59 protein-coding genes, 1 tRNA gene and 1 pseudogene (1 of these 61 running past the window's edge) are annotated in these 56,024 nt (G+C 69.3%); 19 read left to right on the top strand and 42 right to left on the bottom strand.

What is annotated here, in order from left to right:
* A protein-coding gene (locus CCN39_RS10285) for a cob(I)yrinic acid a,c-diamide adenosyltransferase (RefSeq protein ID WP_086840698.1) crosses the window boundary here: on the top strand, positions 1–137 show its 3' portion. Its footprint begins 436 nt before the window's first position; 137 of the gene's 573 nt are visible here — the last part of the coding sequence; its start codon lies off the left edge, out of view; the stop codon is at positions 135–137.
* A 1-nt stretch (position 138) separates the two neighbouring features.
* On the opposite strand, the gene CCN39_RS50110 is transcribed toward CCN39_RS10285, so the two are convergent.
* From CCN39_RS50110 to CCN39_RS10215, 15 genes are all read right to left on the bottom strand, one after another.
* A complete protein-coding gene (locus tag CCN39_RS50110) occupies positions 139–285 on the bottom strand; it encodes a hypothetical protein (RefSeq protein ID WP_158104497.1) in 147 nt (48 codons plus the stop codon).
* On the bottom strand, positions 285–1,523 hold the full coding sequence (aroA, locus tag CCN39_RS10280; RefSeq protein ID WP_086840696.1) for a 3-phosphoshikimate 1-carboxyvinyltransferase: 1,239 nt from the start codon (positions 1,521–1,523) through the stop codon (positions 285–287). Before aroA ends, CCN39_RS50110 begins: the two co-directional genes overlap by 1 nt.
* Positions 1,524–1,532: 9 nt before the next feature.
* Positions 1,533–1,853: a putative quinol monooxygenase gene (locus tag CCN39_RS10275; RefSeq protein WP_086840694.1), complete on the bottom strand. Its 321-nt coding sequence runs from the start codon at positions 1,851–1,853 to the stop codon at positions 1,533–1,535.
* A 65-nt stretch (positions 1,854–1,918) separates the two neighbouring features.
* Entirely contained in the window at positions 1,919–2,353 is a 435-nt protein-coding gene (locus CCN39_RS10270) for a DUF2550 domain-containing protein (RefSeq protein WP_086840692.1), read from the bottom strand.
* A gap of 25 nt (positions 2,354–2,378) precedes the next feature.
* A complete protein-coding gene (locus tag CCN39_RS10265) occupies positions 2,379–2,744 on the bottom strand; it encodes a F0F1 ATP synthase subunit epsilon (protein ID WP_013229521.1) in 366 nt (121 codons plus the stop codon).
* 114 nt (positions 2,745–2,858) lie between these two features.
* Positions 2,859–4,286, bottom strand: a complete 1,428-nt coding sequence (gene atpD / locus CCN39_RS10260; protein WP_086840690.1) for a F0F1 ATP synthase subunit beta — start codon at positions 4,284–4,286, stop codon at positions 2,859–2,861.
* Entirely contained in the window at positions 4,286–5,227 is a 942-nt protein-coding gene (locus tag CCN39_RS10255; protein WP_086840688.1) for a F0F1 ATP synthase subunit gamma, read from the bottom strand. Before CCN39_RS10255 ends, atpD begins: the two co-directional genes overlap by 1 nt.
* A gap of 11 nt (positions 5,228–5,238) precedes the next feature.
* Positions 5,239–6,879 (bottom strand): F0F1 ATP synthase subunit alpha, encoded by a 1,641-nt coding sequence (gene atpA / locus CCN39_RS10250; protein WP_086840686.1) that lies wholly within the window; start codon positions 6,877–6,879, stop codon positions 5,239–5,241.
* A gap of 57 nt (positions 6,880–6,936) precedes the next feature.
* Positions 6,937–7,761 (bottom strand): F0F1 ATP synthase subunit delta, encoded by an 825-nt coding sequence (locus CCN39_RS10245; RefSeq protein ID WP_086840684.1) that lies wholly within the window; start codon positions 7,759–7,761, stop codon positions 6,937–6,939.
* Between the two features lie 6 nt (positions 7,762–7,767).
* Positions 7,768–8,328, bottom strand: a complete 561-nt coding sequence (locus tag CCN39_RS10240) for a F0F1 ATP synthase subunit B (RefSeq protein WP_086840682.1) — start codon at positions 8,326–8,328, stop codon at positions 7,768–7,770.
* Positions 8,329–8,357: 29 nt separating this feature from the next.
* Positions 8,358–8,615, bottom strand: a complete 258-nt coding sequence (locus CCN39_RS10235) for an ATP synthase subunit c family protein (RefSeq protein WP_043777226.1) — start codon at positions 8,613–8,615, stop codon at positions 8,358–8,360.
* Between the two features lie 55 nt (positions 8,616–8,670).
* Positions 8,671–9,456: a F0F1 ATP synthase subunit A gene (gene atpB, locus CCN39_RS10230; RefSeq protein WP_086840680.1), complete on the bottom strand. Its 786-nt coding sequence runs from the start codon at positions 9,454–9,456 to the stop codon at positions 8,671–8,673.
* 543 nt (positions 9,457–9,999) lie between these two features.
* Positions 10,000–10,443: a Cg1360 family ATP-synthase-associated protein gene (locus CCN39_RS10225; protein ID WP_086840678.1), complete on the bottom strand. Its 444-nt coding sequence runs from the start codon at positions 10,441–10,443 to the stop codon at positions 10,000–10,002.
* Between the two features lie 47 nt (positions 10,444–10,490).
* The gene (locus CCN39_RS10220; protein ID WP_086840676.1) at positions 10,491–11,648 is read right to left on the bottom strand and encodes a glycosyltransferase family 4 protein; all 1,158 of its coding nucleotides are present in this window, start codon (positions 11,646–11,648) and stop codon (positions 10,491–10,493) included.
* A gap of 74 nt (positions 11,649–11,722) precedes the next feature.
* Positions 11,723–12,373 (bottom strand): L-threonylcarbamoyladenylate synthase, encoded by a 651-nt coding sequence (locus tag CCN39_RS10215; protein WP_013229531.1) that lies wholly within the window; start codon positions 12,371–12,373, stop codon positions 11,723–11,725.
* A gap of 422 nt (positions 12,374–12,795) precedes the next feature.
* On the opposite strand from CCN39_RS10215, the gene CCN39_RS10210 reads away from it, so the two are divergent.
* Positions 12,796–14,769: a M6 family metalloprotease domain-containing protein gene (locus CCN39_RS10210; RefSeq protein WP_086840674.1), complete on the top strand. Its 1,974-nt coding sequence runs from the start codon at positions 12,796–12,798 to the stop codon at positions 14,767–14,769.
* A gap of 132 nt (positions 14,770–14,901) precedes the next feature.
* Here CCN39_RS10210 and CCN39_RS50105 read toward each other — a convergent pair whose 3' ends face one another.
* Both CCN39_RS50105 and prmC read right to left on the bottom strand, forming a co-directional pair.
* Positions 14,902–15,063, bottom strand: a complete 162-nt coding sequence (locus tag CCN39_RS50105; RefSeq protein ID WP_158104496.1) for a hypothetical protein — start codon at positions 15,061–15,063, stop codon at positions 14,902–14,904.
* 3 nt (positions 15,064–15,066) lie between these two features.
* Complete coding sequence (gene prmC, locus CCN39_RS10205; RefSeq protein WP_086840672.1) at positions 15,067–15,933, bottom strand: peptide chain release factor N(5)-glutamine methyltransferase; 867 nt, start codon at positions 15,931–15,933, stop codon at positions 15,067–15,069.
* 183 nt (positions 15,934–16,116) lie between these two features.
* Here prmC and CCN39_RS10200 point away from each other — a divergent pair, with 183 nt between their 5' ends.
* From CCN39_RS10200 to CCN39_RS10175, 6 genes are all read left to right on the top strand, one after another.
* Positions 16,117–16,905 (top strand): TIGR03619 family F420-dependent LLM class oxidoreductase, encoded by a 789-nt coding sequence (locus CCN39_RS10200; RefSeq protein WP_208630196.1) that lies wholly within the window; start codon positions 16,117–16,119, stop codon positions 16,903–16,905.
* Positions 16,906–17,026: 121 nt separating this feature from the next.
* Positions 17,027–18,031, top strand: a complete 1,005-nt coding sequence (locus CCN39_RS10195; RefSeq protein ID WP_086840668.1) for a glycosyltransferase family 2 protein — start codon at positions 17,027–17,029, stop codon at positions 18,029–18,031.
* Positions 18,028–18,459, top strand: a complete 432-nt coding sequence (locus tag CCN39_RS10190; protein ID WP_086840666.1) for a GtrA family protein — start codon at positions 18,028–18,030, stop codon at positions 18,457–18,459. The genes CCN39_RS10195 and CCN39_RS10190 overlap by 4 nt, the downstream gene beginning before the upstream one ends.
* Positions 18,452–19,717 (top strand): mannosyltransferase family protein, encoded by a 1,266-nt coding sequence (locus tag CCN39_RS10185; RefSeq protein WP_086840664.1) that lies wholly within the window; start codon positions 18,452–18,454, stop codon positions 19,715–19,717. The genes CCN39_RS10190 and CCN39_RS10185 overlap by 8 nt, the downstream gene beginning before the upstream one ends.
* An 11-nt stretch (positions 19,718–19,728) precedes the next feature.
* Positions 19,729–20,118 (top strand): VOC family protein, encoded by a 390-nt coding sequence (locus CCN39_RS10180; protein WP_086840662.1) that lies wholly within the window; start codon positions 19,729–19,731, stop codon positions 20,116–20,118.
* A gap of 77 nt (positions 20,119–20,195) precedes the next feature.
* Positions 20,196–20,642 (top strand): hypothetical protein, encoded by a 447-nt coding sequence (locus tag CCN39_RS10175; RefSeq protein WP_086840660.1) that lies wholly within the window; start codon positions 20,196–20,198, stop codon positions 20,640–20,642.
* Positions 20,643–20,682: 40 nt separating this feature from the next.
* Here the strand turns inward: CCN39_RS10175 and prfA are convergent, their stop codons facing one another.
* The 8 genes from prfA to argS all read right to left on the bottom strand — a co-directional run bounded on the left by prfA (position 20,683) and on the right by argS (position 31,023).
* A complete protein-coding gene (gene prfA / locus CCN39_RS10170) occupies positions 20,683–21,753 on the bottom strand; it encodes a peptide chain release factor 1 (protein WP_086840658.1) in 1,071 nt (356 codons plus the stop codon).
* Positions 21,754–21,841: 88 nt separating this feature from the next.
* Positions 21,842–22,072: a 50S ribosomal protein L31 gene (gene rpmE, locus CCN39_RS10165; protein WP_086840656.1), complete on the bottom strand. Its 231-nt coding sequence runs from the start codon at positions 22,070–22,072 to the stop codon at positions 21,842–21,844.
* 182 nt (positions 22,073–22,254) lie between these two features.
* A complete protein-coding gene (rho, locus tag CCN39_RS10160) occupies positions 22,255–24,267 on the bottom strand; it encodes a transcription termination factor Rho (protein WP_086840654.1) in 2,013 nt (670 codons plus the stop codon).
* A gap of 410 nt (positions 24,268–24,677) precedes the next feature.
* Positions 24,678–25,562: a homoserine kinase gene (thrB, locus tag CCN39_RS10155; protein ID WP_086840652.1), complete on the bottom strand. Its 885-nt coding sequence runs from the start codon at positions 25,560–25,562 to the stop codon at positions 24,678–24,680.
* Positions 25,559–26,620 (bottom strand): threonine synthase, encoded by a 1,062-nt coding sequence (thrC, locus tag CCN39_RS10150; RefSeq protein WP_086840650.1) that lies wholly within the window; start codon positions 26,618–26,620, stop codon positions 25,559–25,561. The genes thrB and thrC overlap by 4 nt, the downstream gene beginning before the upstream one ends.
* Complete coding sequence (locus CCN39_RS10145; RefSeq protein ID WP_086840649.1) at positions 26,617–27,927, bottom strand: homoserine dehydrogenase; 1,311 nt, start codon at positions 27,925–27,927, stop codon at positions 26,617–26,619. Before CCN39_RS10145 ends, thrC begins: the two co-directional genes overlap by 4 nt.
* A gap of 6 nt (positions 27,928–27,933) precedes the next feature.
* A complete protein-coding gene (gene lysA / locus CCN39_RS10140; protein WP_086840647.1) occupies positions 27,934–29,364 on the bottom strand; it encodes a diaminopimelate decarboxylase in 1,431 nt (476 codons plus the stop codon).
* Between the two features lie 3 nt (positions 29,365–29,367).
* Complete coding sequence (argS, locus tag CCN39_RS10135) at positions 29,368–31,023, bottom strand: arginine--tRNA ligase (RefSeq protein WP_086840646.1); 1,656 nt, start codon at positions 31,021–31,023, stop codon at positions 29,368–29,370.
* A 196-nt stretch (positions 31,024–31,219) separates the two neighbouring features.
* Here argS and CCN39_RS10130 point away from each other — a divergent pair, with 196 nt between their 5' ends.
* Positions 31,220–32,035: a thioredoxin-like domain-containing protein gene (locus CCN39_RS10130; protein WP_086840644.1), complete on the top strand. Its 816-nt coding sequence runs from the start codon at positions 31,220–31,222 to the stop codon at positions 32,033–32,035.
* On the top strand, positions 32,032–32,742 hold the full coding sequence (locus tag CCN39_RS10125) for a DUF305 domain-containing protein (RefSeq protein ID WP_086840642.1): 711 nt from the start codon (positions 32,032–32,034) through the stop codon (positions 32,740–32,742). Before CCN39_RS10130 ends, CCN39_RS10125 begins: the two co-directional genes overlap by 4 nt.
* A gap of 4 nt (positions 32,743–32,746) precedes the next feature.
* Here the strand turns inward: CCN39_RS10125 and CCN39_RS10120 are convergent, their stop codons facing one another.
* From CCN39_RS10120 to CCN39_RS10110, 3 genes are all read right to left on the bottom strand, one after another.
* A complete protein-coding gene (locus tag CCN39_RS10120; RefSeq protein ID WP_086840640.1) occupies positions 32,747–33,667 on the bottom strand; it encodes a cation diffusion facilitator family transporter in 921 nt (306 codons plus the stop codon).
* Positions 33,668–33,820: 153 nt separating this feature from the next.
* On the bottom strand, positions 33,821–33,991 hold the full coding sequence (locus tag CCN39_RS50665; RefSeq protein WP_244210711.1) for a hypothetical protein: 171 nt from the start codon (positions 33,989–33,991) through the stop codon (positions 33,821–33,823).
* 157 nt (positions 33,992–34,148) lie between these two features.
* Positions 34,149–35,249, bottom strand: coding sequence for an epoxide hydrolase family protein (locus CCN39_RS10110; protein WP_086840639.1), 1,101 nt, complete (start codon positions 35,247–35,249; stop codon positions 34,149–34,151).
* Positions 35,250–35,399: 150 nt separating this feature from the next.
* Between CCN39_RS10110 and CCN39_RS10105 the strand changes: the two genes are divergently transcribed.
* Positions 35,400–35,472, top strand: a tRNA-Arg gene (locus CCN39_RS10105).
* A 458-nt stretch (positions 35,473–35,930) separates the two neighbouring features.
* A complete protein-coding gene (locus CCN39_RS49330) occupies positions 35,931–36,836 on the top strand; it encodes a hypothetical protein (RefSeq protein WP_143264000.1) in 906 nt (301 codons plus the stop codon).
* 35 nt (positions 36,837–36,871) lie between these two features.
* On the opposite strand, the gene CCN39_RS51625 is transcribed toward CCN39_RS49330, so the two are convergent.
* The 3 genes from CCN39_RS51625 to CCN39_RS10090 all read right to left on the bottom strand — a co-directional run bounded on the left by CCN39_RS51625 (position 36,872) and on the right by CCN39_RS10090 (position 40,473).
* A complete protein-coding gene (locus CCN39_RS51625) occupies positions 36,872–38,293 on the bottom strand; it encodes a tyrosine-type recombinase/integrase (RefSeq protein ID WP_244210710.1) in 1,422 nt (473 codons plus the stop codon).
* Positions 38,290–38,493 carry a helix-turn-helix transcriptional regulator gene (locus CCN39_RS10095; protein ID WP_086840637.1) on the bottom strand — a complete coding sequence of 68 codons (204 nt, stop codon included), beginning with the start codon at positions 38,491–38,493 and terminating at the stop codon, positions 38,290–38,292. The genes CCN39_RS51625 and CCN39_RS10095 overlap by 4 nt, the downstream gene beginning before the upstream one ends.
* Positions 38,494–38,883: 390 nt before the next feature.
* On the bottom strand, positions 38,884–40,473 hold the full coding sequence (locus CCN39_RS10090; protein WP_086840635.1) for a hypothetical protein: 1,590 nt from the start codon (positions 40,471–40,473) through the stop codon (positions 38,884–38,886).
* A gap of 727 nt (positions 40,474–41,200) precedes the next feature.
* On the opposite strand from CCN39_RS10090, the gene CCN39_RS49325 reads away from it, so the two are divergent.
* Positions 41,201–41,791 carry a hypothetical protein gene (locus CCN39_RS49325; RefSeq protein WP_143263999.1) on the top strand — a complete coding sequence of 197 codons (591 nt, stop codon included), beginning with the start codon at positions 41,201–41,203 and terminating at the stop codon, positions 41,789–41,791.
* Positions 41,792–41,949: 158 nt separating this feature from the next.
* Here the strand turns inward: CCN39_RS49325 and CCN39_RS10085 are convergent, their stop codons facing one another.
* The 5 genes from CCN39_RS10085 to CCN39_RS49320 are packed head-to-tail and all read right to left on the bottom strand — an operon-like array spanning position 41,950 to position 44,736.
* Positions 41,950–42,555 carry a hypothetical protein gene (locus CCN39_RS10085; RefSeq protein ID WP_086840633.1) on the bottom strand — a complete coding sequence of 202 codons (606 nt, stop codon included), beginning with the start codon at positions 42,553–42,555 and terminating at the stop codon, positions 41,950–41,952.
* Positions 42,556–42,575: 20 nt separating this feature from the next.
* Entirely contained in the window at positions 42,576–43,292 is a 717-nt protein-coding gene (locus tag CCN39_RS10080) for a DUF4417 domain-containing protein (RefSeq protein ID WP_086840631.1), read from the bottom strand.
* A 36-nt stretch (positions 43,293–43,328) separates the two neighbouring features.
* The gene (locus CCN39_RS10075) at positions 43,329–44,024 is read right to left on the bottom strand and encodes a class I SAM-dependent methyltransferase (protein ID WP_086840629.1); all 696 of its coding nucleotides are present in this window, start codon (positions 44,022–44,024) and stop codon (positions 43,329–43,331) included.
* Positions 44,014–44,529 (bottom strand): RRQRL motif-containing zinc-binding protein, encoded by a 516-nt coding sequence (locus CCN39_RS10070; protein ID WP_086840627.1) that lies wholly within the window; start codon positions 44,527–44,529, stop codon positions 44,014–44,016. Before CCN39_RS10070 ends, CCN39_RS10075 begins: the two co-directional genes overlap by 11 nt.
* Before the next feature lie 6 nt (positions 44,530–44,535).
* Positions 44,536–44,736 carry a hypothetical protein gene (locus CCN39_RS49320; protein WP_143263998.1) on the bottom strand — a complete coding sequence of 67 codons (201 nt, stop codon included), beginning with the start codon at positions 44,734–44,736 and terminating at the stop codon, positions 44,536–44,538.
* Between the two features lie 5 nt (positions 44,737–44,741).
* Between CCN39_RS49320 and CCN39_RS10065 the strand changes: the two are divergent.
* A pseudogene (locus tag CCN39_RS10065) lies at positions 44,742–45,240 on the top strand (TetR/AcrR family transcriptional regulator); the annotation flags it as partial.
* A 564-nt stretch (positions 45,241–45,804) separates the two neighbouring features.
* On the opposite strand, the gene CCN39_RS10060 reads toward CCN39_RS10065, so the two are convergent.
* A complete protein-coding gene (locus CCN39_RS10060) occupies positions 45,805–46,791 on the bottom strand; it encodes a bifunctional DNA primase/polymerase (RefSeq protein WP_244210716.1) in 987 nt (328 codons plus the stop codon).
* A gap of 555 nt (positions 46,792–47,346) precedes the next feature.
* Here CCN39_RS10060 and CCN39_RS10050 point away from each other — a divergent pair.
* Entirely contained in the window at positions 47,347–47,733 is a 387-nt protein-coding gene (locus CCN39_RS10050) for a Het-E N-terminal domain-containing protein (protein WP_086840624.1), read from the top strand.
* Between the two features lie 13 nt (positions 47,734–47,746).
* On the top strand, positions 47,747–50,377 hold the full coding sequence (gene fxsT / locus CCN39_RS50100) for an FxSxx-COOH system tetratricopeptide repeat protein (protein ID WP_086840622.1): 2,631 nt from the start codon (positions 47,747–47,749) through the stop codon (positions 50,375–50,377).
* 163 nt (positions 50,378–50,540) lie between these two features.
* Here the strand turns inward: fxsT and CCN39_RS10040 are convergent, their stop codons facing one another.
* The 3 genes from CCN39_RS10040 to CCN39_RS10030 form a co-directional block, all read right to left on the bottom strand.
* Entirely contained in the window at positions 50,541–50,750 is a 210-nt protein-coding gene (locus tag CCN39_RS10040; RefSeq protein ID WP_086840620.1) for a hypothetical protein, read from the bottom strand.
* A gap of 7 nt (positions 50,751–50,757) precedes the next feature.
* Positions 50,758–51,120, bottom strand: a complete 363-nt coding sequence (locus CCN39_RS10035) for a hypothetical protein (RefSeq protein ID WP_086840618.1) — start codon at positions 51,118–51,120, stop codon at positions 50,758–50,760.
* A gap of 477 nt (positions 51,121–51,597) precedes the next feature.
* Positions 51,598–51,912 carry a hypothetical protein gene (locus tag CCN39_RS10030; RefSeq protein ID WP_086840616.1) on the bottom strand — a complete coding sequence of 105 codons (315 nt, stop codon included), beginning with the start codon at positions 51,910–51,912 and terminating at the stop codon, positions 51,598–51,600.
* 173 nt (positions 51,913–52,085) lie between these two features.
* Here CCN39_RS10030 and CCN39_RS10025 point away from each other — a divergent pair, with 173 nt between their 5' ends.
* Positions 52,086–53,249, top strand: a complete 1,164-nt coding sequence (locus CCN39_RS10025) for a right-handed parallel beta-helix repeat-containing protein (RefSeq protein WP_086840614.1) — start codon at positions 52,086–52,088, stop codon at positions 53,247–53,249.
* Positions 53,250–53,295: 46 nt separating this feature from the next.
* Here the strand turns inward: CCN39_RS10025 and CCN39_RS10020 are convergent, their stop codons facing one another.
* Positions 53,296–53,880 carry a TetR/AcrR family transcriptional regulator gene (locus CCN39_RS10020; protein WP_086840612.1) on the bottom strand — a complete coding sequence of 195 codons (585 nt, stop codon included), beginning with the start codon at positions 53,878–53,880 and terminating at the stop codon, positions 53,296–53,298.
* Positions 53,881–53,956: 76 nt separating this feature from the next.
* On the opposite strand from CCN39_RS10020, the gene CCN39_RS10015 reads away from it, so the two are divergent.
* Both CCN39_RS10015 and CCN39_RS10010 read left to right on the top strand, forming a co-directional pair.
* Positions 53,957–54,868, top strand: coding sequence for an SDR family NAD(P)-dependent oxidoreductase (locus tag CCN39_RS10015; protein WP_341867702.1), 912 nt, complete (start codon positions 53,957–53,959; stop codon positions 54,866–54,868).
* 65 nt (positions 54,869–54,933) lie between these two features.
* A complete protein-coding gene (locus CCN39_RS10010) occupies positions 54,934–55,209 on the top strand; it encodes a YggT family protein (protein WP_086840611.1) in 276 nt (91 codons plus the stop codon).
* On the opposite strand, the gene CCN39_RS10005 is transcribed toward CCN39_RS10010, so the two are convergent.
* Positions 55,206–55,865 carry a TetR/AcrR family transcriptional regulator gene (locus CCN39_RS10005; RefSeq protein WP_086840609.1) on the bottom strand — a complete coding sequence of 220 codons (660 nt, stop codon included), beginning with the start codon at positions 55,863–55,865 and terminating at the stop codon, positions 55,206–55,208. The genes CCN39_RS10010 and CCN39_RS10005 overlap by 4 nt on opposite strands.
* Between the last annotated feature and the right edge of the window lie 159 nt (positions 55,866–56,024).

Below are 56,024 nucleotides of genomic sequence, written 5' to 3'. Positions count from 1 at the left end.
TGCACGAGGCGGAGCCCGAGGCGACCAACCCGATCGCGGTGAAGTACCTGAACCGGCTGTCGGACCTGCTGTTCATCCTCGCCCGGCTGGCGAACCCGGACGGCGACGTGCTGTGGCAGCCGGGCGGGCAGCCCTGACTCAGCCGCCGAGCTGAGCCGACCAGTAGCGGTCCAGGTCGGCGTCTTCCGGGGTCCCGTCGAAGCCCGGCTCCACCGGCTGCGTCGTGACCATGTCCTCCGGCTTCACGCGCTCCGGCAGCCGGGCGAAACGGCTTTCCTCGGTCATCAGATCCCCCAGCTCTCCCGCAGGGTCCCCAGCGCCTGGTGGAAGCCGGGGAAGGTCTTCTTCACGCACTCCGGATCATCCAGGGTGACGCCGTCGACCAGCAAGCCCGTGATGCTGAACGCCATCGCGATCCGGTGGTCGCGGCGGCACGCCACCAGGGTGCCCGTCGGCTCGCCCGGCTGGATCTCGATCCAGTCGCGGCCCGTCTCGACGGCGATCCCCATCGCGCGCAGGTTCTCTTCGCACGCGTCGAGGCGGTCGCACTCCTTGATGCGCGTGTTGTAGACGTCCTCGATGCGCACCGGGCCGGAAGCGAACGGCGCGATCGCCGCCAGGGTCGGGACCGTGTCCGAGATGTCGCGCATGTTCACCGTGATGCCGCGCAGGCCGTCCGACGGGCCCGCGACCGTCACCGAGTCCGGCGTCAGGTCGACGTGGGCGCCCATCTCGCGCAGGACGTCGGCGAACTTCACGTCCCCCTGCAGGGCGTCGGAACCCAGCCCCGGGATGGTCACCGTGCGACCGGTGACCGCCGCCGCGGCCAGGAAGTAGCTGGCCGTCGACGCGTCCGGCTCCACCGGGTACTCGCACGCGCGGTACGGCTGCGCCGGGACCACGAACGTCTGCCCCTCGCGGCGGACGTCGACGCCGAAGCGGCGCATCATCTCCAGGGTGATCTCGACGTACGGCACCGACACGAGGTCGGTCACCGTGATCCGCAGGCCCTCCGCGGTCAGCGGCCCGACCAGCAGCAACGCCGTCAGGAACTGCGACGACAGGCCCGCGTCGAGGGTCAGCTCACCGCCCTTGATGCCGTTCGCGCGGACCGTCAGCGGGTGGTGGCCCGGCTCGCCGCCGAACTCGAGGTCGACGCCCAGCTCCTGCAAGGCGTCGGTCAGCGGCCCGAGCGGGCGGCGGCGCATCTGGCCGGACGCGTCGAAGCGGAACGTCCCGGTGCCGGCCGCGGCCAGCGCGGGCAGGAACCGGGCCGTCGTGGCGCCGTCCCGGCAGAAGACGTCGGCTTCGGCGACCCCCGGGCCCTCCGGGCGGCCCTCGATGGTCCACTCGCCCGGCTGCCGGTCGACGCGGTACCCGAGCTTGACCAGGCCCTCGGCGAAGCCCTCCGTGTCGTCCGAGTGCAGCGGACGGCCGAGCACGGTGGTGCCGTGCGCGGCGGCGGCCAGGAACAGGCCACGGGCGGTGACGGACTTGGAGCCGGGGATCTCGACGAGGGTCACACCGCGAGTTTAGTGCGGTGAAATTTCGGCCATCGGGCCCCAGTCGGAGGCGTCCTGGACGTTGATGATCTGCGGGTTGTCGCTGAGGTAGGCACCCAGGTTCTCGACCGCCCACTTGAAGTGGTCGGAGCCGACGTGCGCGACGGCCGCGTCCTGGCCGTCGAAGCCTTCGACCAGCACGTACGTGTTCTTGTCCTCGATGCTGCGGGACCACTCGAAGAACCGGTTGCCGGCCTCCGCGCGGGTGTTCGCGGTGTAGTCCCCGACGATGTCCGGCCAGGAGTCCGCGTACTCGGGCTTCACCGGCCACTTGACCACGATGAAAATCATGCGCTCAACGGTAGGCCAAGACCCCGGCCGCAACTGTCTCAAGTTGAGGCAGTTCGCCGTAGGGTTCAGGAAGCGCGCGGAAGACGTCGCCCGGGCGGGGCGGATTCGAGCCACGAGAGGAAGCCCGTCAGCGCACCAGGCCCCATCGCGATCTCGATCGCTTCCTGGGTCTCGGACTCGCAGCGCAGCACGATCGAGCCCTCGGGCACGGCGTAGGCCTCGGTGCCGGACGGGTCGCGGCGGTCGGCGATCTGCATGCTCTCGCGCTGGAAGACGCGGTCGGCGCCGGTCCGCAGGCTCCACACGCGGTACCAGACGAACTCGTCACCCTCGTAGCGGCCCAGCCCCAGGTGCCAGCTGGACCGCGGGCTGTCCGGACGCCACCGCAGCGCGACGCTGACGCCGCCACCGCGGCGCATCCGGATCCACCGCTGGCCGTACCAGGCGGCCAGCACCGCGAGCACGATCAGGAGCCCTGCTACGACCACGGTGATCTTCACGGCCCGGCTCCTGCCCGTCTCGCGCTCAGGCCGTCTGGCCCGCTGCGCGGAGCTGGGCCGAGGCCCTCGCCCGCTCGGTCTCGTCGTCCCCGGTCAGGGCCGCCTTTGCCGCTTCCACGTCGATCTCGTCGGAGAGCTCGGCGCTCTCGGCGAGGATGCTCACCCCGGTACCGGTCACAGAGAGGAACCCGCCGTGCACGGCCGCGCACACCGTCTCACCGTCGGTGGTCGTCACCTTGACCACGCCACCCTCGACCAGCTGCCCGAGCACGGGTTCGTGACCGGCCATGATGCCGATCTCACCCTCGGTGGTCTGGGCCACCACGAAAGTGGCAGTACCCGACCAGAGACGGCGCTCGACGGCCACCAGCTCCACGGACATCTCAGCCACGTAGCACTCCTTAACTCGGGGTGTTGCCACCGAGTGTAATAGGTCTGTCTCCCGCTATGAGAACGGCGGGGGCCCAGGTCCACAATGGACACAGCCCCCGCCGTCGTCAGGACGTCACTTCTTGGTGATTTCCTTGTACTTCTTCTCGAGGTCCTCGAGGCCACCGATGCCCAGGAACGCCTGCTCCGGGTAGTGGTCGAAGTCACCCTTGGTGATGCGGTCGAACGACTCGATGGTCTCCGACAGCGGCACCGTCGAGCCCGGGATCTGCGTGAACGCCTCGGCGACCAGCATGTTCTGCGACAGGAACCGCTCGATGCGGCGCGCGCGCTGAACGGTCAGCTTGTCCTCTTCCGAGAGCTCGTCCATACCGAGGATCGCGATGATGTCCTGCAGCTCCTTGTACTTCTGCAGGATCCGGATGACCTCGGAGGCGACGCGGTAGTGGTCCTCACCGACGATGGCCGGGTCGAGGATCGTCGACGTCGACGCCAGCGGGTCCACCGCCGGGAAGATGCCCTTCTGGAACACCGACCGGGAGAGCTCGGTGGTGGCGTCCAGGTGGGCGAACGTCGCGGCCGGGGCCGGGTCGGTGTAGTCGTCCGCGGGGACGTAGATCGCCTGCATCGAGGTGATCGACCGGCCTCGGGTCGAGGTGATCCGCTCCTGCAGCTGCCCCATCTCGTCGGCCAGCGTCGGCTGGTAACCCACGGCCGACGGCATGCGGCCCAGCAGGGTCGACACCTCCGAGCCGGCCTGGGTGAACCGGAAGATGTTGTCGATGAACAGCAGCACGTCCTGGTTCTGGACGTCGCGGAAGTACTCCGCCATGGTCAGCGCGGACAGCGCGACGCGCATACGCGTGCCCGGCGGCTCGTCCATCTGGCCGAAGATGAGGGCGGTGTCGTTGATGACGCCGTCCTCGGACATCTCCAGGAAGAGGTCGTTGCCCTCACGGGTGCGCTCGCCGACCCCGGCGAACACCGACGTACCACCGAAGTTCCGGGCGACGCGGGTGATCATCTCCTTGATGAGCACCGTCTTGCCGACGCCGGCACCACCGAACAGGCCGATCTTGCCACCCTGGACGTACGGGGTGAGCAGGTCGACGACCTTGAGGCCGGTCTCCAGCATCTCGGTCTTGCCCTCGAGCTGGTCGAAGGACGGCGCACTGCGGTGGATGCCCCAGCGCTCGAGGTCCTCGCCGTAGCCGGGCTCGTCGAGGCACTCGCCGAGGGCGTTGTAGACGTGGCCCTTGACCTTGTCGCCGACCGGGACCGTGATCGGGCCGCCGGTGTCGGTGACCTCCGCGCCGCGCACCAGGCCGTCCTGCGGCTGCAGGGAGATGGTGCGGACGAGGTTGTCGCCCAGGTGGCTGGCGACCTCGAGGGTCACCGTCTTGCGCAGCTGCTCGAACTCGATCTCGACCTTGAGCGCGTTGAACTGGTCGGGCACGGAACCGCGCGGGAACTCGACGTCGACGACCGGACCGGTCACCGACACGATGCGCCCCTTGGCGCGCGGGGCTTCAGTACTGGTCATCAATCATCACTTCCTGCTGCGGTGAGCGCGTTCGCGCCACCGACGATTTCGGAGATCTCCTGGGTGATCTGCGCCTGGCGGGCCTGGTTCATCTCCCGCGTCAGGTTCCCCACCAGCTCGTTCGCGTTGTCCGAGGCAGCCTTCATCGCGGTCCGGCGGGCGGCCAGCTCGGACGCCGCGGACTCGAGGAAGGCGGCGTAGAGCCGCGTGTTGATGTACTTCGGCAGCAGCGAGTCCAGCAGCTTGTCGGCACTCGGCTCGAACTCGTAGCTGGGAAGCAGCTCGCCGGGCTCCGGCTTCTGCTCCTCGTCCGTGTACTCGACCTCGAGCGGCGCGACGCGCTTGGCGGTCGGCCGCTGCGTCAGCATCGACACGAACTCGGTGTAGACGATGTGGATCTCGTCGACACCGGCGATGCCGTCGGCGTTGCCGTGCTCGTCGTCGGCACCGGCCATGAACGACTGGACCAAGGCCTCACCGGCCGCCACCGCGGCGCCGTAGTTCGGCTGGTCGGAGAAGCCCGTCCAGCTGTCCTCGACCGGGCGGTTGCGGAACCGGTAGTAGTTCAGGCCCTTGTTGCCCGTGACGTAGACCTGGGGTTCCTTGCCCTCCGAACGCAGGAGGGCGAGCAGCTCTTCGGTCGCGCGCAGCACGTTGGAGTTGTACCCACCGCACTGGCCCTTGTCACTGGTCACGACCAGGACGGCGGCCCGCTTCGGGTTCGGGCGCTCGACCAGCAGCGGGTGGTCGAGGTTGGCCGCCGCACCGGCCAGCGCCGAGAGCACCTTGGTGATCTCGTCCGCGTACGGCCGGGAAGCGGCGACCTTCGCCCGCGCCTTCGTGATGCGCGCGGTGGCGATGAGCTCCATCGCCTTGGTGATCTTGCCGATCGACTTGGTCGCCTTGATGCGCGACCGGAGTTCCCGGAGTTGTGCGGCCATGAGCTATCAGCTCACTTCTTCGGGGCGGGCTTGTTGACCTTGACGGTCTCGTGCCCGACCTTGTCGGCGTCCATCGCGTCGGCGTCCGCCTCGACCAGGGACTTGCCCTCGGAGGTGGTGAACTCCTTCTTGAACTCGTTCACCGCTTCGACCACGGCTTCGCGGGTCTCCTGCGGGAACTTGCCCGACTCGCGGATGCCCTTGATCAGGTCGGCGTGCTTGCGGCGGGCCGAGTCGATGAACTCGTGGTTGAACCGGCGGACGTCCTCGGTCGGGACCGAGTCGTAGTGCCCGTTCGTGCCCAGGTACACCGTGAGGACCTGCTCCTCGACCGGGATCGGCGAGTACTGCGGCTGCTTGAGCACCTCGTACAGCCGGGCACCGCGCTCGAGCTGCGCCTTGGAGGCGTCGTCGAGGTCCGAGGCGAAGGCCGCGAAGGCCTCCAGCTCGCGGTACTGCGACAGGTCGATGCGGAGCGAGCCCGCGACGTCCTTCATCGCCTTGACCTGCGCGGCACCACCCACGCGGGACACCGAGATGCCCACGTCGATGGCCGGGCGCTGGCCGGCGTTGAACAGGTCCGACTGGAAGAAGCACTGGCCGTCGGTGATCGAGATGACGTTGGTCGGGATGTAGGCCGACACGTCGTTCGCCTTGGTCTCGATGATCGGGAGACCGGTCAGCGAGCCGGCGCCCAGCTCGTCCGACAGCTTCGCGCAGCGCTCCAGCAGGCGGGAGTGCAAGTAGAAGACGTCGCCGGGGAACGCCTCGCGGCCCGGCGGGCGGCGCAGCAGCAGCGAGATCGCGCGGTAGGCGTCGGCCTGCTTGGTCAGGTCGTCGAACACGATGAGGACGTGCTTGCCCTCGTACATCCAGTGCTGGCCGATGGCCGAGCCTGTGTACGGCGCGATCCACTTGAAGCCGGCCGAGTCCGACGCGGGGGCCGCGACGATGGTGGTGTACTCCAGCGCGCCGGCGTCCTCGAGGGACTTCTTCACGGCGGCGATCGTGGAGCCCTTCTGGCCGATCGCGACGTAGATGCAGCGAACCTGCTTCTTCGGGTCGCCGGTCTCCCAGTTGGCCTTCTGGTTGATGATCGTGTCCACGGCGACGGCGGTCTTGCCCGTCTTGCGGTCACCGATGATCAGCTGGCGCTGGCCACGGCCGATCGGCGTCATCGCGTCGATGGCGGTGATGCCGGTCTGCAGCGGCTCCGACACCGGCTGGCGCTCGACCACCGAAGCGGCCTTCAGCTCCAGCGCGCGGCGGTCGGTGGTCTCGATGTCGCCGAGGCCGTCGATCGCCTGGCCCAGCGGGTTGACGACGCGGCCGAGGTAGCCGTCGCCGACCGGCACCGACAGGACCTGGCCGGTGCGCTTGACCTGCTGGCCCTCTTCGATGCTTTCGAAGTCACCGAGGATCGCGGCACCGATGGAGCGCGCGTCCAGGTTCAGTGCGACGCCCAGGACGCCGCCGGGGAACTCGAGCAGCTCGTTGGCCATGGCCGAGGGCAGGCCCTCGACGTGGGCGATGCCGTCACCGGCGTCCACCACGGTGCCAACTTCTTCCCGGCTCACGTCCGGGGCGTAACTCGAGACGTAGTTCTCGATCGCGCTACGGATCTCATCCGAGGAGATCGTCAGCTCGGCCATGTCTTTCCCGCTCTCGCTTCGTTCTTGCCAGTATGCAAAGTCTTGTGTGACCTGGGGCTATGCCCGGGCCAGCCGCCTGCGCAGCGCCGCGAGCTGCCCCGCCGCGCTCCCGTCGATGACCTCGTCGCCGACGCGGACGACGAGGCCGCCGCCGAGCCGGGGGTCGATCTCGACGTGCAGCGCGATCGGCCGCCCGTAGAGGGCGTCGAGCTTCGCGCCCAGCTGGGCGGTCTGCTCGTCGGACAGGGCGTTCGCGCTGGTCACGTAGGCCACCGAACGCTCACGCCGCTCCGCGGCCAGCTTCACCAGCTTGTCGAGCCCGATGCCGACGCCGCGGCCCTTGGCCCGGCGCACGACCTGCTCGACGAGGGTCTCGGTGACCACGTCCACCTTGTCGGCGAACAGCCCGCGCACCAGCGCGCGCTTCGCGTCGGCGGAGCCGGTCAGGTCCGACAGCGCCTTCTCGAGCTCGGGGTGGTTGGCCACGACCCGCGAGACCTGGAAGAGCTGGGACTCGACGGTGTCGACGTTCCCGGTCTTCTCCGCCGAGGTGAGCAGGGCCGAGCGACCGAGCGACTCGAGGCCGTCGGTCAGCTCGCGGGGGCTGGACCAGCGGCTGCCCGCCACGGCGTCGAGCACCTTCAGAGCCGGTTCGGACAGCTTGCCGTCGAACAGCCGGCGCACCAGCCCGGTGCGCGCCTCCGGCGTCGCCGAGGCGTCGCTCACTGCCCGGCGCAGGCCGATCTCCCGGTCCAGCAGGTCGACGACCGAGAGCAGCTCGTCGCCGACCGTGGCCGCGTCGGCTCCCGCGTCGGCCAGAACCTCGCCGAGGCGTTCCTCGGCGAGGCCGAGCGCTTCACGGCTCGCAGCATGCAGCGTCATCTCTGGTTACTTCCCCGCTCCGTTGGAGGCACCGGCGGTCTCCAGCTCCGCCAGGAACCGGTCGACGGTGCCGCGGCGGCGCGCCTCGTCCTCGAGCGACTCGCCGACGATGCGGCTGGCCAGCTCGACGGCGTTGCGGCCCATGTCGGCCCGCAGCTCCGCGATGATCTGCGCCTTCTGGGCCTGCAGCTGGGCCTGGCCCTGGGCGACGATGCGCTGGGACTCGGCCTCCGCCTCGGCCCGCAGCTCCGCCTTGATCTGCTCGGCTTCGAGCCGGGCGTCGTCGCGGATCTTCGCGGCCTCGGACCGGGCCTCCTGCAGCTGGGCCTTGTACTTGGCCAGCGCCTCTTCGGCCTCGGCCTGGGCCCGCTCGGCCTTCTCGATGCCTCCCTCGATCTTCTGCGCACGCTCTTCGTACGCGGCCTCGAAGCGAGGGACGACGTACTTCTTGAGGATGAACAGCAGGATCAGGAAGGCGACGATGCCGAGGATCAGTTCCGACCACTCCGGAACGATCGGGTTGTGAACTTCGCCCTCTGCTGCGAGGACCAAGGCACTGTTCAGCACGGCGTCTCCTTAAGCGAGATGAGCGTGACTCAGCCTGCGGAGGCGATGAAGTAGATGACGATGCCGATCAGGGCGAGCACCTCGGTCAGAACGAAGGTCGAGAAGCCGATGCCCTGCAGCTTGCCCTGCGCCTCCGGCTGGCGGGCGGTGCCGTTGATGACGGCGGCGAAGATCAGACCCACACCGATGCCCGGGCCGATCGCGCCCAGGCCGTAACCGATGGCGGCGAGGCCGGGGTTGATGTTGACGGCCTGCTCCGCGGCCTGGGCCAGAACGATGTTGCTCACGTGCATTTCCCTTCACTTCGGTCCACGCGCTCGCGTGGATCGGGGGCTTGTGTTCTCAGTGCTCCGACGCCAGCGCGGCGCCGATGTACCCGGCCGACAGCAGGGCGAAGATGTAGGCCTGCAGCACCTGGATGAAGGCCTCGAGGAACGTCATCGCGATGGCGAACAGCCACGCCACCAGGGAAACCGGCTTCAACGCCCAGCCCGAGGTCTCGGTCAGCAGGAAGGTGCCCCCGAGGGTGAACACCGCCAGGATCAGGTGACCCGCGAACATGGCGGCGAAAACACGGATGGCGAGCGTGAGCGGGTTGAGGAGGAACTTCTCCGCGAACTCGATCAGCGCGAAGAGCGGCAGCACCGGGCCCGGCACGCCCGGCGGCGCGAGTTCCTTCTTGAAGTACCCCTTGAAACCGTGCCGCTTGAACCCGACGTAGTGGTACACCGGGTAGACGACGAGGACCGACAGGGCGAGCGGGAAACCGAACCGCGCCATGGTCGGGAACTGCAGGACGGGGATGATCCCGTAGAGGTTGTTCACCAGGATGAAGGTGAACAATGCGAAAACGAGCGGCACGAACGGCTTGAAGTCTTTCGACCCGATCTGTTCGCGCGCGATGTTGTTGCGGCTGAAGTCGTAGATCGACTCCGCGACGAACTGCCCCTTGCCCGGCACGACCTGCAGCTTGCGGGTCGCCAGCAGGAAGTACGAGGCGATGATGACAACCGAAAGCACGACGAGCAGCATCGGCTTGGTGACTCCGCCGAACAACGCCGGCAACTCGAAGCTTTCGGCGCCGGGCGGCGCGAACGTCGCACCCTCGGCCAATACCAGCGCGCCCACTGGGCTCCTTCCGGTTCTCCCGGCCGGCGTTCACTCCGCCGGGGGAATCGTCACGATCTGGACTTAACGTACCCGATACGTATCGGGACGTCGGAGGCGGCTGCCCCACCGTGCGCTGAACACGGCTTCACGTTCTGCACACGGGGTTGTCTCGCGTGAACACTGCCCTGCGGTCTACTTCGGACCAGCGGCCGGACGGCGGAACTACACGGTCGCCACACTGCTGATCGCGGTTCGTCTGAGGGAGTGCGCGGTCGAGGCCGCCACCCTTGACGCGGACCATACCAGCAGGTCAATCAGTGCCGGACAGGCGTACTCCTAACCAACCGATCAGCCCAGGACTTAGGTCCCGGGTCGTCCCGGGACCCAGGTCCGGTGCACGCCGGGACCGGATCCGGAACGCCGCAGGCACCGGCTCCGGCGGGGTCCCGGTCACTGTCCGCACCCGCGCACGAAGGCGCACTTTTGTGGTCCCGATCACACTCAAGCGGCCGCACGCGGATGCACGAAGAGTAACGGAGGTCCGCGACGAAACGGACGGCGTCAGGACGGGATGATCGTCGGGATCTTGGTCTTGCGGAAGGCGGCGAACTCGGCCGCGGCGGCGAGCATGATGGCCACGATCATCGTGATGCCGAGCGACATCGGGTGCAGTGCGGTGACGCCCTTCAGCAGCGTCAGCGCCCCGAAGAGCAGGACGACCTTCACGACGTACCCGCCGAGCGCGATGACCATGACGAACATCGGGTCCTGGCCCGCGCTGAACTTCATCATGCCCAGCGTGGACAGCGACGCCAGCATCGCGAGCACCCCGCCGACGAGCGAGCCCAGGAAGCCGGGCAGTCCGTTGAGGATGCTGAACAGCGCGATGCACACCAGCACCGCGGGCGGGGTCACCAGCAGCGAGGCTTTCGTCATCGCGCGGGCCGCCTGCAGCACCACCTTGGCGTGCGGGTTCTCCTGCTCGTGCGTTTCGGCTTCGCTCACACTGGCTCCCTGCTCGGTTACCACCCGAGTGTAGAGAACCCGGCCGGTCAGGTGCCCGGCTGGTTGCGCGAGCGCAGCCGCGGGACGATCGAGACGACCACCGCGAAGACCAGCCCGATCCCGATGATCCACAGCGCCGCGGCGTCGTCGAACAGCGTCACCGACACCGCGCCGAAGGCGAGGATCCCGGCCCACAAGTAGATGAGCAGGACCGCGCGCCGCTGGGAGTGGCCGATCTCCAGCAGCCGGTGGTGGAGGTGCATCTTGTCGGCGGCGAACGGGCTTTCGCCGCGCCGGGTGCGCCGGACGACCGCCATGATCAGGTCGAGCATCGGCACGAACAGCACCGCCGCCACGACCACCAGCGGCGAGAGCAGCGCGATCGCGTCCTTGCCGCTGAACTGCGGGTACGGCACGCGCCCGGACGCCGACGTCGTCGCGCCGGCGAGCATCAGGCCGATCATCATCGAGCCGGAGTCGCCCATGAATATCTTGGCGGGCTGGAAGTTGTACGGCAGGAAGCCCAGACAGGCGCCGGCGAGCGTGGCCGCGATCAGCGCGGGCGGGTAGGTGCCGACGTCGCCGCCGGAGCTGTCGAGCAGGCCGAGCGAGAACGCGCAGGTGGCGGTGGCGGCGATGAAGCCGAGGCCGCCGGCCAGCCCGTCGAGGCCGTCGACGAAGTTCATCGCGTTGACCATGACGACGACCATCACGACGGTGAGCAGCGCGCCCTGGTTCTTGTCGAGCACCAGCACCGAGCCGAACGAGCCGCCGGTGCCGCCCCACGGCACCCAGAACGACACCCACTGCACGCCGAAGATGACCAGGATCCCGGCGCACATGACCTGGCCGGCCAGTTTCGTCCAGGCGTCGAGTTCGAACCGGTCGTCGAGCGCGCCGATCAGCGAGATCACGCCGGCGGCGAGCAGCACGCCGACCGAGTCGAACGAGGCGTCGAAGCCGTGCGACAGCGCGGGCAGCTGGTGGGCCAGGCCCATCGCGCCGGCGACGCCGAGGAAGATGCCGACCCCGCCCATCCGCGGGATCGGGGCGACGTGCACGTCGCGGGCGCGCGGGTTGGCGATCGCGCCGACGCGGATCGCGACCCGGCGCACGACGCCGGTGAGCAGGTAGGTCACGGCCGTCGCGGTCAGCGCGACGAGGATGTATTCCCGGATGGGGAGCAGACCGGATGTGGGCGGCACGGGGACGTCACGCTCGCGGGGTCGGGGTCACCCGCGACACGCTATCGTGTCGCGGTTTCCGTCGTGATCCGGCTTCAGGCCAAGGATTCCGCGGGCACACCGAGCACCTCCGCGATGGCCTCCTTGCCCACCGCGCCCTCGCGCAGCACGACGGGTTCGGTGCCGGTGAGGTCCACGATGCTCGACGCGACGGCCTCGCCGCTCGAGCCGCCGTCGAGGTACACCGCGACCGAGTCGCCGAGCTGTTCCTGCGCCTCCTGCGCGGTGCTGGCCGGAGGCCGCCCGGAGACGTTCGCGCTCGAGACGGCCATCGGCCCGACGTCGCGCAGCAGTTCGAGGGCCACGGGGTGCAGCGGCATCCGGAGCATCACGGTGCCGCGGGCGTCGCCGAGGTTCCACTGCAGGCTCGGCGCGTGCGGCAGCACGATGGAGAGGTCGCCGGGCCAGAAGGCTTCGATGAGCGCCCGGGCCTGCGGCGGCACGCCGAGCACCAGGCCGTCCACAGTGGACCACGAGCCGACGAGCACGCCGACGGGCATGTCCGGCCCGCGGTTCTTGGCACGCAGCAGCGCCTGGACGGCGCCGGCGTCGAAGGCATCGGCCCCGATCCCGTAGACGGTATCGGTCGGCAGGACGACGAGCCGGCTCGACCGGACCGCCCCGGCGGCGGCGGCCAGCCCATCGGCCCGGGTCTCCCGCTTGCTGCAGTCGTAGACCACGCTCATGGGCGCCAAGAGTAGTCCGGCCGTCCGCGGGCACGTTCGCCGCGTCACACCGGCTCGCAGCCTGTGCCCGGTCGTGGTGACCCTGGTCCGCTTCGGCGGGTTTGCGGGGAGCTGTTCCGGGGTGGGCGCTGCGGCGGCTGGGCGGGCCGAGCTTTGCGGGCGGCGCGCGTGCGGACGGTCCAGCGGCCCCGGCCAGGCTTCGCTGCCGTCGCGGGCTGCACGCGGCCCGGCGTCTTGGGGGCGCCCCCGTTTTCCACGTTACCGGCGACCACACGCCCGCCGCGGGGGTGACAACCGGCCAGACTTTCGTCGTGGGGCAAGCGGGTAAACCTCGCCGCGAGGCAGAACCGCGACAGCGGGGCTCAATACGGTCGATCTTCGGGAACCACCACCCCCGTGGGTTCCCAGTGAAGGAGCCGCACATGCGCCCCAGAACCCCGAAAGCGCTCGCCCTGCTCGCCGCCGTTGCCGTTCTGTCCGGGCTCGGTGCCGGGACCGCGTCGGCGGAGCCGCTCACCCGTGGCTGGCCCGCCCCGATCGATGCCGCGCGCTGGGAGAACCAGGACCACATGACCTGGTCCGACTACCGCAAGGTCCCCGGTACCAACTGGGCCGACCCCACCCTGAAACCCACCCAGCGCACCTTCAAGGGCGCCGTCGTCCTCGCCGACTACCCGGATCAGGACTTCGTCGTCACGAAGCCGGCGAACTCGACCGTGTTCGGCAACCCCGCGCCCACCGCCGCGAACATCCCGCGGGCCGATGTCGCCCGGTACTACCAGGACTTCCTCAACAAACCCGAAGCCCTCAACAACGGCCACACCATCAACGAGTACTGGATGGAGGACTCCGGCGGCCGGTTCGGCGTGCAGCTGACCGCGTTCGGGCCGTACCGGATGCCCGGGAAGTCCTACGAGTACGGCATGGAGTTCCAGCCGAGCGCCTGCCCGCCCGGCGCGAACTGCGCCCGTGACATCCGCAAGGACGCCGGGGACGCCTGGCGCGCCGAGGTCGGCGACACCGCGAACCAGTTCGACTTCGTCTTCTACCTCTCCGCCGGCCAGGACGAAAGCTCGACCTGGCAGGAGTTCGGCGAAATGAAGTTCGGCACCAAGGAGAACGTGCCCGACAGCTTCGGGCCACCCAACCACGACCTGCCCAACTACGCGGCCACCCGGTACGTGCCGTGGACGTCGTGGGCGTCGGCGGCCAGCATCTGGCCGAACGCCCAGAACGGCAGCTCGGTGCAGGCCGAGAGCTCGGGCCAGTCGACCTACGCCCACGAGTTCAGCCACATCCTGGGCATCGGCGACAACTACAACAACCCGTTCGGCGTCCCGCCGTCCCGCAGCTACAGCGGGCCGTGGGACATGCTGTCGCGCGGCACGTTCAACGGGCCCGGCGGCCCGCACACCCGCTGGCAGATCCCGGCGACGCAGGGCAGTTCGATGGGCGCCCAGCACCAGCTGCGCAACAAGCTGAAGCTCGGCATCGTCGACCCGGCGGACGTGCTCCAGCTCGACCGCGACGAACTGGCGAAGACCGGCCCGGTCACGGCCCGGCTGACGGCCCGCGAGACCGAAGCGCAGCCCGGCGCGTTCACCGGCCTGAACATCAAGCTCACCGGCGGTGACAAGGCACCGAAGTGCGACCGGGCGACCGACCCGTTCTGCGACGGCGGCGGCTACGACAATTACACCCTCGAGGTCGTCGACCGGATGGGCGCGGACTCCTTCACGCCCGACTCCGGCGTGCTGATCACGAAGACGAAGAACAAGGACAACGCCCCCTTCGACTGGGTGATCGACGCCAACCCGCAGGACATCGGCATCACCGACTACACGAAGCCGGACGGCACGCCGGTCAAGATCACCATCGGTGACTACCGCCAGCTCAACGACGCCCTGTTCAAGGCGGGCACCGAAGCGGCGAGCCCGTACGAGTACACCGACGAGGCCAACCGGCTGCGGTTCCTGATCACGGACCTGGCCCGCGACCGCCGCGGGATCCTGTCGTACTCGGTGACGGTGGCGTCCCTGGACGGCTCGGGCAGCCAGGCCCGCGGGGCGGCCCTGACCCCGGCCCTGCCGGCCATCGCCCGCGGCGGCCTGGCGACGTGCGACTTCGGCCTGCTCAACACGGGCGCGGCGCGCGGCGCGAAAGCCCCGTACGACAGCGACACCTACCGGCTGAGCGTGTCGACGGACGCGAAGGGCTGGGAGGTCAGGCTGCCGAACGAGCTGGCGACGGCGAAGTTCGGCGGCCACGTGAAGGTCCCGGCGTACGCGAAGCGCGGCCAGGGCGGCGACCTGGCGGCGCGGGTGAAGCTGACGGCGACATCGGTGAGCGACCCGTCGAAGACCGCGACGGCCAGCTGCACGGCGTTCGGCTTCTAGCGAGTGGCCCGGAGGGGTTGTGGACAACCTGGTCCGCGCCCCTCCGGGCTGCCCGGAACTGTCGGTGGCCGCCGGTAGCGTGGAAGACGGGGGGCGCCCCCGCCGGCTCGCTTCCGGCTGCGCCATCAGCCGTCAGCCGGCCACGAACTCCCGCAGGTCGGCAGCCAGTGCCGGGTCCTCGACCTCGTCGGCGACGAAGCCGACGACCCGCCTCAGCGACCCGCGGCTCGGCGGCCGGTCCAGGAACTCCAGGTCCGCTTTCCCCGGCGGGTCGACGACGAGGTCCCCCGCCACGGCTCAGCCCAGCCGGCGGGCGGTGACGAACCGCGCCCGGCCGGTCAGGTCCGCGTGGCCCTCGACGCCCGTCAGCACCCGGCGGGCCCGGACCAGGGCCGGAACCGCCGAACCGTGCGTGTCGTCGTGCTCGATCGCCAGGCCGCCGCCCGGGCGCAGCAGGCGGGCGCCCGCCGCGATCGCGTGGCGGATCACCGCCAGGCCGCTCTCCTCCGCGAACACCGCGCGCGGCGGGTCGTGCTCCGCGACCTCCGGCGGCACCGGCGTGCCCTCCGGGACGTACGGCGGGTTGCAGAGCACCAGGTCGACCAGGCCGTCGAGCTCGGCGAACATCGTCGGGTCGCCGATGTCGCCCGAATACAGGCGGATGGGGGTGTTGCCCGCGTCGGCGTGGACGTCGGCGTTGTGGCGGGCCCAGGCCAGGGCCTGTGGGTCGATGTCCACCGCGTAGACCACCGCGTCCGGGCGGGCGTGGGCCACCGCCAGGGCCAGCGCGCCGGAGCCCGTGCACAGGTCCACCACCACCGGGAACTCCCGGCCCTGCAGGAACTTGACCCCCCACTCGAGCAGCAGCTCGGTCTCCGGCCGCGGGACGAACACCCCGGCACCGACCGCGACCGTGATGTCGCCGAGCGCGGCCCAGCCGGTCAGGTACTGGAGCGGGATGCGCTTGGCGCGCTGCTGGACGAGCTGGCCGATGGCCTCGATGACCGGCGGGTCGACCAGCGGCACCATCGGCAGCCGGCCGCGTTCGACCCCGAGCACGTGCGCGGCGATCACCTCGGCGTCGAACCGCGGCGAGGCGACGCCCGCGCGCTCGAGAATCCGGGTGGCCTCGATGATGGCCAGGCGCAGCGGCTGCCGATTCACTCGTCGTCCTTCACCTCGTCGAGCCTGGCACACCAGGCGGAACTCCCCCGTGAGGACACGCGCCGGTCCTTCGGCGTCCAGCGTATCGAGGCACCGTCACGGTTTGGCCGACAACTACCCCGAGCCGGACGCGGCCGCCCGGGCTTGACCTTCACACCGATGTGAATGTCTAACGTCGGCGGCATGACCGGAGATTTCCTGGAAGCCGTGCTGCCGAACGAGCAGCCGGACCTCGACCCCGCCCGGCCCGCCGAGCTGGCCCGGGTCGCCGAAGACCTCGGCTACCGCGCCGCCTGGCTGCCCGACCACCTGCTGCCGCCCAGCCCCTACGGCGAGGTGTTCGGCGGGGTGTACGAGCCGCTGGTCACCCTCGCGCACATCGCCGCGCGGACCAGCCGGATCCGGCTCGGGACGTCGGTGCTGATCGTGCCGCTGCGGGAGCCGTTCGCGCTGGCCAAGCAGGTCGCGACGCTCGACCGGCTGACCGGCCACCGGTTCGACCTCGGCGTCGGCACCGGCTGGAACGAGCCGGAGTTCGCCGAGGTCGGCGCCGACTTCGGCACCCGGGGCCGGCGGACCGACGCCACCCTCGACCTGCTCGCCGAGCTGTTCCGCACCGGCCGCGGGCCCGGCGGCGGGTACTTCGCTCCCCGGCCGGTGGGCCCGGTGCCGATCACCGTCGGCGGCAACTCGGCGGCCGCGCTGCGGCGTGCCGCCCGGATCGGCACGACCTGGCAGAGCGCCGGCCTGTCCCCCGCCGAGTTCGGCGAGCGGGTCACGGCCCTGCGGCGGCTGGCCGGCGGGCGACCGGTCCGGGCGGCGGCGCGGGCGCAGTGGCGGGAGGACGCCCGGACGACCGCCGCCGACGTCCGCGCCTACCGGGACGCGGGGGCCGACGCCGTGGTCGTCCACTTCGGCGGCCACGAGGGCACCGAGAGCCGGATGGCCGGGCTGGCGGACGCGGCGGGCTGACCCCGGGTCCTGACGTGACGGTCGTCCCGATCTCCTAGGATGCAGGGCACCGGGTCGGGGATTCGCCTGCTCGACGGCGCCGCCCGAACCGTTCCGCACCGAAACTCCGGGGAGCCCCGCAGTGCCCACAGAGCCGATCACCCGCCGGGTGGCGTTCATCTTCCCGATCTACAACGAGGAAGAGAACATCGACCTGCTGCACAAGACGGTGGACGAGGTGACCGCGCCCCTCGCCGGCAAGTACGACTTCAGCTTCCTGTACGTCGACGACGGCAGCCGGGACGGCTCGCTGGCCAAGCTCACCGAGCTCAGCGCCCGCGACGAGCGGGTCACGGTCGTCGAGCTGTCCCGCAACTTCGGCCACCAGATGGCCGTCACCGCCGGGCTGGACCTGGTCGACGCGGACGCCGTCGTCATCATGGACAGCGACATGCAGGACCCGCCGCGGGTGGCGCTCGAGCTGATCGAGAAGTGGGAAGAGGGCTACGACGTCGTCTACGCGCAGCGCCGCTCGCGCCAGGACTCGGCGTTCAAGAAGCTCACCGCCGGCGGGTTCTACTGGTTCCTGCGGAAGATGGCCGCGGTCGACATCCCGAAGAACACCGGCGACTTCCGGCTGATCGACCGCAAGGTGGTCGACGAGCTGCGCAAGTACCGCGAGCGCGACCGCTTCCTGCGCGGGCTGGTCAGCTACATCGGCTTCAAGCAGACGGCCGTGCTGTTCGACCGCGACAAGCGGCACGCCGGCGTCACGGGCTACCCGCTGCGCAAGATGCTGCGCTTCGCCGCCGACGGCATCCTCGGCTTCTCGGTGACGCCGCTGCGGATGATCACGCGCATGGGCTACCTGATCTCGTTCCTGAGCTTCGTCGGGGTCCTCTACGTCGGCGGCGTCAAGCTGTTCGCGCCGGAGACCGCGGTGCCCGGCTGGGCGTTCCTCGGGATCGCGATGTTCTTCCTCGGCGGGATCCAGATCATCATGCTCGGCGTGCTCGGCAGCTACATCGGCCGCACGTACTCCCAGGTGCAGAACCGGCCGCTCTACGGCGTCGCGTCGGTGCGCACGGGCCCGGCGGCGCCGTCGGAGGCCCGTGAGGGCGCCGACGCGGGAAGAGGCGCCCGGTGAAGCTGATCTCGGCGACCCAGCTGCGCTTCGGGGCGGTCGGCATCGCGAACACCCTCGTCGACGCCCTCGGCTACGCGCTGCTGGTGACGCTGGGCGTCCCGCTGTTCGTCGCGAACTTCATCTCGACGACCACGGGCATGCTGCTCAGTTTCACCCTCAACCGGAACTTCACGTTCCGCGCCAAGGACGGCGACGTCCGCCGCCAGGCGCTGCTGTTCTTCGGCGTCACCGCGTTCGGGCTGTGGGTCGTGCAGGCGGCGATCATCTTCGCGGTCACCAGCGCCTTCCCCGGGGTGAACCTGCTGGTCCCCAAGGGCGCCGGGATCGTGGTCGGCCTGGTCTGGAACTACGTGCTCTACCACAAGGTCGTCTTCCGGCACCGGCCCGCGGCGGCCGAGACGCCGGTCGCGGAGGTCACGCATGACTAGCACGGCCGTCCCCTCCCGGGTCACCGGCCAGGCCGAGCCGGAACACCCCGAGGCGGCTCGTGCCGGCCGCTGGGCCTGGCTGAACGGTGACTACGCGCGCGTCTTCGCCGTGGTGCTGGCCTGGAACGTGGTGCTGATCGCCCTGGCGTACCTGTTCGCGCCGTCCAGCCCGGTCGACGAGGGCATCCCGAAGACCGGCATCGGCTCGACGATGAGCCTGCTCGCCCACACCTACCGCTGGGACGCCGGCAACTACGGCGAGATCGCCATGCACGCCTACACCGGCAGCTACGCCCCGACGCGGGCGTTCTACCCGGTGTTCCCGCTGCTGGTCTGGCTGGTGCAGACGGCCAGCTTCGGCACGCTCGGCCTGCTGGCCGCCGGGTTCCTGGTCAACCTGGTGGCCACCTGGCTCGCCGCGGTCGCGCTGCTGAAGATCGGCCGCCACTTCTTCGACGGCGAGCGGGCCCCGTGGCTGGTCGTCGCGGCCTTCCTCACCGCGCCCGCCGCGTTCTTCCTGCACTCGTTCTACAGCGAGGCGGTGTTCTGCGCGCTGGGCTTCTGGTCCTACCTGTTCGCGCTGCGCCGCCAATGGCTCTGGATGGGCCTGACGCTCGTCCCGCTGACGGCCTCCCGCATCACCGCGGCGGTCTTCGTCGGCCTGTGCTTCCTGGAGTTCTGGCGGTCGAAGGACTGGAAGTTGCGCGGCCTGCTGTCGTGGCACCTGCTGTGGTTCCCGGCGGCGTTCGCCGGCCTCGGCGCCGTGATGGTCGCCATGCGGATCCAGACCGGGGACTTCTTCGGCAGTTTCAACGCGCTCAAGGGCGTGCGGGAGTGGTCGTACCACAAGTTCAACCCGAACATCCTCGAAACGATCTGGCGCGAAGCCAAGATCACCGGCCACGCGCTGCTCGGCGACACCAAGATGGACGCGTGGACGCTGATGAGCCACGTGCTGCCGATGATCGGCCTGGCGCTGCTGTTCGTGTCCTCGGTGTACGTCCTGGTGGCGTTGCGCGCGAAGGGCATCCCGCTGGCGCTGTTCGGGTTCGCGTCGATCGTGATGCTGACGATGAACAACAACGTGGTGTCGGTGCACCGCTACCTGCTGCCGTGCCTGGTGATGTACGTGGCGCTGGTCCTGTTCGGCGAGCGCCGCCCGCAGCTGCGCGGCGCGGTGCACGTCGTCCTGTACGCGAACGCGCTGGTCTGCGGGATGATCTACCTGCGCTTCATCACGGGTTTCTGGTCCGGCTGAGGGGTCCCGCAATGCGGCTCATGCATCAGGTGGTCACGTTCGACGCGGCCGACCTCGCGGCCGAGAGCCGCTTCTGGGCGGGTGTCCTCGGCGGCGAGGTCGACGACGACGGCGACTGGCACATGGTGCTGGTGGACGGCGCGCCGCGGATCGGCGTGCAGCTCGCGCCGGACCACGTGCCGCCGACGTGGCCGGACGGCCCGGTTCGGCAGCAGATCCACCTCGACCTGTGGGTCGAGGACTTCGCCGAAGCCCACGAGCAGGTCATGGCCCTCGGCGCGACAGTGCTGAAGCCGGCGGCGGGCGCCACCTCGGGGGACGACTTCCAGGTGTACGCCGACCCGGCCGGGCACCCCTTCTGCCTCTGCTGGCTGGTCCGGCCGGCCGGCGCCACCGGGTAAACCGCGCGGGCCTCTCGCGCGTGGTGGCAGCGGTGCTCCCGGGAACAGCCCGGACCGCGCACCCGAGGGAGGCAGCAATGCAGTCATTCACGAAGAGGTTCGCCGTCGTCGCCGGTGTGGTGGCCGCCGCGTTCACCGCGGTGCCCGCCACGCAAGCCGTCGCCGCGCCGGTGGCCACCTGTCCGGGCACCGAGATCCACAACTACGGCCTGCCGAAGCTGCTGAGCAACTCGATCGGGGAACAGGCGGGCGTCCTCCGCCTCTGGTACTCCAGCGCGAACGGCGGCACCAACTGCGCGAAGGTCTACGACAACGCTTCCGGGTCGCATTCCATGTCGGTCAGCATCCGCACGGAGAAGATGACCACGCCGGTCACCGACTCGGGCACGTTCTCCACCTACGCGGGCGGCGTCGTGGTGACCCACACCGACGGCCTGTGCATCTACGTGTCCGGCAGCCTGTCCCTCGGCAGTGGTTCGGTGAACCAGTTCCGCGCCTCGGCGGGGCCCGTGGCCTGCGGCTGAAGCCCGGCCGCGAGCCGCTGCCGGGAGGCGCGGCTCGCGGTCAGCCGGACTGGGCCGCCAGGCGCTCTTCGCGGTCCGCGGTCGCCAGGGCGTCCAGGACACCGTCCAGGTCGCCGTCCAGGACCTGGTCCAGGTTGTACGCCTTGTAGTTCACGCGGTGGTCCGAGATCCGGTTCTCCGGGAAGTTGTACGTCCGGACCCGCTCCGAGCGGTCCACCGTGCGGACCTGCGAACGGCGGGCGTCCGACGCCTTCGCCGCCGCCTCCTCCTCCGCGATCGCCTGCAGGCGGGCCTGGAGCACCTGCAGGGCCCGGGCGCGGTTCTGGATCTGGGACTTCTCGTTCTGGCAGGACACCACGATGCCGGTCGGCAGGTGGGTGATCCGGACCGCCGAGTCGGTGGTGTTCACGCTCTGGCCGCCCGGACCCGAGGACCGGAACACGTCGATGCGCAGGTCGTTCGGGTCGATCTCGACCTCGACCTCTTCCGGCTCCGGGTAGATCAGCACGCCGGACGCCGACGTGTGGATGCGCCCCTGGGACTCGGTCGCCGGCACGCGCTGGACGCGGTGCACGCCGCCCTCGAACTTCAGCCGCGACCACACCCCGTCGACGACCGCCGACTTCGTCTTGATCGACAGCGTCACGTCCTTGAAGCCGCCCAGGTCGGAGTCCACCGAGTCGAGGACCTCCGCCTTCCAGCCGTGGCGCTCGGCGTAGCGCAGGTACATCCGCAGCAGGTCGCCGGCGAACAGGGCCGACTCCTCGCCGCCCTCGCCGGACTTGATCTCCATCACGACGTCGGAGCCGTCGTACGGGTCGCGCGGGAGCAGCAGCTCGGTGAGCTTCGACTCGAGGTCGGGGATCCGCGCGGCCAGCACCTCGGCCTCGGCCGCGAACTCCGCGTCCTCCGAAGCCATCTCCCGCGCGGCCGCGAGGTCGTCGCGGACGGTGTCCAGCTCGTGGACGGCCCGCACCACCGGGCTCAGCTCGGCGTAGCGGCGGCCGAGCTTGCGGGCGCGCGCCTGGTCGGCGTGCACCGCCGGGTCCGCCAGCTGGGTCTCCAGCTCCGCGTGTTCGGCGAGCAGCCCCTTGAGCGAGCTCGAATCCACCTCTGCCACCTCTCCGGCCGGAATCACACCGTGTCGATACAAAGAACGGCGCCCACCCGGGAGTACCGGGTGGGCGCCGTGCAAAAAGCTACTTGGCGTCGGCGTCCTTCTTCTGCCGCTTGCCGTAGCGAGCCTCGAAGCGCGCGACCCGGCCACCGGTGTCCATGATCTTCTGCTTGCCTGTGTAGAACGGGTGGCAGTTCGAGCAGATCTCGACGTGGATGTTGCCGCTGGTCTTGGTGCTGCGCGTGGTGAAGCTGTTGCCGCAGTCGCAGTTCACGTTCGTGACCACGTACTCGGGGTGAATACCGCTCTTCATGGTGTCCTCTCTCGTTGGCTCCGGGTCCCCAGTCGTTCCACGGGGTGAACCGGCGCCGGACTTCAGCGGGTAATTCTGCCAGACGGGCTGACGTGTACTGGAACGTACCCCGCTGACCAGCTATTCCCGACGCGGAAGGGGCCTCCCCGGACTCCGGGAAGGCCCCTTCCGAGAGCCAGGACTCAGTCGTCTTCGCCGCCGCCGAGGGCGGTCTTCGAGACCTGCATGAGGAACTCGACGTTGGTCTTGGTCTTGCGCAACCGCGAGATCAGCAGGTCGATGGCCTGCTGCGAGTCGAGCGCGTGCAGCACCCGGCTCAGCTTCACGGTGACCGCGAGCTCGTCCGGCGAGAGCAGCAGCTCGTCCTTGCGGGTACCGGACGGGTTGACGTCGACCGCCGGGAACACCCGGCGCTCGGCGATCTTCCGGTCGAGCTTGAGCTCGGCGTTACCCGTGCCCTTGAACTCCTCGAAGATGACCGTGTCCATCGTCGAGCCGGTCTCGACCATCGCCGTGGCGAAGATGGTCAGCGAGCCGCCGTTCTCGATGTTGCGGGCCGCACCCAGGAAGCGCTTCGGCGGGTACAGCGCGGTCGAGTCGACACCGCCGGACAGGATCCGGCCGGACGCCGGGGCCGCCAGGTTGTACGCGCGGCCGAGGCGGGTGATCGAGTCGAGCAGCACGACGACGTCGTGGCCCATCTCGACCAGGCGCTTTGCCCGCTCGATCGACAGCTCCGCGACCGACGTGTGGTCGGACGGCGGCCGGTCGAAGGTCGAGGCGATGACCTCACCCTTCACCGAGCGCTGCATGTCGGTGACCTCTTCCGGACGCTCGTCGACCAGGACGACCATCAGGTGGCACTCGGGGTTGTTCGTGGAGATCGCATTCGCGATGTCCTGCATGATCGTCGTCTTACCGGCCTTCGGCGGCGACACGATCAGGGCGCGCTGCCCCTTGCCGACCGGCATGATCAGGTCGATCACGCGGGTCGTGAGCTTGTGCGACTCGGTCTCGAGGCGCAGCCGCTCGTTCGGGTACAGCGGGGTCAGCTTGGTGAAGTCCGGACGCCGCTTGGCCTCGTCCGGCTCCAGGCCGTTGATCGAGTCGACGCGCACCAGCGGGTTGAACTTCTGCCGCTGCTGCTCGCCGTCACGCGGCTGGCGCACGACACCGGTGATGGCGTCACCGCGGCGCAGGCCGTACTTGCGGACCAGCGACAGCGAGACGTACACGTCGTTCGGGCCGGCGAGGTAGCCGGAGGTCCGCACGAACGCGTAGTTGTCCAGCACGTCCAGGATGCCCGCGACGGGCAGCAGGACGTCGTCCTCGCGGATCTCGGTGTCCGGCGAACCGCCTTCGGCCCGGCCGCCACCGCTGCCCCGGCGACGGCGGTCGCGGAAGCGACGGCCGCGACGGCCGCCTTCCTCGTCGTCGTCCTGCTGGGCGCGGTTGTCCTGGCCGCCGCGGTTGCCGTCCTGCTGGTTGTTGCGCTGGCGGTCGCCGCGGTTGCCGTCCTGGCGGTCACCCCGGTTGTCGCCGCGGTTGTCGCCGCGGTTGCCACCGCCCTGGCGCTGCTGGTCGCGGTTGCGGTCGCCCTGCTGGCGCTCGCCACCCTGACCCTGCTGACGGTCCCCGCCCTGCTGGCGGTCGCCGCCCTGCGGACGGTCGCCCTGGCCCTGCTGGCGGTCGCCGCCCTGCTGGCCGTCCGGCGCCCCGGCGGCGCGGTTGGAACCGCGGCGACGCCGGCTGCGGCCGCCCTCCTCGGGCTGGCCGTCCTGGCCGTCCTGCCGGTCCTGCTGCGGGCGCTCGGCCTGCGGCTGGGCCTCCGAGGGCGCGGAGGCGGGCGCCTCGGCCTTCGGCTCCGGCTTGGTCTCCACCGGAGCGGCGGGCGCCTCGGCCTTGGGCTCGGCCTTGGGGGCCGCCTTCGCCGGCTCGCCGACGCCTTCCAGCGGCAACGTCTCGGCCGTCGCACGCGGCTTGCGCGACTTGCCCTGGCGCTCACGGATCGCGGCGATCAAGTCGCCCTTGCGCATGCCCGTCGTCTCGCCGACGCCGAGCTCCCCAGCCAGCGAACGCAGTTCGGCGACGGTCTTTCCGGTCAGCCCGCCGACCGCCCGCTTGGGAGCGGGGGTGGTGCCGTTCGAACCGGCCGTGTCGCTACCCACGTCGCTCAAAAGATCGGTGTTGCTCACACATGTCCTTCCTGACCGATCCACGCCTCCAGGCGGATCAGCGGACTGCCGCTCGCTTCTGATCGCGAACCGGCGTAGTTGCCCCCCGATACGCGAGATGAGCTCTTCGGCCGTGCGAAACACAGCTGGAGCGCCTCCACCACAGGGGTTTGCGTCCTCCATTCGGAGGACACGGAATTCGGCACCGCCGAGACCGGAAACCCGCCTGCGTCCCTCCGCGTTACCCCGCGTGCCAGGCGGTGCGGATTCGGCGGATCGACGAAGGATGCGATCCGGGGGATTCCCCGGGACCGGCATCGGGTGCGGAAACGCACGGTGATCGAACGCCCCCGAGGGTAGACCGCGGCGGTGCCGGGTGCAACAACCACCCCCCGCGTGGCGGGCGTGGGAGCAGGCACGTGACCCACCCTTTACTGAGCCGCAACCTGCACGCCCGTGAGATCCACGGGCAGCTCGAGGACGTCGAAACCGGCAACGCCGGCTTCCGGGGGAAGTATTCCCGCGGTCGTCAGCGCGAGCACCGTCGGACCGGCGCCGGAGATGGCGGCGGCCACTCCCTGTGCACGGAGCGTCGCCACCAGCTCCGTGCTCGCCGGGTAGGCGGGGGCGCGGTAGTCCTGGTGCAGCCGGTCTTCGGTGGCCGTGAGCAGCAGCTCCGGCTTCGCCGTCAGCGCGTGGACGGCGAGCGCGGCGCGGCCGGCGTTGTGCGCGGCGTCGGCGTGCGGCACGGTCACCGGCAGCAGGCCGCGCGTGGTCGCGGTGGCCGAGCGCACCGACGGCACGGCCACGACCGGCCGGATCGACGGGTGCGGCGTGAGCCGTTCGGCGTGGAAGCGGCCACCGTCGCACCAGGCCAGGACCAGCCCGCCGAGCAGGCTCGCGGCGGCGTTGTCGGCGTGGCCTTCGAACCCGGCGGCCAGCTGCAGCGCGTCGGCGACGTCGATTTCCCGGCCGGCGAGGGCGTACCCGGCGGCCACCCCGGACACCACCGCGGCCGCGGACGAGCCGAGGCCGCGCGCGTGCGGGATCGCGTTGAAGCAGCGCAGGTGCAGGCCGGGCAGCTCGACGCCGAGGTGCGCGCAGGTCGCGCGGATCGCCCGCACGACCAGGTGGGTCTCGTCGGTGGGGACGTCCGCCACGCCACCGGCGCCCGCGTCGATCACCTCGACCTTGAGCCCGGTGTCGGTGACGCGTACCTCGACGACGTCGTAGAGGCTCAGCGCCATCCCGAAGGCGTCGAAGCCCGGCCCGAGGTTCGCCGTGGACGCCGGGACGGTGACCTTGAAGGCGCTCACCGCAGGTCCAGCGCCGCCGCGACCGCCGAGGGGTCCACGGCGAGGGGCTCGACCTCGACGTTGCCCGCCAGCGCCGTCTGGGGGTCCTTCAGGCCGTGCCCGGTGACCGTGCAGACGACCCGCGACCCGCGCGGCAGCCGGCCGTCGGCGGCCGTGGCCAGCAGGCCCGCCACGCTGGTGGCCGACGCCGGCTCGACGAACACGCCTTCGCGGCCGGCCAGCAGCCGGTAGGCCTCGAGGATCTTCTCGTCGGTGACGGCTTCGAAGAGCCCGTCCGACTCGTCCTTCGCCTTCACCGCGGCGGTCCACGACGCCGGGCTGCCGATCCGGATCGCCGTCGCGATCGTGTCCGGGTCGCGCACCGGTTCGCCGTGCACGAGCGGCGCCGCGCCGGCCGCCTGAAAGCCGAACATCCGCGGGGTGTTCTTCACCACATCGTCGGCCGCGTACTCCGAATAGCCCGCCCAGTAGGCGGTGATGTTGCCGGCGTTGCCGACCGGCAGGCAGTGGATGTCCGGGGCCGTGCCGAGCACGTCGCAGATCTCGAAGGCGGCGGTCTTCTGGCCGGCGATGCGGACCGGGTTGACCGAGTTGACCAGCGTGACCGGGTAGTCGGCCGCGGTCTTGCGGGCCAGTTCGAGGCAGTCGTCGAAGTTGCCGTCGACCTGCAGGATGCGCGCGCCGTGCAGCACGGCCTGGGCGAGCTTGCCCATCGCGATCTTGCCCTGCGGCACCAGCACCGCACAGGTGAGCCCGGCGCGGGCGGCGTAGGCGGCGGCCGAGGCGGACGTGTTGCCGGTCGACGCGCAGATCACCGCCTTGAGACCGCTGGCGAGCGCATGGGTGATGGCCACGGTCATCCCGCGGTCCTTGAACGAGCCGGTCGGGTTGGCGCCCTCGACCTTGAGGTGGACCTCGCAGCCGGTCAGCTCGGACAGGTGGTGGGCGGGCAGCAGCGGCGTGTTGCCCTCCCCGAGCGTGACGACCCGCGCCCCGTCCGGGACCGGGACGCGGTCCCGGTACGCCTCGATGATTCCCGGCCAGGCCTGGCTGCTCACTGGTCTTCGCCTTCCACCCGCATCACGCTGACAACTTCGTGGACGACGTCGAGCCGGCCGATTTCGTCCACAGTGGACTGCAACGCCGCGTCGGGTGCCTGGTGCGTCACCACGACCAGGCTCGCGCGGTCGCCGACGTCGCTCTGCCGCACCGCCGCGATGCTGACGCCGTGGTCGGCGAACGCCTGCGCCACCTGGGCGAGCACACCGGCGCGGTCGGCCACGGAAAGGCTGACGTGGTACCGGGTCGGCGTCTGGCCCATCGGCCGCACCGGCAGCGCCGCGTGCGCGGATTCGCGCGGGCCGCGGCCGCCGACGACCCGGTTGCGGGCCACCGCGACGAGGTCGCCGAGCACCGCGCTCGCGGTGGGCGCGCCGCCCGCGCCTTGGCCGTAGAACATCAGCTCGCCCGCGGCGTCGGCCTCGACGTAGACGGCGTTGAACGCGCCGCCGACACCGGCCAGCTGGTGGCTGCGCGGGATCATCACCGGGTGCACGCGGGCGGACACCGACTCGACGCCGTCGTCGTCGATCACCCGCTCGCAGATGGCCAGCAGCTTCACCGTGCGCCCGAGCCCGCGGGCCGCCGCGAGGTCGGAGGCGGTGACGTCGGCGATGCCCTCGCGGTGCACGTCCGACGCCGTCACCCGGGTGTGGAAGGCGAGGGAGGCGAGGATGGCGGCCTTGGACGCGGCGTCGTAGCCGTCGACGTCGGCGGTCGGGTCGGCCTCGGCGTACCCGAGCCGGCTGGCCTCGTCGAGCGTCTCGGCGTAGCCGGCGCCGGTGGCGTCCATCGCCGACAGGATGTAGTTCGTGGTGCCGTTGACGATGCCCATCACGCGGGTGATGCGGTCACCGGCCAGCGACTCGCGCAGCGGGCGCAGCAGCGGGATGGCCCCGGCCACCGCGGCCTCGAAGTACAGGTCGGCGCCCGCGGCGTCGGCCGCCTCGAAGAGGTCCGCGGAGTGCTCGGCCAGCAGCGCCTTGTTCGCCGTCACGACGGACTTGCCCGCCTTCAGCGCGGCGAGCAGCCAGCCGCGGACCGGCTCGATGCCGCCGACCAGCTCGACCACGACGTCGACGTCGGCACTGGTGACGAGCTGCTCGACGTCGGCGGTCAGCAGCTCCGGGGGCAGTTCGGGGTGCTTGTCCGGGCGGCGGACGGCGATGCCGGCCAGCTCGACCGGCGCGCCCGCCCGCGCGGCCAGTTCGCCGGCCTGCTCGGTGAGCAGCCGGGCGACCTCGCCGCCGACGGTCCCGCAGCCGAGCAGCGCGACCCTGATCGGACGTCGTTCGGGGGCAGACACGGTGTTTCAGACCTCCAGGCGCAGCATGTCGTCGGTCGTCTCCCGCCGCAGCAGCAGCCGTGAGCTGCCGTTGCGCACGGCGACCACGGCCGGGCGGGGCATCCGGTTGTAACTGCTCGCCATCGAGTAGCAGTACGCGCCGGTCGCCGCGACCGCCAGCAGGTCGCCGGGAGCCAGCGTGTCGGGCAGCCAGCAGTCTCGTACGACGATGTCGCCGGACTCACAGTGTTTTCCCACGACCCGGGACAACACGGCCGGCACCGGCTGATCGTTGTCGCCCGCGGAGCGGGAAACCAGCCGGACGTCGTACACCGCGTCGTAGAGGGCGGTGCGGATGTTGTCGCTCATCCCGCCGTCGACGCTGACGTACCGCCGGGAGGACTCGTCGCCGAGCGAGACGTCCTTGATGGTGCCGACCTCGTAGAGCGTGATCGTGCCCGGACCGGCGATCGCTCGGCCCGGCTCGCCCGCGATCCGCGGCACCGGCAGGCCCGCGTACGCGCATTCCTTGCGGACGATCTCGCGGATCTGCGTGATCATCTGCGCGGGCGGCGGCGGGTTGTCCTTCTCGGTGTAGGCGATGCCGAAGCCGCCGCCGAGGTCGACCAGGCTCAGCTGGTCGAGCAGTTCGGGGCCGTGCTCCTTGGCCAGGTCGGCCAGCAGCCCGACGACGCGGCGGGCGGCGACCTCGAAGCCGTCGGCGTCGAAGATCTGCGAACCGATGTGGCTGTGCAGGCCGACGAGCTTGAGCGAACGCGCGTTGAGCACCCGGCGGACCGCCTCGGCGGCGTCGCCGCTCGCCAGCGAGAACCCGAACTTCTGGTCCTCGTGGGCGGTCGCGATGAACTCGTGGGTGTGCGCCTCGACGCCGACGGTGACCCGGATCAGCACCGGCTGCACGACGTCGTGGCGCGCGGCGATGTCGGCCAGCCGGGCGATCTCGAAGTAGGAGTCGAGCACGACCGTGCCGACCCCGGCGACGACCGCGGCTTCCAGCTCGGCGGGCGACTTGTTGTTGCCGTGGAAGGTGATCCGCTCGGCCGGGAAGTCCGCGCGCTGCGCCACGGCGAGCTCGCCGCCGCTGCAGACGTCCAGGCTCAGGCCCTGCTCGGCGACCCAGCGGGCGACCTCGATGGAGAGGAACGCCTTGGAGGCGTAGTGCACGAGCGACGGGTCGTCGAAGGCCTCGGCGTAGTCCGCGCAGCGGGACTTGAAGTCGGCTTCGTCGACGACGAACAGCGGCGTGCCGTGCTGCTCGGCGAGCTCGCGGACGTCGACACCGGCGATCCGGACGACCCCGTCGGCGGCGCGGAAGGTGTTGCGCGGCCACACTTTCGCGGGCAGCTTGTCGAGCTCCTCGACCCCGGACGGCTGGAGCCCGGAGGTGTCGGCGTGGGTGTGGACGTCGGCGTGCCTGGGGCCCGCGGGGTGCGCCATTTCTTACATCCGTTCCGGAGCGGAGACACCGAGGAGGGCGAGGCCGTTCGCCAGCACCTGGCGGGCGGCTTCGCACAGCGCGAGCCGGGCGTGCGTCAGAGGGGTCGCCTCTTCGTCGCCCATGGGCAGCACGCGGCCCACGGTGTAGAACTTGTGGTAGGCGCCCGCGAGTTCTTCGAGGTAGCGCGCGATCCGGTGCGGCTCCCGCATTTCGGCGGCGCGGCGCACGGTTTCCGGGAACTCGCCGATGGTGCGGATCAGGTCGCCCTCGGCGGGCAGCGTCAGGAGTCCGAAGTCGACGTCCGAAGTGGACTTGATACCGAGATCGGCGGCGTTGCGCTGCAGGGACGCCAGCCGCGCGTGGGCGTACTGGACGTAGTAGACGGGGTTGTCGTTGGAGTGCTTGCGCAGCAGGTCCAGGTCGACGTCCAAAGTGGAGTCCACGGAGTACCGGATCAGCTCGTAGCGGGCCGGGTCGACGCCGACGGCCTCGACCAGGTCCTCCATGGTGATCACGGTGCCCGCGCGCTTGGACATCCGGACCGGCTTGCCGTCGCTGACCAGGTTGACCATCTGGCCGATCAGCACCTCGACCGTGCCGGGGTCGTCGCCGAACGCGGCGGCCGCGGCCTTGAGGCGGGCGATGTAGCCGTGGTGGTCCGCGCCGAGCATGTAGATGCACAGGTCGAAGCCGCGGTTGCGCTTGTCCTTGAAGTAGGCCAGGTCACCGGCGATGTAGGCCGGGTTGCCGTCCTGCTTGATGACGACGCGGTCCTTGTCGTCGCCGTACTCGGACGACTTCAGCCACCAGGCGCCCTCGTTGAAGTAGAGGTTCCCGGAGTCCTTCAGCTGCTGGACGGCGGCGTCGACCGCGCCGGACTCGTGCAGCGAGTTCTCGTGGAAGTAGACGTCGAAGTCGGTGCCGAACTCGTGCAGGCTCTGCTTGATCTCGCCGAACATCAGGTTGATGCCGATCCGGCGGAACGTCTCGTGCCGCTCGGCCTCCGGCAGCGACAGCGCGCTCGGCTCGGCCTTGATGACCTCGGCGGCGATGTCGTTGATGTAGCCGCCCGCGTAGCCGTCCTCCGGCGCGGGCTCGCCCTTCGCGGCGGCGATCAGCGACCGGACGAACCGGTCGATCTGGGCGCCGGCGTCGTTGAAGTAGTACTCGCGGGTGACCTCGCCGCCCTGGGCGCCCAGCACCCGGCCCAGCGCGTCGCCGACCGCGGCCCAGCGGGTGCCGCCGAGGTGGATCGGGCCGGTCGGGTTCGCCGAGACGAACTCGAGGTTGATCCGGGTGCCGGCCAGCGCGTCCCCGCGGCCGTACGCGGCGCCGGCGTCGAGCACCTGGCGCACGATGTCGCCCTGCGCGGCCGCGGCGAGGCGGAAGTTGAGGAAGCCGGGGCCGGCGACCTCGGCCGAGGCGACGCCGTCGTCCGCCGAAACCGCCTCGGCGAGCGCCTCGGCGAAGTCGCGCGGCTTGAGGCCGGCCTTCTTGGCCACCTGGAGGGCGAGGTTCGTCGCGTAATCGCCGTGGTCGGGGTTGCGCGGGCGTTCGATGGTCACCTGCTCCGGCAGCACGGCGTCATCGATGCCGCGTGCGGCGAGCACCTGCACGGCGGAGCTGCGGACCAGGTCGGCGAGAGCGGCGGGAGTCACTTGCGGAATTCTAGGTGTGCCCTGGTCGGGCGCTTGCATCGGTCTCGAACACGTCACGGTGGGCATCCTCGTGAGGCGTTAACGGTAGTCAGACGCGTGGTCTCTACACTGGCCCGGGCGGGAATCCGTCCGCAGCCACCAGAGGGAGAACGCGGAAGCCATGGCGAACGGGACAACTCGGAAAAAGGGGTCGGCGGTGAAGGCGGCCCGCGGTTCCGTGGTGAGCAAGAAGGGCACGCCGTGGGGCACGATCATCGCCGTCGTCGCCGTCGTGGCGCTGGCCGCCTCGGTGATCATCTACTACATGGTGCAGTCCGCGCCGAAGCGTGAGCAGGCCGACCGCGAGGCCGCCGCCGCTTCGTTCGCGCCGACCGCGTCGGACCCCGACCCCTCGAAGCGCATCCCCGGCGTGGTGACCGCGACCTACACGGGCAGCGTCCACGTCCTCCCGACCGAGCGCGTCGCCTACGACAAGACCCCGCCGTTCGGCGGCCCGCACGACCAGACGTGGGCCACCTGCACCGGCACCGTCTACCCGACCGCCGTCCGCACCGAGAACATGGTGCACGCGCTCGAGCACGGCGCCGTCTGGATCGCCTACAACCCGCAGCAGATCACCGGCGACGCGGTCAACCTGCTGAGCGTCCGCGCCAAGGGCAAGCCGTACACGATGATGTCGCCGTACCCGGGCCTGGACAAGCCGATCTCGCTGCAGTCGTGGGGCCACCAGCTCAAGCTGGACGACGTCAACGACCCGCGGATCGACGAGTTCATCGCGGCCCTGCGGAGCAACCCGAACGGCGTGTACCCCGAGGTCGGCGCGTCCTGCGACGCGGTCCCGGGCCAGTTCGACCCGGACAACCCGCCGCCGTTCGACCCGTCGAAGCCGGGCCCGGACGCGAAGCCGATGGACTACAAGGGCAGCACCGCCGCCCAGGGCGAGAACGGCATGCCGGCGTCCTCCGCCCCGGCGTCGTCCGCCCCCGCCTCGCCCACCCCGACCAAGAAGTGACGGCCGAAGCCGACCTCGACACCGAGGTCACCGAACAGCCGACCTGGTCGCGCTGGGTGATCATCGGCGGGACGCTCCTCGCGGTCCTGCTGATCGGCGCGACCGCGGGGATGTTCGTGACCCGCGCCGTCGACGAACCGGCGGCGGCCACCCCGGCCGCCGGCTCGGTCGAGGTCGGCTTCGCCCAGGACATGTCGACGCACCACCTCCAGGCGGTGACGATGGCGGGCATCGCCCGCGACCGCACGACCGACCCGGAGATCAAGCAGCTGTCGTTCGACATCGAGCGCACGCAGCTCGAGCAGGTCGGCCGCATGAAGGGCTGGCTCATGCTGTGGGACCAGCCCGAGCAGCCGATCGGCGCCCCGATGCAGTGGATGACGGAACCGATGGCGGGCCACGACGGAATGTCGATGGCCCCCTCCTCGCTCAACCCGGCGGGCGGCCCGCTGATGCCGGGCATGGCGACGGACACGGAACTCTCGAAACTCCGTTCGCTGTCCGGCCGGGCGTTCGACGTGTTCTTCCTGCAGCTGATGCTGCGCCACCACCAGGGCGGAACGTCGATGGCGCAGTACGCGGCGGCGCATTCGACGCTGCCGGCGCTGAAGGCGCTGGTGAACAGCATCCTGACGTCGCAGGGTGCGGAGATGGACCAGATCAAGCTGATGCTTTCCGGGCGGGGCGCCCAGCCGCTGCCCGCTTAGCGCGTCACCAGGACAGCTCCTGGCAGCGGCGAGCGCACTGCGGCGCCTCGACCTGCAGCGTCGCGTGCTCGATCGCGTACCGCGAAGACAGCAGGTCCTGCGCCTCCGTCAGCACGTCCGACTGCTTCGCCGGCGGCGCCAGCGTCAGGTGCGCCGAAGCCACCTCCATGCCCGAGGTCAGCGTCCACACGTGCAGGTCGTGCACGTCCGCCACGCCCGGCAGCGCCGAGAGCTCCGCGTTGATCGCTCCGACGTCCACGCCCTGCGGTGCGTGCTGGAACAGGATGCGCAGCGCCCGGCGGGCCAGCAGCCACGTGCGGGGCAGCACCCACAGCCCGATCGCGACACCGATGATCGGGTCGGCGTAGCGCCAGCCCGTCAGCAGCGTCACCGCGCCGCTGACCAGGACGCCGACCGAGCCGATCAAGTCGGCCAGGACCTCGAGGTACGCGCCGCGGACGTTGATGCTCTCCTTCGCGCCCGCGCGCAGCACCGCGAACGACACCAGGTTGGCCACCAGGCCGGCCGCCGCAGCCAGCAGGACCGGGAGGCCCGGGACCGCGGGCGGGTCGCCGATGCGGCCGATCGCCTCGATCAGGACGTACCCCGCGACGCCGAACAGCAGGAGCGCGTTGGCCAGCGCGGCCAGCACCTCCGCGCGGTAGAGCCCGAACGTGCGGCCGACCGTCGGGCCGCTGCGCCGCGCCAGCATGATCGCGGCCAGGGCCATGCCCACGCCGAGGACGTCGGTGAACATGTGGGCCGCGTCCGACATCAGGGCCAGCGAGCCGGTCGTCAGGCTGACGACGAACTCGAGCACCATGAACCCGGCGCCGATGGCCAGGGCGATGACCAGCCCCCGCACGTGGCGTCCCGACGCGCTCGCCGGCGCGACCGCGTGCCCGTGGCCGTGTCCCTGACCCATTCCGCCTCCGTTCCCGGTTTGCCGTCGGGCCAAACATATAGTCGGATGCGCATATGTGCAACAGAGGTCAGCCTAAGTTCATCCCCCCGCAAGCTACCGCGCACGGCAAAGCCACCCAATCCACCAGCCGGGGTTTCCCGCCAGGCGGACTCGTCACGCTTCGGCGTCGACCATCCGGGTGAGCGGCTCACATAGTCGGACGCGATCCTCCGACACGAGCCCGGCCAGCGGTTCGGCGGCGAAACCCAGCGCCTTGCAGAAGCTCGGCGCCCCCGGGATCAGCCTGGCCACGGCGGCGCTGGCGGCCCGGCGGGGCTTCCGCACGGTCGCCACGCTGCGCGACACCGGCCGCGCCGAACGCCTGCGCAACGCCGGCGCCGGCCACATCGGCACGATCGAGCAGGAGCCGTCTCGGCGGTTCGCGAGACGATGGAGGTGGAGACGGCGCGGCCGTGCAGCGGCTGACCGGCGGCTGGCTCGCCTAACGCACCAGCCGGAAGAAGCCGCGGACCTGCTCGACGAACAGCCCGGGCTGCTCCAGCGCGGCGAAGTGCCCTCCGACGGGCAGCTCCTCGAACCAGCGCAGATCGGTGTGGCGCTGCTCGGCCTGCCGCCGCGACGGCCGGACGATCTCCTTGGGGAACACCGAAACCCCGGCCGGAACGTCCACAGTAGACAGGTCGCGGTCGTTGTTCTCCCAGTACATCCGCGCGGACGAAGCCGCCGTCGCGGTGAACCAGTAGACGGAGATGGTGTCCAGGATGCGCTGCCGGTCGACGGCTTCCTCGGGGTGTCCCTTGTGGTCGGTCCAGGCCCAGAACTTCTCGGCGATCCAGGCGGCCTGCCCGGCGGGCGAGTCGGTGAGGCCGTAGCCGAGCGTCTGCGGGCGGGTGCCCTGCTGGGCGGAGTAGCCGCTGCCGGTCCGCCGGAACTCCTGCAGATCGGCGAGGGCCCGGCTCTCCTCGGGCGTCGGATCGGCGGTGTCCATCCGCACGGGCGCGAAGTTGACGTGCACGCCGGCGACGTGGCCGGACCGCGCCAGCGCGTTGGTGACGGCGGCGCCCCAGTCACCGCCCTGGGCGCCGTAGCGGTCGTAGCCGAGCGACGTCATGAGCCCGTCCCACAGCTCGGCGACCCGCGGGATCTTCAGCGCGGGCTTGTCACTCCACCCGAACCCGGGCAGCGACGGCGCGACGACGTGGAAGGCATCGGCGGGATCACCCCCGTGCTTCGCGGGATCGGTGAGCGGCCCGAGGACATCGAGGAATTCGAGAACGGACCCGGGCCACCCGTGGGTGAGCACGAGCGGCAACGCATCCGCCTCGGGCGACCGGACGTGCAGGAAGTGCAGGCCGACACCGTCGACGGTGGCCCGGAACTGCGGAAAGGCGTTGAGCCGCCGGGCGAACCCGAAGTCGTATTCTTCGCCCCAGTCACGGCAGAGCTCGCGCACGTAGGCCAGCGGAACCCCCTGCGACCAGTCATCGACGGTCTCGGCCTCGGGCCACCGGGTCCGCCGCAGCCGCGCCCGCAGGTCGGCGACATCGCCCTCATCGAGAGCTACCTGGAACGGCTCGGCCATCTCGGCTCCTTCAGGTGGGCCTCCCACGCTAGCGACGACCAGCCGAATGGATCAACTTCACCGCCCTGACCAGGGCGGTTGTCGGTCGGACCACCTGCGGGAGGGGGGTCGCGGGGCATGCGCTAAGCTTTCGGAGTCGCCCAGCGATGGGCCCTCGTAGCTCAGGGGATAGAGCACTGCCCTCCGGAGGCAGGTGTCGCAGGTTCGAATCCTGCCGAGGGCACCCCTACGGGAGCGGGTAAAACCGCTTCCTGCCAGCGGTTTCGCGCCCGAAGCGATTCTTCCCGCGCTCCGGTTGACTCCGGCTGTATCCGGTCATGAACGAATGTTCACGACCAATGCGTGCCCACGGGCACGAGGGCAAGCACGTGCCTCCCTCCCGGCCGGTGGCTTGTGGCCAAGGTTCTTCCGGGCCCATGCCCGGTTGGCGGTCTGTCCCGTCCAGACGACGCCGCGTAGATCTCTAATAGCACTGAGCGACTGACCCACGCGGCGACCACCATCAGGGCGACCGCCCACGGCCAGCCACGTCCTGACCGCTGCGCGCCGAAGGTCGTGCGGGCGGTACAGCAAGCGACGCCTCCTTGCCTCCACAAGCACATCCACCGCTACTAGGCGACAGGCCGTAACGTCCAGTTCCTTTAGCACGATTCCTAACCACTAGCGAAAGGAGTCACAGTGGTGCCTACACACGGGAAAGACGATAAAGACTTTGAACCTTCACTATTGCTCACTCAACTCGAAGAATCTATCCGAGGACTTCGCAGACTGGTTGAGCTATTCGACGAATACAACGTAACAAAGATTGGGCAGATTTGGCCAGAGTTGCCGGAAGGCCTCTTCTATCTGACGGGAGAAATCGAAAATATCTCCGCCTGGCTAGAAGACCATCTGTACCCAAGGCATCGAATCTCAGAGGAAGCGATCAAGGCAAACCCAGGACTGAAGATTCGGAGCATACTGCCGCTACCCGCCGGACAGGGCATGCAAATAAATACCCACAATCCTCATGGAAAAACGCATTCGGATCCAGGATTGAACGAGGAAGATGCGCGAATAAGCGTTGCGATCTACTTAGGCACAGACGACCGGGAGATTTCCAGTAGAATATTTCATAGTGTTGACACTATCGCTCAGTACCTCGGCTACGGGGATCCCGAGAACGTGGAGACGAAGCGTGGTTCAATATTCCGCAAGTGGACAGCCAAAGTAAAAAAGGCCGCCACTTCCGAAGAGATGAGAGAGCGACTCGACAAGATCGAGAGAGCTATCGAACTTCAGGGCCTTGTACTCCCACAGGCTGACGCCGACCTCAAGAGCGCACAGGCAGTGAGTGGCCTAATCAAAGATCTTGCGGAAATCCCGAGCGCATGCATTCGAATCGGCTCTCTCTTTCTGGTGAAGTATCAGACATCACACGGTCCAGTTCTACTAACCAGAAACCTTTCCGTCAAGGAGATGCAAGCCCTCGAAAGGTTTCCCGAGATCCAAAAAGAACCCTCCAAAGCCCTTGAACTCCTCGCGTTCACGGTATCTTCCTCAGAAGAGGAGCAACCACCTTCCCTCGGGAGTACACACACAAATTAAGGACCTTCCCAACGAATCAGTATGGTCGCCCCGGCTCACGTCGAGGGCTTGTGGCCGAGGATCTTCTCGATCCGTGCCCGGTTGGCAGCCTGCCCCCCGTCCAGGAACGCCGCGTAGATCTCCAGCAGCACCGAAACCGAGTGACCGGCCCACGCAGCGACCGTGGCCGGGTCGACCCCCGCGGCCAGCTGAGTGCTGACGGCCGCGTGCCGAAGGTCGTAGGGCCGCCCCGCAAGCGGTGTCGCTCGAACCTGCTCGGTTAGAACCGCCTTGCGGGCGGCACGCCAGGCGCGGGTATAAGTGATCATCGGTATCTCGCCGCCCTGCTCTGCCTGGAACAGCCGGCCGTCCGGCCCGTACCCGAACATCCGCACATGCCGCCAGAGCAGCCGGGTCAGGTCCGGCGGAAACGCCACGGTGCGTTCCTCGTCGTCGTCTCGAGACTTCAGCGGCCGGTCGTCGCGCGGCTTCCCGCTGTCGGTCCACCGGCCCCCGACGTGCGGCTCCGCCTTGTCCAGGCGAAACTCGCCCCAGTCGTAGTCGAACTCGTTCGTCTCCTCGTTCCAGACCGGCTCCGGGAACGAGGCCAGGTTCCGCTTGTTCAGCGACACGGCTTCCTCCGGCCGCAAGCCGGCGTAGTACATGGTGCCGAAGAACGCCTCGAGCCGCGGCCCGCTGCGTGGCAGCGCGCCGACGCCGGCCAGCAACGTGCGGGCCTGGATCGGGTTTGGCACCGCTCGCTTGTCGACCTTGCGTTTGCCCTTGGGCATCGCGGTCCACTTCACCGAGGCCAGCGGGTTCGCCTCGATCAGCCGCCTTTCGATGGCGTAGTCGAGCGCGTTGAACAGCACGCCGCGCGTCTTGCGCGCCACGCTCGGAGCGAACTTCTTGCCGTCGAGCCGCCGCGTCACGGCGCGCTGCAGCGCACGGAGGATGTCCGGGTCCATGACCGCCCGGACCGACAACGTGTTGCGCGCCAGCCAGTCGAGCACCTTTCGCACTTCGGCTGGCACCTCGCGGTTGGTGCGGTACTCGGTGTTGTATCCCCACTGCCGCAACGCGGACCGCACCGCCTTCGCGTCGGGCGGGTTCTTGCCCGCCTTGACAAATACCGGCATCACGCGCATCAGCGCTTCAGCCCTCGTCTGCCTCGCAGTCGCGGCGGCGTCCGGCCACTTCATGTCGACATAGGCGACCGTGAAGTCGTACCAGGACATATCCCCCTTGGGTCGCGTCATCGACGACGGCAGGCCGGACACCAAGTCGAAGGACTCGCCCTTGTTCTGCGCTGACAGCAAGTCCGAGCGGAAGTTCTCCGCCTGCCGGTAGTTCTTGAACGACTCGCGGAAATCCTCGCGCTCGACACGCCAACGCACGCGATAGCTGGTGATCTGCCCGGCCGCGTTGCGGCGCGTGTCGAGAGCCCACACGCGGACGTTGTAAGACGAGTTGATCACGCAGCCACCTCACGGTCTTCCAGCCAGGACTCCAGGTCGCAACGACGAATCCGGACGCTACCGTTCGGCAGCTTGATGCACTTCGGGGCGCACTCCTTCGCGCGCCATTCGTAGAAAGTGGACGGTGCGATGTCCAGCTCTTCGCAGACGTCTGCAATCTTGAGCAACTCACGCTTGGTGGAACCGCGCTGGTGCGCCATGGCTTGCCTCCGAACGGCCCGGCGAGCGGGCACAAACGCCGGCCCCGACGTGAGCGCGTCGGGGCCGATCTGGTGACGGTGTGTGGGTGGTCGCCGTGATGGCTGGCAGGTGGTGGGGCGATGGGTTGACCGCTGGCGTGTCCGTGTTGTGTGGCGGGGCGGGAAGAAACCCGCAAACCCGCAAAGTGGCCGTCGACCTGCGGATCTGCTGGCGGGTTTGTCTGCGGGTTTGCGGGTTTGAACCCGCGGATCGGCGGGTTTGCGGGTTTGCGGGTCAGTGGCCCGCGACAAACCCGCAAACGATCATGACCGCGTTTTTGCTGTTCAGAGAGCTAGAACAAGATCGTTTGCGGGTTTGCGGGTTTGCGGGTTTCTTCTCGGCTGGTGTGACTACGAACCGTCCTTCTCGACCCAGTAGGTCAGGACGTTCTTGTGGCTTTCGAGCACGCTGCGTAACACGACGTCGCCGTGCCAGCGGTCCACATGCCCTGCCAGCAATCGCCCGAGCGACTTGGTGGTGAGCGGACGGCCGGCGCCGTTGGTGGGGAACGTCCCGTCCCACACGTCGGTGCCGACCATGCTCTCCTGCCCGCTGACGGTCAGCTCCTTGGCCGTCAGCGCTCGGTCGCCGTGGAGGTCGCGCCAGGTGAGCAGGAACGAGCGCCATTCGGCGTTGTCGTCGTCGAGGTCCCGGTTGGCCGCGGCGTTGGCGAGGAACCCGCCGATGCCGTGGTGTTCGAGGAACCCGCCCAGCTGGCGAGCCCAGGCGGTGAACTGCCGCATCTGCGGGACGGCGGTGGCCGTCGGTGCCCCGTGCGTGGTCCAGTCGAGAATCAGGATCAGCACGTGCCGCAGCACCGTCGCCCGGTTGACCGGATCGAGGGTCCAGGAGTCCAGGTTCGGGATCGTGAACCCTGTGCGGGCTTCCGGGCGGGGGCAGTTGGGGTCCAGCCGCACCCACACCGTGCGCGAGGCCATGTCCGCGCCGGTGTGCAGGTTGTTGCCGGTGGCCAGCCACAGCCGGTCGTTCGGGTAGGTGGCCGCGGCGTTGGTGCCCAGGCGGCGATCCGACCACGTCCGCTCGGTCATCAGCCGCGCCAGCGTCGCCGACTTGACCACCGAGCCCTCGGTCAGGTTGTCGAACACCACCACGCCGGCGGCTTCGGCGAGCACGGTGGTGATGAGCTTGCGCAACTCGTCTTCCGAGTCGTTCCAGGTCAGCACTTTCTGCCCGACCAGCAGCCCCACGCACCCGGTCAGGATCGTCTTGCCGGAGCCGGGCATGGACGCCTCGATCATCCCGAACGGCGACAACGCGCAGGTGTAGGGCCGGATCAGCGGCGTCACCAACAAGGCCAGGTAGTTCGCCCGGTCAGCGTCGCTGCGCCACGGGAAGTCCCGCAGGAACCGGTCCAGCAGAAACTCCCGCGCCGCCGTCACCTCCTCCGGGCTCGGGTGGTCCGGGATCGGGGCCAGGTCGTCGTTGCGGGCCAGGTAGAACCCGGTCGCCGGGTCGTAGCCAGGGGTCTGCAGCAGGGTGCCGTCCGGGCGGATCACCGGGGTGGAGATGATCCGCCGCAACACGGGCAGCCCTGGCCAGTGCTGCCGGGCCAGCACCGCACCGAGCACGTCCCGGCCGGGCATCACCTCTTCGTCGCCTCCCTTATTCTTGGACTGGATGATCTGGGTGTGTTCGGCCAGCAGCCCGGCCAGCAGCGGCGGTTTGAGCACCGACGCGGTGATCGGCAACGCCACGTCGTCGTCTCCGGTGGCCGGGCCGGCCGCGCCGGAGATCTCCTCCACCACGACCGGGGCGCCGTCGGAGACGTAGGTGTCGGGCACGATGCGGTCGTTGAGCGCGGCGGTCAGGACCCGGATCGCTTCGGGGTCCTCGCCGATGCGCAGCAGCGGCCGGCCTCCGTCGCCGATGGGCCACAAGGGACGTGCTCGGTTCGGTGCGCTTTCCGGAGTCGTGGCCATGGGCGTGTCCTCCTCGTGCAAGTGGTGCACCGCCGCGTGACGCGGCGGTAGTCCAGTCGGTCAGGCAGCGGCGGGGGCGGCGTCGCGGGCGGCATCGCGCTTTGCTCGGGCGCGCGTGGGCTAGGCCCGATGCCGGTCTCTGTTCTCATCCGGCGAAGCCGAGATGCTTTACGGACAAGCTGAACAAACACTCAAGCTCATTCACTAGCCGTAATTCCCGCCGGGCTCATCGGCTCCAAGCTCCATGAAGCCGGATTAGCGGCTCGCTCGGCATGGGCGGTAGCCAGCTCAGGCCAGAGCACGTCAAGCGTTACGTATCGGCCAACTGGGGTCCCACGCCAAGTTCAAGCCGGATCGGGAACTTGAAGGCACACATAAGCTCTTCAACCGACCGGACAGACTTGGAGTGACCACATAAGAGTAAGTGCCGTCCGCTCCAGTAAAACCATCGAGGCATGTCAGCAGAGCCGTCAGGCGCGCGAATCGGAATCCCATTTCCGCTGCATTCGAAACAGCCCTGCTTGCCCATGTCTACCTTGCAGCCGATTACAACGATACGTCCATTCAAACGGGCCTTAAAGCTCTCAAGCTGGTCGATGGATCCCGGCCAGCCGCCGGACGGCTGTGCGCCTCGCTTCACTGAAGCTAGCCGCCTACAACCACGGCACCCGGGACCCAACAGGCCTGACAGAGGGCGTCCGGCGAGTGACCTAGCTACGATCGGGACATGAACAACGCTCCCGCCGGCGGCCCCTGGTGGTTCACGGCAGTAGTCGCCGGTATCACCGCTCTAGCCACACTGCTTGCAAGTGGCCTTACTACATGGCTAACTCTTCGATATACCAATAAACGAGCAGCAGCGGAAATGGAGCACCAACGCACAGAAGAACGCTTCAAGCTCCTGCACTCGCAGCGAATGACCGCCTATGCTCAGATGAATCAATTCCTTTTGTATCTGCAACATTACATGACAGAGGTACAAAAGACAGTCTTAGAGTTCGACGGGCAATCCATAAGCTCGCTCAATGTCGCAAAGATTACAGAGCCATACAAGCAACTTTTACCACTCATCAAAAGCCTCACGGAACCCGCCACTCAGATTTCACTGGTAGGCACAGCTGAACTAAATCAAGCGATTCAGGAATTACTTCTTACCGCAACCAAGCAACAGGCTACACTGACCTCAATGTTTACCAACAGAATATTCGACGCAGAAACGGCGACAAAAACCTATCAATCCCTGTCCGCGGCCATAGAAGCGCTGCGACGAATTATGCAGACTGAAATCGGCGTGATCGTCCCCAAGGGTAACGAATAACCTGGTCGCCGGAAAACAACCGAACCCGCGTCGCAGCCACCGGCAGATGCACTGATCACTACAGCCCTTGATCGCTCTTCCGGCTGTCGCAATAAGGAACGATCACCCAAGGGTTGGCCCTCATGATCAACAGAGGTAAGTAAGCATCACCCAAAAGGTTAAACCTCGGCGGCTTTGTCGGACGGCATTCGCTGCGTACGGCGCTTCTGCTCCGCCCGGATCTCGTCGTACGTCTGCGACGGAATCAGCGGATCCCGCAGCGCTTGCGCGAGGTCGTCATCGCTGGCGTTGCCGATGCCGGCGGCCTGTACGCGGTCCTTGGCTGCTGTGTCGCGCGGGCGGGCGATGGAGATGAAGTGCTGGTCGTCTCCGCCGATCTCGACGGCGGCGGCGTGGTCCTCGGGCTGCAGGGCTTTGCGGTTGTCCTCCGGTACGAGCTGGACGTTGGGGTTCGTGCTCGACATCTCCCGCAGGGCACGGTTCAGCTCGTCAGCGTCGACATCCCCGAGGGCTTTCCGGATGTCAACGAGGCTGACCCATCCGCCTTCCTCTCCGGCCAGCTTGGTCACGGCGTCGCGGACGCGGTCCTCGGTCGAGGGCGCCGACGCGGCAGCCACTTCGTTGTCGGGCGGCTCGCCGGAATCAGCAGTCGCGCCGCCGGGAACCTGCTCTGTTTCGGGCACGGCCGGTTCCACCCGCGCCGGGGCGCCGTCACCGAGTTGCCCGCTGCCGCTGGTGGCGGGCGGCCGGTTGCCCTTGCCCAAGGAGGAACCTCGCCCGCCCATCACCGACCACCGCCGTCCCACCGCGTCGGGTAGCACCGCACCGGCGTCCCGGCCTGGACCTGCTCGGTTGGCGGCTTGCCGTGCACCAGCACCAGCGCCGGGGCGAGGCGGTCCAGCATTTCGGCGTAGCCGGCGGCGAACAGCTCCCGGGCCACCGGCTCGCGCCATACCCCGACCGTGGACACCGCGACCACCGAGCCGGCCGGGATGCCGGCGAAGGCGAAGGGGTAGGAGTCCGGTGTGGACCACGACACCGTGGGGACGACGGTGACGCCGTGGTGGTGCAGCCAGGCGCCGCACCAGCGGGAGCGGTAGACCTGCCACAGCTGCATCACCAGCGGCATGTCCCGGTACAGGCTGAAGTCCGGCGTGAGCGCCACGCCGACCGAGCGGCAGCGGGACAGGCCACGCACCGGCTTGGACCACACGACCTCGAACCGGTAGTCGTCGAGGAAGAAGTGCACCGCCGTGTCCGGTCCGGCGGTGGCCGTGGCGTGGCGGTCGGTGTAGGCCACCAACCGAGCAGGCTCGAACACCGCCCGCGGCAGCAGCGGGATTCCCCACTCGTTGTCGGTGGGCCACAGGGCGCGGCAGTTGAGCTTGTCGAAGTTGCCGGGCGTGTCCGCCCAGCGGTGGCTGGTCCGGGTCCCGCCCAACCCGAGTTCCGGCGCGGGTCTGGGCGGGACGGAGGTGTCGGCGGTGGTGGTGAGAGTCATGGGGTCAGCTCCTCGGATCGGTGGGGGCGGTGGTGGTCAGGCCGCGGCCGGGACAGCGGCGAGGTGGGCGAGCAGGGCGGTGCCGATGTGGCGGGTGTAGGCGGGCGGGATGGCTTCGGCGATCTCGCGGCGGACGTCGGTGTGGTGGATGCCCATGGCGTCCTGCCACTCGGTGATCGAGCCCTTGCCGCCGCCGTCGCCGTAGACCGCGACCATGTCCCCGTCGTAGCGGACGCCGTGGCGCCAGCCGGCCACCCGGTGCCCGCGGTGGCTGGGGCGCGGGGGCTGGTCGACGGTGAAGCCGTCGATCTCGAAGTAGCGGTGTCGGAACACCCGCAGGGCGAACGCGAGCCCGCAGAGGGTGAGGTCGCGCCGGAGCTTGGAGCCCTGGACGTTCTCCAGCACGGTCGGGATGCCGGTGCGTGCCCGGAGGCGGGCGAGCGCGGCCCGCGCGGGCGGGATCAGGTCGATGTGGTTGTCGGTCCAGCCGGCGCGGCGGCGGTTGCCCGCGGTGAGCGCGCAGGCGTTCTGACACGGCGGGGAGATGTGCGCGGCGTCGAACTCGTGGCCGTGGTCGTCGATGAACTCGATCGCGTCGCCCTGGTGGAACTCGTAGGGGTAGTTCGGCTGCGGGGCGATGTCCACGCCGACGACTTCGAACCCGGCGTCGTGGTAGCCCTTCGCGGCACCACCCGAGCAGCAACAGGCGTCGAGGATTCGTTTACGTCGCATCGGTTTCTCCTCCCCGTTCGAGGGCAGATCGGACGGCGTGATCGGCCGCGTCGAGGGTGGGTTCGCCAACCAGGTAGTCGTGCAGGTAGGAATCCGGGTCCAGCCCGGCGGTGTAGAGGCAGGCTTCGCACGTGCGGTGCGCTCGCGGGAGTTCGGCCCACCCGGTCTCGCCGCACTCGCGGCAGGTGCGCCGCGCCGCCATCGCCTTCGCCAGCGCCGCCTCGCGGGCCGGGGTCATCGGCCGGACCGGTTTCGCGTCGGCGATCAGGTACAGGTTGGCGTGCACGATCTTGGCGGCCTTGCGGCACCGGAAGTACAGGAACGCCACCGGGTCCTGCCCACCCGGCCGCTTGCCGAGCGCGCGCAGCTGGCGGCGCGTGGCGAGCAGGCTCCGCGGTGCGGTGTTGTGCGACAGCAGGGGTTTGCCGTGCCAGCGGCCACGCGTGAACTCCGGATCCGGAGACCACGGCACCGGGGCCAGCACCCACGGATACCGACGTGCCATGACGGTTCACCTCCGTTCTCGTGGTGGTACCGGGAGGGCATCGGAAGGGCCGGACACGCGCGGCACCCGGCCCTGCAGGTAGTCGTGCAGGTAGGAGTCCGGGGAGTGGTCGGCGCGGTAGAGGCGGGCTTCGCGGGTGCGGTGCGCCTTGGGCAGTTCTGCCCACCCGGATTCGCCGCACTCGCGGCGGGGACGGCGGGTGGCCATCGCTCGCGACGGGCCTGTTCGCCCAGCGCGCCTTCGACGACGTGATCATGGAGGACATCGGAGCGGCGGCGGGCATAGCCGTACCCAGCGTCTATCGACACTTCCCCAGCAATGCGACCGTCATGGTGGCGATCGGCCACCGAGCGGCGGCGGCGGGCGTTGGCGGCCCGTGCGGGCACTCCAGACATCGGATGAGCGCTCGGCCCTGCGTCGCCTGGTGGCGTCGTACGTGCACACGATCTTGCACACACCGGAGCTGCTGGTGTCGTTCTTGGCGGACCGCGTGACGATGCCGGACCGGGACAAGGTGGACTTGCTGCGGGTCCGCGGGATTACGTGGCCCAGTGGATGACGCTGCTGTCGGCGGTGCGGCCGGAGTTGCCACCGCGAGAAGCGAAGATCACGGTCCACGCGGCGCTGACCATCGCCAACGACCTGGCCCGAACGCGCCGAGTGGCGTACCGCCCGAGCTTCGAGGCAGAACTCACGACGTTGCTGCGCACAGGGCCGGCGTCGCGAACCAGACACAGGGCAGGCGACTATTTTCGCAACAAATCGACAATCGACCCGCCGGAATTGCACACCACCCCGTCGTACCCACGTGCAACCAGGTCATGACACTACGTGAATAAATGGGCAACACCCACTGGGTTCGAACAAATGTCTGATCGACCCTTCCGCTTCGAGATCCTGTTGCCAGCGCAAACGTTTAGTCGGGGTCACCCGGATGGATTAGCGCTGTTGCAGGTACCGTTTTGGCGTTACCAACCGACCTCGCCGCCTCACGTCATGTTCGACCGGTGCATCGCCGAGCAAGTCCGCCCGGCGGTGAGGAAAGGGTGACAACTGTGGATGACGAGCTTCAACGCTCGAAGGAATCGCGGGAACGCTCACGCTTCATGATCATTGTGAGGCTGAGCGGCCCGGTCATCATCAAGGTGACCGGGCCCGCTCTGGCTCTGGTCCTGGTTCTGGCTTTGCTGGTCCTGACCTGGTACCTGAGCCGCTAACTCCGCTACCCGGGGGGTCCTGATCCTTACAGCGTGGATCAGGATCCCCCTTTTAGCGTCACAAACACACTACATCGTTCACTCGTTCGGACGTTGCCACTGGGTGCCAATTCGCGGTCGGTCGCCGGCCTTCTCGCGCCTGCAAAGGCTGCGAGCTGCAGCTCAGGCGGCCCGGCCGCGGGGTGACGCGGCGGGGGTTGTCGATCCCGGCCCGCAGCGCGGTGTCGACAACGCCGTCGTCTTTGACTGCGGAGTCGGGGGTGTTCCAGGCCGCGACGGCCGCCTGCAGTTCGGCCCGCGCGTAGTCCTCGTCCAGCAGCCGTGCGCCGACCAGTTGCCCGAGGGCGTAGGCGGCGGTGGACAGGACCTTGTTGCGGGTGCCTGGTTGCGCCGCACGCACGCGGCCGGTCTCGCCCCGCACGGCGGCGGCGGTGTAGGCGTCCGGGGCGGCTACGGGCTTCTCGTTTCGTTCGGAGATGGCCACATGCGCGCGTTCGACGGCGGCCTGGACCAACCACCCCGGCAACGGAGCAGGGTCGGTGTCGCCCATGAGTCCGTAGCTGCCTTGCGGGAGCAGGCTGCCCGGGGCGAGGGCGTAGCCGCCCCAGCCGCGGGTGTCGATGTTCGAGGCGATGTGCTTGACCGTGGACCGCAGTCGGCACCCGGGCGGCGCGGTGTAGAGCAGGTGCCGGCCATCGGTCGGGGTGTCCACTGTCCACGTGTCCGGCAGCGGCCCACCTCGTTCCGCGGCAAGGGATCGGAGTTGGGTCCAGCCGTCGGGGTCGTGCTCGCCCTTGTGGCCCGGTTTGGGTTGGTCGCAGTCGAGCAGGAACAGCCCCGAGGGTCCGGGGAACAGCGCGATGTTCCACAACGGACCTTCCGACCACTTGGCCGCGACCCGGTCCGGGTCGTCGGTGGCCAGCTGTTCCGGGGTGGCGTGCCCGCGGGTGCAGACGCCGGCGCCCGCGCAATCGGCGAGTTTGTGCCAGTGCGCGGCCTTGGTGCCCGGTCGGCAGGGGAAGACCTTCCACCCCCTGCCAGCGATGTCCAGCGCCGCCGCGCGGAGCCCGGCAGCGCGGCCGAATCTCGAACACGAAGGGCGAGACGATATCCCAGTACGGGTTCGAACTGACGTCTGCGTCGGCAGTCATGTAATGAACGAAGCGAAGATCGAAAGCCGCGTCCACCCGTTCATCACCCGTCCCCCGCAGTCGAGGCGCCATGTCGAGGTAGTCGGCCACCTTTGGGTATTCGGCACGAAACCGCTGATCATCGGCAAGTAGGGTTGCCAGCTCGTCACGACGTTCAGCCGTCAGCACCAGTTCGTTCACTCCTCCGATCTTGGTCACTGCCCCAGTGACCTGCAAGCCCGCCGACGGGCCGCGGGATCAACCCGGATCGCCGTTCGCTTCTCGCATGTGGGTGCAGTAGTGCGGTTCTCCGAGGTGTAGGGGTTCGACGAGGTCCTGGTAGGCCCAGAAGTCCTGCGCCTCCACCCCTGCCACTTATCGCCTGTGGCAGTAACGCCAGCGTGAGTCGTAGAGACTGGTACAAAGTGTCGGCCGGGGTAGTCCCGGCTGCCGTGAGAGAGGTGCACTAAGTGGCGGTTGAGGCTGTGGAGCTGGTCGTGTCAGCGTTAACGGCTGGCGCGGTGGCGGGGGTGAAGGACTCGGCGAGTGCCGCGGTGAAGGACGCGTACGCCAGCGTGCAGAGCGGTGTGCGCCGGCTCCTAAGCCGCAGCGGCGCGGGCGACGGTGTGTCGGTGTTGGAGGCATATGCGGCAGCCCCTGACGAGCACCGCGACGACCTGGTCGCGGCGCTGACCGCTGCGGGCGTAGCCGAGGACGCTGAACTGGTCGCGGCCGCGCAGGCGGTCCTGGCTGTCGTGGATCCGCCCGGGGCCGGGGCGGGCAAGTACGACGTGCGGGTGCGGGACTCACAGGGCGTGCAGGTCGGTGACGGCAACACAATGAAGCTGAAGTTCTGACCAGGATCGGGCGATGACACCCCCACCCGAGCATCCCGCCGAGCGGCAAGTCCATATTTCCGACAGCCGTGCGGTGCAGGTCGGCGACGGCAACGTCCTACACGTGCACGAGCGACCCACCCTGGGTTCGCTCTGGCCAGCGCAGGCGAAAAGACCGTCGGCACGGCGGGTGTTTCTCAGCCACACCAGCGAGCTGAGGGAGCTGCCGCAGCCGCGGTCGTTCGTGGCAGCAGCGGAAGCGGCGGTGACGCGGGCCGGAGACGCGGTGGCGGACATGGCCTACTTCACCGCCCGAGATGTCACACCCGAGCAGGTCGACCGCGAGAAGCTGGCCGAGGCCGATGTCTATGTCCTGATCGCGGGCTTCTGCTATGGCTCGCCGGTCCGGGACCGCCCGGAGGTCTCCTACACCGAGCAGGAGTTCCAGACCGCCACCGACGCCGGCTTGCCGCGGCTGGTGTTTCTGCTCGCCGAGGACACCGAAGGCCCCCCGGCATTGTTCCGGGACCTGCGCTACGGGGCCCGGCAGGAAGCGTTCCGGCAACGACTGCACGACAGCGGCGTCACCGTGACCACGGTGTCCTCGCCCGACCAGCTGGAAACCGAGCTGCTGCAGGCGTTGACCGACCTAGCTCGCCCCGAGCAGCAGTCGATGCCCGCGGGTCGGATCTGGAACATCCCCGCCCGCACCCTCACCTTCACCGGCCGCGACGATCTGCTGAAAGGGCTGCGCACCGCGTTGTGTTCGGGCCAGCCAGCGGTGGTGCAAGCAGTGCACGGGATGGCCGGGGTCGGTAAAACCACCGCCGCGATCGAGTACGCCCACCGCCACGCCGAGGATTACGACGTGGCCTGGTGGGTGCCTTCGGAAGACCGGGACCTCATCGCTAACCACCTGGCCGACCTCGCCCGAACCTTGGACCTCGCCTCCGACCAAGACTCGCTGGCCATCGCACTCGCTCGACTACGCGGCGCGCTGCGGACACGCGGCCGGTGGCTGCTGGTGTTCGACAACGCCGAAGACCCCGCCGCACTGCGGCCGCTGCTGCCCGGCGGCGACGGACACGTCATCATCACCTCCCGCAACCCTCACTGGGACGATGTCGGAGCCGCGCTGCCGGTGCAGAAGTTCACCCGCACCGAATCGGTCCATCTGCTGCGATCGCGTCGACCCCAGCTCACCGAGGCCGACGCCGACCGCATCGCCGAAGCGCTCGGCGACCTTCCACTGGCCCTCGCCCAAGCCGCTGGGCTGCTGGCCGGCACCGGCTGGACCGCTGATACCTACCTAAACCTGCTCACCCAGCGCACCGACGAACTGCTGGCACGGCACGAATCCGCCAGCGGCTACCCCGTCTCACTCACCGCGGCCTGGACGGTGTCGTTCGATCAGCTCGCCCGAGACCACCCCGCGGCCCTCGACACCCTCACCCTCCTGGCCTGGCTGGCTCCCGAACCGGTCCCGCTCACCCTGCTCACCCACCAAACCGGCGAAGGCGGAGCCATCGCTCAGGACCCACTGGCCTTTGCCGACCTCACCGCCGCCCTGCGCACCCGCGGCATGGCCGACGTCACCACCACCACTATCCAGCTCCACCGCGTCCCCGCCGCCCTTCTCCGAGCACGCGCCTGCCACGACATCAAAGCGGACGACCAAGACGCCACCTGGCCCGTCACCGCAGTACGGCTGCTGGATGCCGGGCTACCCGGCGACCCCTTCGACAACCCGGCTAGCTGGCCTCAGTGGCAGTCTCTTCTGCCGCATGTACTCACCGTTTGCGATCCTGCGCGTAACCTCCAATTATTAGAAGAGACAATCGGTCACATGCTCAACGAGACCGGGCTCTATCTCTATTCTCGCGGCAACGCCCGCGCCGCATTGCCGCTGCACGAACGCGCGTACACACTCCACAAGGAGGTGCATGGCGCCGACCACCCCCACGCCCTCAGCGTCGCCGCAAACGTCGCCATCGACCTAGGCGCGTTGGGCAAGCACAAGCAGGCCCGCGAACTAAACGAAGACACCCTCGCCCGCCGCAAACGCACCCTCGGCAACGACCACCCCAGCACCCTCGCCGTCGCCAATAACCTCGCCGCCAACCTCAGCGCGTTGGGCAGGCACCAGCGGGCCCGCGCACTAAACGAAGACAACCTCGCCCGCCGCAAACGCATCCTCGGCGACGACCACTTCCACACGCTCGCCTCTGCCAACAACCTCGCCATCGAGCTCAGGAATTTGGGCAAGCACAAGCAGTCCCGCGCACTAATCGAAGACACCCTCGCCCGCAGCAAACGCAGCCTCGGCGACGACCACCCCAACACCCTCAAGTCCGCCAACAACCTCGCCGACGAGCTCAGCGCGTTGGGTGAATACAAGCAGGCCCGCGAACTAAACGAGGACACCCTCGCCCGCATCAGACGCATCTTCGGCGACGACCACCCCAACACCCTCGCCGTCGCCCACAGCCTCGCCGCCAACCTCAGCGCGTTGGGTGAATACAAGCAGGCCCGCGAACTAAACGAAGATACCCTCGCCCGCCGCAAACGCATCCTTGGCAACGACCACCCCGACACCCTCAGCTCTGCCAACAACCTCGCCGTGGACCTCAAGGCCCTGGGAAATGGCGGGGATGCGCCGAAATGACACGTCTCGTTGCCTGACCAACTGCCTGAAGACGGCACCAGACTCCTGCGCACATTGACGGACGTCAGCGGACTGCTACAGCCAGGCAGCCAGCGGCCCTGACCAGGTATTTCGCGCCTGCTAAGTGCCTGGACGTCAAGAGGTCACTGCATCGGAGTACCGCTCAACGCTGCGGCTCGGAGTCCGTCGTCAGTTCAACCCATAGTGGTCGGTCGCGTAGCGTGGTCGCGGCGAGTACGCGGGCTTCCTCGAACTCGCCGGGTCGGCGCTCGTAGATGACGGTCATGTCGGGCAGGACGTGCCAGCGGTCGACGACGTTGGGCTGGCCGGCAACGACGTAGGTGATGGCGTCGGTCAGGTCGGGGGCGTCCATGCGGTCCTCAGCGGCGGCGGTAGCGGGTGGGCTTGGATTCGAGCTTCATCTCCTGAAGGAGTTTCCGCGCCGCCTCACGGCCGGGGACGTGCTCGGCACTGCCAGCTGAAGCGCGGATTAGCTCGGCAAGTGCCATGCCGGCCATGCGGTGGCCGACCAGCTCGAACCAGCGAGCCACCACAGGCGCATGCATTCCGTGGAAGGTGACCAGGGGCGGGCCGTCGAGGTCGCGGATCACGATCTCGTCGCCGGTGTCATCGAGGCGCCAGAACGGCAGCCGGGAGCCGACGGCATGCACCTCGTCGGCGTGCTTCCTCATCCGCTTGGCTTCTTCGGCGCGTTCCAGCTGGCGCTCGTACTTCGTGACCATGACGTGCTCCTTGTGCAGGACGCCGGGCCGGCACTTCCCCTGCCTGCTCGACGCTCACCCGAATCTAGAACACACGTTCGACTGTTGTAAGTTGGCGCAGGTCACCCCCACCCCACCACCGCGGCCGGAGCGATCCGCAGACGGCAAGTCGAGGCGCCGGATCTGAGCACTACGACCAATGCGTGTCCAAAGGTCGTCGTCATGCGAGTCCGAATTGTCCATACGCGCAGGTCAAGGGCCATGCCCAGGCCCGACCGGGCGTAACCCTCCGGAGGCAGGTGTCGCAGGTTCGAATCCTGCCGAGGGCACCCAGCAAGCAACCGGCCTCTACCAGCGACACGCGGTAGGGGCCGTTTCGCGTCTGGCCCGGTGGACTGCGGCCGGATCCGGAGCCGGTGTACAGCCAAACCGAGCCTCGCCGGCGCCGTCTTCACCGGTCGGCGCGCGGCCCTGCGGAAGTTCGTCGCCTGCCGGTGTTCACGCCAACCGCTCGACGTGGAAGTACCCGACTGGGTTCGGGCCCTCGGTGATCACCACCACCGTGCCCTCCTGGATCCGGTACGGGCCCGCGTTCTCCACCACCAGCCAGCGGCCGGCCGCGGACGTCACCGCTGCGCCCGGCTCGAAGTCGCGGAGCACGAACGATGCCAGACCCGACTCCGCCGACCGCGGGGGTACGAACGCGTTCGCCGCGTAGGTGCCGGTCTCACCCGGGCGGGGTGGGCCCGTGGTGCGGCCGCCTTGGGACGGCGTCAGCCAGACCACTCGGCCTCGGAACGGGAACTCGAACACCGGACGAGTATGCACCACCGCCGCTCTGAAAGCGTTTTCAGTACAGACGACCCGCTTGGCCCACTCGGGCCGCCGCTACCCGGTGCTACCGTCGGCTCACCGGAGGCCCGCTCCGATCGGGGAGCGCTCTCGGATCCGGTGTCCGACACGTTCTTGCCCGCAAGGAGGCGCGCATGAAATCGTCCGGAAGCTTCAAGAAAGCGCTTACAGCAGCCGCCGCGGTGGTCACTGTGGCCGCGTTGGCTCCGCCGTCCGCCGCTGCCGCGGCCACCACCCTTTACGTGGCCCCCAACGGCAACGACTCCGCCGCCGGTACGCTGGCCGATCCGACCACCCTTCCGTCGGCGCTCAGCCGGGTCGGTTCCGGGGGCACCATTTCCCTGCGCGGTGGCACCTACTCCTACGCACAGACCGTCACCATCGCGCCCGCCAACAGCGGCACCTCCAGCGCGCGCAAGACGCTTTCCGCCTACCCCGGCGAGAAGCCCGTGCTGAACTTCTCGGCCATGGCGGAAGACCCGGCCAACCGGGGTCTCGCCGTCAACGGCTCCTACTGGCGCATCGCCGGCATCGTCGTCGAACGCGCCGGGGACAACGGGATCTTCGTCGGCGGGAGCAACAACGTCATCGAACGCGTCGTCACCCGCTTCAACCGTGACTCCGGCGTGCAGATCTCGCGGATCGCGTCGAGCACGCCCAAGGACCAGTGGCCGTCGAACAACCTCGTCGTGAGCTCCGAATCGCACGACAACGCCGACTCCGACGGCGAGGACGCCGACGGGTTCGCCGCGAAGCTCACCGCCGGCCCCGGGAACGTCTTCCGGTACGACGTCTCGCACAACAACATCGACGACGGCTGGGACCTCTACACCAAGACCGACACCGGCCCGATCGGCCCGGTGACCATCGAGGACTCCCTCGCCTACGCCAACGGCACCCTCAGCAACGGCACCGTCAACAAGAACGGCGACCGCAACGGCTACAAGCTCGGCGGCGACAAGATCGCGGTCAACCACATCGTCCGGCGCGACATCGCCTACCGCAACGGCCACCACGGGTTCACCTACAACAGCAACCCCGGCTCCATGACCGTTTCGGACAACGTCGGCATCGACAACGCCGAACGCAACTTCTCCTTCGACACCGGGACTTCGGTGTTCCGCAACGACACTTCGTGCCGCTTCGCCAGCGGCGGCTCGAACGACAAGACCGTCGGCAACGTCGACAGCTCGGACCAGTTCTGGACCGGCAAGAACGGGTCCCGGTGCTCGTCCTACGCCGGCACGATGAAGTGGTCCTTCGCCTCGGACGGCCGGCTCGTGGTCACCTTCGGCTGACCCGGCCTCGCGCGTGGGCCGGCCGGGCAGGCCGGTCCACGCGCCGTCACCCCGGCACTTCCCGCAGCAACACCGAGAACGCGGCGTCCACCGCGGGTTCGAGGGCCGCCGGGTCGTCCCCGGCCGTCGCGTGGCCCGCGCGGAAGCACGCCAGAGCCACGTTCGCGGCCAGTGACGCCTCCGCCGGGGGCATTCCCCGCGCCGTCAGCCTGCCGGCCATCGCCTCCGTCAGGGTCAGCAGCTTCCGCTCGCCGCGGTCGTGCAGCTCTTCGTTCTCCGCCACCAGTTTCTCGTGCAGCCGGTACCGCTCCGGGTCCGCCGTCACCGCCCGGCACATCACCGCGACCGCCGCCCGGGCTTCGTCCAGAGCCTCGCGGAACGACGGCCGCCCGGCCGACGGCACCGGAGCCGCCAGCAGTCCGGCGAGCAGGTGCTGCTCTTCGGCGAAGAGCACCTCCCGCTTGTCGCCGAAGTAGCGGAAGAACGTCGTGCGGCCCACCTCCGCGCGTTCGGCGATCTCGGTCACCGTCACGTCGGCGAAGCCCCGCTCGGCGAACAGCGCGAACGCCGCGTCGACGATCGCCTCCTGGGCACGGCGCTTCTTCCGCTCGCGCAGCGGCACCTCGGTCACGGCTGGATCCTAGCGTGACTGGACCCGATGCCATACGGTACTGAGTACCAATTGGGATCGAGTTCGAGGAGTGGCCGTGGAGACCCTGCTGATGACCGGGGCGAGCCGGGGGCTGGGCCGGGCCGCCGCCGAGGAGATCCTCCGCGCGCGGCCGGACGTCCACCTCGTCGTTACGGCGCGTGGCGGAGCACTCGCCGACGACCTGGCTCGGAGCACCGGCAACGCGAACGTGTCGGCGCTGCCGTGCGACCTCGCGTCCGGGCGATCCGTCCACGCCGCCGCCGGCGTCCTGACCAGCCGCCTCGACAGCGGCGCGCTGCCGCCGTTGCGGGGCTTCGTGGGCAATGCCGGCCTGCAGCTGACGAGCCGCGCCCACGCCACCGAAGACGGCATCGAGCCGACCTTCGCGGTGAACGTCCTGGCCAACCACCTCCTCGTGCGCCTGCTGTGGTCCCGGTTCACCGCGCCGGGCCGGATCGTGCTGGTCGGCAGCGACACCCACTTCGGCGATCTGCGGCACAACCTGGGCATGGTGCCCGCGCCGCGCTGGGAGCCCGTGGCCGAGCTCGCGCGTCCTCGCCCGGACGCGCGCACCGCCACCGACGGGCGCCGGGCCTACTCGACCAGCAAACTCGCCGTCATCCACCTCGTGCACGCCCTGGCCCGGCGGCTGCCGGACGGCGTCGACGCCTACACCTTCAACCCCGGCTACGTTCCCGGCACCGGGCTCGTCCGCGACGCCGGCCCGGCCGTCCGCTTCCTGTCGCGCACCCTGCTGCGAGGTCTCACCGCCACCCCGCTCGCCATGTCCGCGACCGAAGCGGGCGGCTTGCTCGCCGACGCCGTCATCGGCCCGCGCCCCGGCCCGACCGGTGCCTACATCGACCGCCGCACGGTGACCCCGTCGGCACCGGCGTCCTACGACCACGACCGCGAAGAGGAGCTCTGGCGCGAGCTGTGCGCGCTCGATCCTGTCGAAAAGCTGTGAACCGGACAGACCTGGCACTCCCCGCGCCGGCCGCGCGTTCTCCGGGTAGTGGAAACGGAGGGACCATGGGTGCTCTAGGGACGCTGCTCGGGTTCGCGCTGAGCCTGTACCTGCTCGTACTGGTCGCGCGGATGGTGCTGGACTGGGTCGCGGTGGTGGGGAACACCCCGCCGTGGGCGCGGCGCGCCCGTGGCCTGGCCTACGCCGCGACCGAGCCGGTGATCGGGCCGGTGCGGCGGGTCGTGCGGCCGGTGCGGCTCGGCGGGATTTCGCTCGATCTGGCCTTCACGCTCGTTTTCATCGGCGTGATCGTGCTGCGGGGCATCGTGTACGCGCTCTAAAGCTGTCCGCGGAACCCCGCGGACAGCCGGTCGACGCTGCGCTCGAGCTCGGCGCGAAGCCCGCGCAGGTCGACGCCGTCGGGGTCGATCAGGGCCTGCATCGAGATCCCGCGCAGCTGGGCCAGCAGCGCCGAAGCGTACGAATCGGGGTCGCGGACTCCGGTGATGGACCCGTCCGCGACCCCGCTGGCCACGGTCTGCGCGATGGCGAACCGGAACCGGCGGTCGGCCTCCGTCAGTGCGCCGCGCAGCGCCGAGTACTCCGCCGCGGCGTCGCCCCAGAGGGCCAGGAACGCCTGGTTGAGCGTCGGCATCGTGCGGATCAGCTCGAAGATGATGTCCAGCAGGGCGCGCAGCATGTCCATGGGGGTCGCGGTGGCCGCCCCGGTCCGGGCCGCGACAGCCTCGCTGTAGACGTCGGTGAACTCCTCGACGGCGTGCTCGACGAGCCGCTGCCCGAGCCCGTCCTTGTCGCCGAAGTGCTGGAAGACGACCGACCGCGCGTAGCCGGAGCGGGCGCAGACGCCGCCGATCTTCAGCCTGCCGAAGCCCTCTTCGGCGATCAGGTGTGCGGCGGCATCCAGGATGCGTGCCTCGACGGCGCCCTCGCCGTCCTCCTGGATCCGGCCTTCGGCGGCGCGGTCCACGCGGGTCATGTTAGCGACTGCAACCGCCCCTCACTGACCGAACCGTCAGCGGATCGTGCGAGAACGGTAAGCGGCCGCCCGCAGTCTCGGCGTCGGCATCCACCGACCCGAGAGGAACCTTCCGATGACCACCAAGACCGTGCTCGTTTCCGGGGCGGGCATCGCCGG

The sequence above is a fragment of the Amycolatopsis kentuckyensis genome (assembly GCF_002155975.1).
GTDB classification, from domain to species: Bacteria; Actinomycetota; Actinomycetes; order Mycobacteriales; family Pseudonocardiaceae; genus Amycolatopsis; species Amycolatopsis kentuckyensis.
This window is presented reverse-complemented; position numbering and strand designations above follow the sequence as displayed.

What these genes read in the sequence shown, in the direction of transcription:
- CCN39_RS10110 (WP_086840639.1), bottom strand. Translation starts at nt 35,249, where the DNA reads ATGGCCGAGCCGTTCCAGGTAGCTCTCGATGAGGGCGATGTCGCCGAC.
- CCN39_RS10120 (WP_086840640.1), bottom strand. Translation starts at nt 33,667, where the DNA reads ATGGGTCAGGGACACGGCCACGGGCACGCGGTCGCGCCGGCGAGCGCG.
- CCN39_RS49325 (WP_143263999.1), top strand. Translation starts at nt 41,201, where the DNA reads ATGAACAACGCTCCCGCCGGCGGCCCCTGGTGGTTCACGGCAGTAGTC.
- CCN39_RS10090 (WP_086840635.1), bottom strand. Translation starts at nt 40,473, where the DNA reads ATGGCCACGACTCCGGAAAGCGCACCGAACCGAGCACGTCCCTTGTGG.
- CCN39_RS10245 (WP_086840684.1), bottom strand. Translation starts at nt 7,761, where the DNA reads ATGACGCTGCATGCTGCGAGCCGTGAAGCGCTCGGCCTCGCCGAGGAA.
- CCN39_RS10025 (WP_086840614.1), top strand. Translation starts at nt 52,086, where the DNA reads ATGAAATCGTCCGGAAGCTTCAAGAAAGCGCTTACAGCAGCCGCCGCG.
- CCN39_RS10040 (WP_086840620.1), bottom strand. Translation starts at nt 50,750, where the DNA reads ATGGACGCCCCCGACCTGACCGACGCCATCACCTACGTCGTTGCCGGC.
- CCN39_RS10210 (WP_086840674.1), top strand. Translation starts at nt 12,796, where the DNA reads ATGCGCCCCAGAACCCCGAAAGCGCTCGCCCTGCTCGCCGCCGTTGCC.
- CCN39_RS10075 (WP_086840629.1), bottom strand. Translation starts at nt 44,024, where the DNA reads ATGCGACGTAAACGAATCCTCGACGCCTGTTGCTGCTCGGGTGGTGCC.
- CCN39_RS10185 (WP_086840664.1), top strand. Translation starts at nt 18,452, where the DNA reads ATGACTAGCACGGCCGTCCCCTCCCGGGTCACCGGCCAGGCCGAGCCG.
- rpmE (WP_086840656.1), bottom strand. Translation starts at nt 22,072, where the DNA reads ATGAAGAGCGGTATTCACCCCGAGTACGTGGTCACGAACGTGAACTGC.
- CCN39_RS10005 (WP_086840609.1), bottom strand. Translation starts at nt 55,865, where the DNA reads ATGACCCGCGTGGACCGCGCCGCCGAAGGCCGGATCCAGGAGGACGGC.
- atpD (WP_086840690.1), bottom strand. Translation starts at nt 4,286, where the DNA reads ATGACCAGTACTGAAGCCCCGCGCGCCAAGGGGCGCATCGTGTCGGTG.
- CCN39_RS10200 (WP_208630196.1), top strand. Translation starts at nt 16,117, where the DNA reads ATGACCGGAGATTTCCTGGAAGCCGTGCTGCCGAACGAGCAGCCGGAC.
- CCN39_RS10255 (WP_086840688.1), bottom strand. Translation starts at nt 5,227, where the DNA reads ATGGCCGCACAACTCCGGGAACTCCGGTCGCGCATCAAGGCGACCAAG.
- CCN39_RS10215 (WP_013229531.1), bottom strand. Translation starts at nt 12,373, where the DNA reads ATGAGCGTGGTCTACGACTGCAGCAAGCGGGAGACCCGGGCCGATGGG.
- CCN39_RS10070 (WP_086840627.1), bottom strand. Translation starts at nt 44,529, where the DNA reads ATGGCACGTCGGTATCCGTGGGTGCTGGCCCCGGTGCCGTGGTCTCCG.
- atpA (WP_086840686.1), bottom strand. Translation starts at nt 6,879, where the DNA reads ATGGCCGAGCTGACGATCTCCTCGGATGAGATCCGTAGCGCGATCGAG.
- CCN39_RS10275 (WP_086840694.1), bottom strand. Translation starts at nt 1,853, where the DNA reads ATGATTTTCATCGTGGTCAAGTGGCCGGTGAAGCCCGAGTACGCGGAC.
- CCN39_RS10010 (WP_086840611.1), top strand. Translation starts at nt 54,934, where the DNA reads ATGGGTGCTCTAGGGACGCTGCTCGGGTTCGCGCTGAGCCTGTACCTG.
- CCN39_RS10035 (WP_086840618.1), bottom strand. Translation starts at nt 51,120, where the DNA reads ATGGTCACGAAGTACGAGCGCCAGCTGGAACGCGCCGAAGAAGCCAAG.
- CCN39_RS10080 (WP_086840631.1), bottom strand. Translation starts at nt 43,292, where the DNA reads ATGACTCTCACCACCACCGCCGACACCTCCGTCCCGCCCAGACCCGCG.
- fxsT (WP_086840622.1), top strand. Translation starts at nt 47,747, where the DNA reads ATGACACCCCCACCCGAGCATCCCGCCGAGCGGCAAGTCCATATTTCC.
- CCN39_RS50110 (WP_158104497.1), bottom strand. Translation starts at nt 285, where the DNA reads ATGACCGAGGAAAGCCGTTTCGCCCGGCTGCCGGAGCGCGTGAAGCCG.
- CCN39_RS10180 (WP_086840662.1), top strand. Translation starts at nt 19,729, where the DNA reads ATGCGGCTCATGCATCAGGTGGTCACGTTCGACGCGGCCGACCTCGCG.
- CCN39_RS49320 (WP_143263998.1), bottom strand. Translation starts at nt 44,736, where the DNA reads ATGGCCACCCGCCGTCCCCGCCGCGAGTGCGGCGAATCCGGGTGGGCA.
- CCN39_RS10095 (WP_086840637.1), bottom strand. Translation starts at nt 38,493, where the DNA reads ATGGCGCACCAGCGCGGTTCCACCAAGCGTGAGTTGCTCAAGATTGCA.
- CCN39_RS10175 (WP_086840660.1), top strand. Translation starts at nt 20,196, where the DNA reads ATGCAGTCATTCACGAAGAGGTTCGCCGTCGTCGCCGGTGTGGTGGCC.
- lysA (WP_086840647.1), bottom strand. Translation starts at nt 29,364, where the DNA reads ATGGCGCACCCCGCGGGCCCCAGGCACGCCGACGTCCACACCCACGCC.